We start from the raw sequence: 53,021 nt of genomic DNA, 5'->3' as shown, positions 1-53,021 counted from the left end.
TTTACCCGCCGATGCGTCATCCCTGCATCCATGAAGCGCGCGAAGGTGCGGCCCTTCACGCTCGCGCAATCTCTGGTGTGCCTCCTGCGGCAACGCTGGCGAGATCCGAGCCTCCCCTGCCATCCGTGAACAGATCGAACGGCAGGGCCGAGACTACCGACGAGCGTGGCTGCTTACCCGCGCCCACCCATGGAACCCTGCATGCGAGACAGCAGCGCAATATGCTGGCCGATCAGTGGTAGAGCGCCGCGCGCAATCCGACGAAGGCCAGGATCTTCGCCACTCTGCGCATAAGTCCCATGGATCGTGCGAGCTTCCAAGTGTCCTTGGAGGGATGCGTTGACGAACGTCGCGTCGTAAGCGGGCCCACCCTGTTGGGCTGCCAGTTGGTTGAGGATCTGCTGCTTCTGTGCATCTGTGGTCATAGAAGGGGCGGAGCCGGGGGCGCCGAGCAAGGTACCAGCAGCACCCACGGCCGCGCCAGCCACACCTGTCGCCAGAGCGAGCGGGGCGCCAATCAGACCGCCAGGTCCGGCCGCAACATCCGGAACCGGAGCGTTGCCCGTGTAGGCGGCGATCTTACCGGACAGATTGACCTGCTCGTTGACTTCCACGCGGGTGAACGCCCTCAGGCGCGAGTTAGTAGTCTTGGCGTGGGCATCGCGAGCGGTGTTTTCCAGGAAGAGGCCGCCCTTCGTTGCCATGCTGAGGTAAACGGGCGTCGGGATCGCGCCGGCCGGCGTCGGCTGAGCAATTGCCGTACGCGTGACCGCAAGGGCAGCAGTGGCGGAGAGCATACTGGCGAGGAAACTACGGCGATGCATGACAACTCCTGAAAAAGCCGAGACGTCGTCTCGCTTCGCGTAGAGGTCGATAGCGAAGTCCGCGTAACCTTGTGGAGACCGACCTGTTCCAACCGCTCGAAAGGTCATCCAGCTTTGTACGATAGCGTTCAGATGCTGTCGTGCCGGTGAACTGACAGCGGTGCCCTGAGTTTCTGCCGATAATCACCCCGGCGGATCAGTCAGCGCGGCTGTCATGCCATTTACGGCTAAGATGAGCGGAACCTAAGCCATGTTTTATTGCGATAAGCGCCTCCAATACCCGGTCAAGGTTGAAAATCCCGACCCAATTTTTGCTCGTATGTTGCAGCAGGCCATTGGCGGTGTCGAAGGTGAAATCCGTGTCTGCATGCAGTATTTTTTCCAAGCCTGGGGCTCACGGGGGCCGAGCACAAAATATCGCGACATGCTTCTGCACACGGCGACCGAGGAAATGGGCCACGTCGAGATGCTGGCGACCGCAGTCGCATTGAACCTCGAAAAGGCCCCGACCTCACTTCAGGAAGAGGGCGCTGCGGATGGTGTTGTTGGTGCCGTTATGGGCGGCGGCAGTGCACGGCACACCATAGAGGGCATGCTGCATCGGCACCTCCTCTCGACGGGCATGGCAGCGTTCCCGGCCAACTGCGAGGGCGTGCCCTTCGACATGAGTCACATCTACGCCAGCGGTAACCTAGCTGCCGACATGTACTGCAACGTCGCTGCCGAAGCGACAGGCCGCACGCTTGCTGTGCGCCTCTACAATGCCGCGCACGACGCTGGCATGAAAGACATGCTGCACTTCATGATCGCTCGCGACACGATGCATCAAGAGCAGTGGCTCGCTGTCATTGAGGAGCTTGGCGGCCACGAAGGCACGCTACCAATTCCGAACTCCTTTCCGCAGAGCAAGGAGCACCAGGAATTCAACTACAATTTCTTCGCCACGGCTCGCGACGGATCGGCGCCACCCGAGGGCCGCTGGACGAACGGGCCTTCGCTTGATGGCAAAGGCACCTACAGCGTTTTCCAGAACGAGCCGCTAGGCGAGGAGCCGGTGCTTGGTCCGGCTCGACCGGACAGCGGCGCCCAGAATGAGCAGATTGGCTGATGCTCATTTGTGTGGCCCCGCCAGTCCTTGATTGAGCGGCGGGGCCGAGACTGCCGGGTAGCCTGTCAGTCAGTCCCGGTTCGGCTGACGGCGCTCGACCACCGGCGGCTTCTGGTGCTTCGTTAGGACGTCGTTGAACGCCTCGACCATCAGCGTCTCAAGAGGCATGTCGCGGTCCTGAGCGAGCCGGGTCATCTCCAGCCAACCTGCCCGGTTCACGCGAACCTGCATCGTTTTAAGATCGGTCGGCGCGGTCGCTCGCACGGGTGGTGCCTCGATCGGGGTTGCCGGCAACGGCGGCTCAACGGCCTTGCCCTTCGGCTCGACCATGTTCGACAAGCTGGGGCGCTTCGGGGATGCCATGGTCTCAGGCTCTCAGAGTTGGCGCGAGTGCGGGTTGCAGGATTAGCGCGATACCGCGTTCACGGCTTGCGGGGGAAGGCTCCGGCCAGTTCGGCGACGGCAGACCACATCGCCCCTATCTCGCCGGCCGCCCGGCTGTCGGGGTCGTACTCGTTTACCGATTGGCCGGTGATGAGCGCGTGCGAGAGGCTGGCGCGCTGGGACACTTGGCCGGGCAGCACGGGAGCGCCCATGCCGACGAGAACGGCGCGGGCCTCCGCCACGATCGACGTCTCGGTCTCGCCGCGCGTGATCGGTGGAGCCGCGTTGATGACGCACGCGATCGGCGCCTTGAGGCTGCGGGCCATGGCCAGCGTTGCCGCGACGGCGTCGAGGTCGAACGGACCCGGCCGAACCGGGATGACCGTCACCGTGGCGCGCGACATCAGCGAAGCCGTCAGCGGGGCGTTGTGCGGCGGGCTATCGACGACGGCCCAAGCCATACCCTCGGCCTCGGCCGCGTCGAGGATTTCGCCGATGTTGTTAGCGTCGGCCTTGGCCAGCAACGGCGTGTCGGCCTCGCGGCGCTTATACCAGAACGAGAGCGAGCCCTGAGGATCGGCGTCGATCAGGATGGTACGCCCGTTGCGCTCGGCGAGCGCCCCGAAATGCGCAGCCAGCGTGCTCTTGCCGGAGCCGCCTTTCTGGGTCGCGATCAGGATCACATGCATTGCGGGCTTCCCGATTCACGGCTGGCAGGCTTTGCGGCATCCTGGCGTACCGTGTTTACGCAATTCCTGCCGACCGGGAAAGAGGGTCACCGCAAGGCCGCGAGAGCGGTTTGCAGGTATCGCGGCACTGCTAATTTCAGGCTTGCCGGCGGTCGGTCGGCTCTCCGAATATTTTTCATAGCTCTGCGGTCTCCTCCGGCTCGGGAGTACCGGCCAGCGTCGCGATGCGCTCGGTCTGACGCAGCCACACCCGCGCTCCGGCGATCAGCCGGGTCTCGTCTCGCGCGCTCGGCCGGTCGGTGAGACGCCGGGTCATCCGCGCCATGCGGTGGTTGAGCTTTTCCCTGCGTGCGATCAAAATCACGAGGTGACACGACCGGAATGTCAGGCCAATAATCTGCTCCGGCTTCTAGGGAAGCATACTTTCAAATTTGGCTCGGTACGCTTCGCGTTCGAGTAGTCGTGAGCCTGATACCGAGAGCAAAATGCACGACCAACATAATTGTGGAAAAAATCGACTTCTGGCCTTTCTTAAGACAGATGATCAGAAAGCGCTTCAATCTGAGATGGAGAGTGTGCCACTCGATCTGCAGAAACTGATCATCGAGCCGCATAAGCCGATCGAGCACGTCTATTTCGTCGAGACCGGCATCATTTCCATGCTGGCCGATGCGGGAGAGGGTCGTGTCGAGGTCGGCATGATCGGCCGCGAAGGTCTCGCCGGACTGCCGGCGTTGCTCGGCGCGGTCCAATCGCCTTTCGCCTACCTGGTCCAGGGGGCAGGAACAGCACAACGGATCCGGACCGACGCACTGCACCGCGTCATCCAAGAACGCCCATCCCTAATAAGGCTTTTCAGCCTGTACGCTGCAGCGATGATGGCGCAGATCGCCCAGACCACCTACGCCAATGCCAACTTCACCCTCGAAAGCCGTTTGGCGCGTTGGATCTTGATGGTGCAGGACCGGACCGATGGGGACGAGTTGCTAATTACACACGAGTTTCTGTCGCTCATGCTCAGCGTACGACGCCCCGGGGTCACGAGCGCTACGCACGTTCTGGAGGGAATCGGAGCGATCTCGGCTAAACGCGGCCGCATCATCGTGCGCGATCGAGAGAAGCTGCAGGATCTAGCAGATGGTGCGTACGAGGTTGCCGAACATGAATACGAACGGCTGATGGCGCTGGTCTGACGCTCAAGCCGTCCGCATGGCCGAGCGAAGCGGAACCCGCATCACGATCACTCCGTGCTCGTCAGTGATTTCGAACTCTTGGCCGTCGATCACCTGGTTCGACAGCAAAGCGTTGGCGAGAATTTCCCGAGCCGCCACAAACGCTTCCTGCTGCGCTGCCGCGAGGTTTGGAAACTCGCTGCCTTCCGGGTCCTCTATCAACGTGTCGCCGTCGCGAATGTGCATGAATAGCCGCATGCGCCGACAACCTTGTAGACCGCCGCTGGTTCTCCTGCCGCGTCGGTATGTGCTGAGCCCCCTTTGAGGTCGCGCTGCCGAGGTCATTGATCAGCGGATGTGTCGTCCGCGCATCCAGCCTTCAGTAACTATCGATGTGTCTTCTGAACTCGGACGGTCTTTGGCGCGGGGTACGCTTTCGTACATCCCGAGTGCAGGTGTTGAGCGGAGAAATGTTGGCCATTAACATTCCAACTCCTTGCCCGGAGTGCCGCAGATAGACGCGCTCATCGCTACGCTGAAGGAGCCGTCCATGTCCGAGATCCCGCAAGGTGGCCTACCAGGTGGAGCCGATACGCCACCGAGCTACCGAGTCCTGCTGTTCGACCGGGACGGTAAAGTGCAGTCGAGTGTGCCGATCCCGGTTCATGACGACGAGTTAGCCAAGGCCGTAGCGCAACGCATGTCGAACGGGTTGAGCGCCGAGCTTTGGGACGGACTTAGGTACATCGAGCAGTTTGATGGCACTGATTGAGATATGTCGGGAACCCGACAGAATGAATACGCTTTAACGATCATCGCTGGCCACTATCAACGGGCGCCGGCGACAGAGAGAGACGAGCGCTCCCGCCTAAACTTCAGCGGAGTCCTCGTATGCCCCGATACTTTTTCACCGTGAACGATCGCCGCCACTACCCGGATACGGATGGGACGGACTTGGACGGTCCCGACGCTGCGCGGTTCGAGGCCGTTGTCCTCGCCGGCTACATCCTGCGCGATCACGCTTCGGAAATTCTCACCGCTGACGACTGGCACGTCGCGGTGACGAATGAACAAGGTTCACCCGTGTTTCGCCTGAACGTCTCGGCGGGGCAGGCGTGCTAAAACGAAAGCGCCCCGCAAGCGGAGACCACTGCAGGGCGAAGTTTGGGCCTGCTGTCGCCGGAGGGGCGAGGTTTCCAGCAAGGTTGATTAGCGTAGCCGTTGTGATCGCCGCGCCGCCATACATTTCTGGTGAGCCGACATCTCACCTGGGCCGGCATGCCAGCCACCTCAGATCAGTATCAGATCGCCGGCCTTGAGCTTGTACGGCCTCGCCATGCGCTTCGACAGCTTGCCGGCGACCTCCACCGCAACACCTTCGGAAGCCTGCGCCGTCACGATCTCTAAAGCCTCGGCCGGCGAAGCAGCCAGCAGCGCGTAGAGCCGCGTAGGCTCGCGCTTCTGCTTCACAGCAATGAGATAGGTGTCGAACCGCGCAGGCTTGGCCATGAGAGGCGTGGATGACACGAAGTCGGCAAAGTGTCAGCAGCTAGACCGGCGTTGAGTGTGGATCGCCTTTTGCATGTGCATACGCCGTTTTGCGCGCATGTAACAAATGTTAAGCAAACCGAATTGCAGGCAATCAGGTCTTGCCCAAGCAATATAATACTTGATCTTAGAATATGTAGCACTATTATTTTGGTCTCTTATAGGAAGTTGACATGATACCTGATGTGCAATCTGCTCTCGATGCCTCCGGCTACGTCGGTGCTTGGGAGACCGATCTGAAGACACAGACTGTAACGATCACCGGCAAGGCTGCGGATCTACTCGGCATCGAGCAGCATCGCGGAACGGCCGGCATTCAGGTTGTGGAATTCCTGGAGGGGGTACATCCCGAGAACCGCGAGGAAGTCGCGCATCTGGTGCATGAAGCCCATACGACCGCCGGGCGCTTCGAAGCCGAGTTTCGCACGATCGGCAACCGTGATCGGCCACGCACTGTCCTGGCCCGTGGCCGAGTCGAGACCGGCCCCGATGGCCAGGGTCTTCGCTGCGTTGGGATCATGGTGGACGTCACGGACAGCCGCCGCGTCGAGCGCGCCGACACGCAGGTGCAGACGGTCAAGCGGATCACAGATGCCCTCGTCGAGGCCGGCGCGCTCGTGGAGCAACTCGGCTCGTTTCGGCTCAAAACGCTGATCGACATGGCGCTGATCGAGGTCAAGAAGACGCGCGCATAGGCACGCTTTCCAGCGCCACGCTCAAGGGGCCTCCGCCATCCTGAGGTCCCACAGATCTCGACGCAGGTCCATCAAGGCATCCAGCGCCTCTGCAAGCCTACGCTCTGCGTCCGCGATGTCGGCGTCGGTCGCAAGCAGTGCGGTCAACTCGACCCCCACCGCCTTCAACCGCATCTCAGCATTCGCGATTTGGAGGTTCAAGACGACCTCAGCATCTTTGGGCCTGTCGCTGGAGGCGTTCATCTTTCGGTCCGGGCATAGGCGAGTTCGTACGGCTACCAGCAGTTCATCGAGCCGGCCAGCATCAGCAACCGGACGGTAACAAGCCTGACGCAGAATGACCGGGTCGGGTCGTTCATCGCTCCCCGGCCGCCCCCGTCCGCCGCTTCTTCGAGCCCCCTCATGAAGCTGGTGGCGCGGGTTGCAGTCTACGCTGCCCGAGCGGCGCGGAAACGATCCTGCATAACGGCCATGGCAAGCGCTCGCTCTGTTATGGCCACGCCAGCTTCGTTGCGGATCACGCAATATCCGCCCTGTAGCGTGCGAAGCCGATCAACGGCTTTCATGGCCTCGCTGGCCGTTTCAAACCACTCAGCTGGATGCTCGGACTCCATCACGGGGACGATTCGGTAAGCACGGCGAACGCTACCCAAGGCTTGCTCCGTCAGGTCAATGCTGCGGTGCAAACAGCTTCTTGGGTTTGAAGGTTGCGTTAGCACGCCTGCGTACAGCGGAGTGCGGCACGGCCAGGATCGTCGAGCGACGGGTCGCTGACGTGGCGCACCATCTCCTTCCGAGCCGACACGTAGAGGCGCGAGGCCAAGAAGCCGATCCAGTCGGCCACCGGCCTGCGGTGAACCCTACCGGCCGCGTCGCAGAACGACACCTTGCCGCCGTCGTGGATGACGCCGCCAGTCATGTTGTGAAGGTCGGCTATCAGGCCGCCAGCGACATCGGTCGGCGCCTTGGCTTTCGCCCAGAACCGGAGCCTTCGATTGATCCGACCGATGACTCGGCGTTAAAAGGGCTGTCACGCTTCCTGGGCGCCTTTCGCAGTGAGAAGGGCAAAATCGAATAGCTCAACGAGAGCCTACGGCCGGATCAGCTCATGACCGCGAACGACGGCGGCGCGCAGGGGTAGCTCTTTCAGAGGGCACATATTGGTGAGTATTCTGGCAAGCGATTTCAGTGGTCGCAGCAAGCGCCCGCCACAGGTGGTTTGTCTAATTTGCAACAGTGGTCGCGTATCAATCTGCAACCCTTGACCGCATTGAAGACGCCGTGTGATCAGTCCCCAATAACTTGGAGGCTTCGATGCGCAGCAGAATCATCGCGCTGTTATCGATCGGCACATGTCTAATCTCAGCTGCTGCACCGTTAGCCGCGAGTGACCATTATTCGCCCGAGCAATATCGCAGCGGCGATGGTTGGCATTGGGAGTCTCAGACAGGCCTGTGGCGCAACCCGAAGGCACGTTACGACAAGTCTACGAAGACGTGGATCCACGATACTCGCATGCCATCCAGCACCGCCTGCTGCGACCATACGGGATTGTGGGTGCCCGGTGACGCTGTAAATAGCTTCGACCCACCCGAGATTAAAAAAAAGCAGCGTAAGTCGTCCAAATCTGCCCGCGGCGACGCTCCTCGGGGTCGCCAAGATACTATCGAGGACCAGGTACAGAGGATCCGTGATCTAAAACTGTCCCCTGAAGTCGAACATGGTGCGATCTACCGACTGAGAGGAGGGCTGCGATATTTGCTTCGTGAAGAACTGGCTCGCGAGTCATATCGAGCCAAGCACCCCGTAGATGACGCTCGACGGCCAGGCGTAGCCTATGGACGTGTCGAGGGTGAGGAGCCGAACGGTGCGGGTAGCGCAGCAAGCCCGGCCTATGAGAAGGTTCGGCCTTATGCTGAACCGGTTCGTACTGTGACGGAGGACGCGGAAGGGGGTTCGGCAGGGCCTACTCTGTCCGACGCCGGTGATTTCCTTTCCGGGGCACTAAGCGTTGCAACGGCTCTTGCCCCAGTCGCGGGTGCGGCCGCAAATCTATCAGCTGCGCGAGGCGCATCGCCCACGACCACTCGCACCGTATCAAGCGCGCAGGCCCGCCGGCCTCCAACCGTGTACCCACCTGGACCGCGCTTCGGCCAAAGCGACATCAGCGGTACTCAGTGATTTTGAGAAGCTCGATCAAATTGGCCATCAGCACGAAGTGTCCCTAATCGCTCGAGTACGACCCAAGAATGAGGTTGCCGAGCGGCCGCAGGCAGACCGTGCCGGTCAGGGTAAACATTTCATTGACCACGTCGGCGCAATTGTCCGGATCGAGGGGCTCCATAGCCGAGCTTGAGCGTTTTCTAGGCACTTCTCATCGAAGGCGCCGGCCATGCTCATCCTCAACCCGCTCACCGGCGAGACCGTCGAGATCACGGTGCCGCGCCCTCGGACCTGAGGTTCGAGCCACTGGCCGCTGGGTACCTCTCGATAGCGTCGAAGTCAGCCCGTGCCGTATCCGCCCTTTTCGTTGCTTGAAGTCTGATCGAGGGAATGATCATCATATCCGCCGGTCTTCGGGCCCTCGTGGTTCTTGTCATTTAAGACGACTGGTGCAGTTAGGCCGCCAACCGGCTCCTCTTCTTTTTTATCGCTCGCAGGCGGCGGTGCTGGCTTGTTGGAAGTTTTCATACGAGGTGCTCGATTCAAGCTTTTGTCCCACCAGGAGTTTGGGCTAAGCTGAGGATATATTGTTTAGGCTATCCTGTTGTTCATTCGAGGGAGAGCCTTCAACATCGATTGAATGTCTGCTCGACGATTTTTAAGACTCTGGTTTGAAGGATCAGCAGGTGCTTTCAGTCCTTGGTAGGCCAGGATTGCAGCACCCATTGCAAGTGCCACACCAAGTCCGACGATCAACGCGAAAAGCGTAGACTTGCCCCGATCTGCCTGCCTCGCCTCAGATGTCTCTTTACGCCGATTCATACTGGCTCCCCATCTGTGGTTTGCAAAGGTATGAGATCAGGCAAACCGTAGGCACCTCTTGGGTGTTCCCGTGGAATTCATGGAGGGCTCTGGGCAAAGATTGACAGCGGATCCGCGAAACACGCGGCTTTGTTCCAAGTTGGAACTTGGCCGCACGACAGGGCGGTTGCCTTGCATATCGAGCCACGTGCTCGGGTGAGAAAAGGCAAACGCCATGGCGATCGACACACGCGAAATTTACGTTACCGCTCTCAAGAACACGCATGCGATCGAGATGCAGGCCCTTCAGATCATGGAGCGGCAGATCGAGCGGCTGAAAAACTATCCTGAGATGGAGCAGGCACTTCGCCGTCACGTCGACGAAACTCACGGGCAGCGGGATCGGCTGGAGGAGGCACTGCAGAGCCTCGGCGACAGCCCTTCGACGATCAAGGAGGGCTTCCTCGGCTTCGTCGGCAACATGATGGCATTGGGTCATACGCCGGCCCAAGACGAGATCCTGAAGAATACCTACGCCAATCACGCCTTCGAGAATTTCGAGATCGCAGCATACGAGTCGTTGCTCGTGATCGCCGATGCTGCCGGACAGAGCGGCCACACCACGGGCTTTCAGCAGTCCCTAAAGGAAGAGCAGGGCATGGCGCAGAAGGTTCGCGAACTCGTAGGGCCGACGACCCGCCGGTACATCGAATTGACGACCGCTGGCGAAAAAGCTGACCGCTAAGCCTTGGGAGGATCATCATGACAGCAGGTGCTACGGCGAGCGATAGCCCCTTCATCAAGGGCCGCAACGCGCGTGCCTACGGGAAGACACGCGATAGCTGCCCGTATCCTGAGGGATCGGAGGACCGCGCGGCGTGGCTGCAAGCGTGGGACGAGACAGGAGCGGACGATCAAGGCGGCGATACCGCAGCGCATGATCGTGGGACGGTTGACGATGTCTGACGCAGCAATGGTTTGGCTGGCCATCCATGCAGCGCCTCATGCGAACGGTGCGATCTAAACTGCGAAAGGCCCGCCCCGGGGAGCCGGGGTGAGCCTTCCTGCTCCTGCCCGTCTCCGGGTGGCGAGCGTCAGCTGCACGTAGAGCCCGCGCCCGAGGGGGAGGTTAGGCGCTGTTTCGACGTGCAGCGAGCATGAATGCCCGACCGACAAGGCCAGCTTGGAGTGCAAAAGCTAAGCATTCGCTACTGATTCAGGATGGCAGGCTGCGAGCTGGCGTCCAAGTGCATCACCGATTGACGCTTAGAGGATCGAACAGACCAGCCTGATGGTCGAGACCAGTCGCCCGGAATCATCGGTGACTTGGACTACGATCGCACCTTCATCCTCAAGGCGCTGAGTGTCGCCGCCAAACGATGCCACCATTGCCAGGGCGGTCGCCCGTGCCGTGGCATCATCTGGCGCCAGATTGTTGAACTGTTGAGGTTTTTCGACCCCGTACTGGAGGTTAATGCGGTAGAGCGGCATGCTAATCCGTGACGCCGTTGTGCGCGATCTTGCGCTCGACGATGCGTCGGGAACCAGGCAAAACACCTAAAGTTCACTGCCAAGCATGAGTCGTCACGCTTACAGCCCGCAACCAAGTTGCCTAATGTCCGCTGGCCGGACCATATGAACCGAAAGCAAAGGTTGGAGGCTTTCGATATGTATGAGGTCAAAGCCCGCGACGCGACCGGCCTTGTCATCGCGATCGGTCCTGCCGAGTTTACCTCAATCGATCTAGCTCGCGGCTTTGCCGCGGGTATCGCGCGGTGGATGCTCGCAACCGATCGTCTGGACGGCCAGATCGACATCACCAGCGACGGCGAACGTATCGAGGGAGCGACCTTCGCTTACTGGTCGCAGCCTGAATTGCCTATGGAGCAACGCGCCTAGTGTAAGTGGTTACCAGCTCGGCCCTGCCGCTCGATCCGATCTGGGTACAATGGGGACCCGGCGGCCTGACAGCAGGCTCAAGTGGGACAGGGCTCAGGAGACGAGGCGCCGCATCCGGCTGCTGCAAGCAGCTTCGAAATGCGTTGCATCGAGAAAGTGCGAACGTTCTGCTTAGCTGGGAGTAACCCCCTTTGTTTTGGGCGCTTTCGCCCGCGCGGGGGCGGGACGAAATGCGATGGACGGGAGTGAGCTGGCGATGCCTAGTGTCAGGTGAGACCACACCTGAGGGACAGGCAGGTTTGATCACCAAGGTGCGTTGGTTTGCGCTCGGCTTGGCTGCTCCTCACCCCTGGGTTTGGACGCTGACAGCTGGGCTCGTCGTCCTAGACGCATTTTGGCTAGTCGCGGTTGGCATCTCGATTGAGACCCACGCCCTCTGGATAACTTTCGGCGTTGTCGCGGCGCTCTTGCTTGCGGCCGGCGTCCTGGCCCGCGTGAGATCCGAGCCGAAGCTTCGGGCAATGGCGCTCTCGGCCGCCTGCCTCATCGCCTTCACCGAGGCGGTGGCGGTCTTTCACTATCTCACTGCGACCCTGAGCTTGTCGTTCACCGATCGGGGGCTGGCAGCGGCAGAGCGGGCGCTGGGCTTCGACTGGATCGGCTATGTCGGTTTCCTTGCAGCCCACCCTGACCTCTCGTGGTGGCTGGCGCTGGCCTACCATTCGAGCGGGCCGCAGATTGCGCTCGTGGTGATCGCGCTCAGCGCAACCTCGCGCCTCGGGCGGCTTTGGGCGTTTATTCGGCTCTACGTGACGCTCTTGATGGGTGCGATCCTGATATCGGCCGTGATGCCTGCCGTTGGGCCATACGCCTACTATCAGCCTCAGGTCGTCCCGGCCGACCAAATCGATACGGTGGGCGCAGTCTGGCATCTGGAGCCCCTCGCCAAGCTGCGCAACGGCACGCTCAAGATCATCGCGCTGGCTGATATCCGGGGGCTCGTCACCTTCCCATCGTTCCACGTCTGCCTTGCTACCATTACGGCTTGGGCGCTCGCCCCTGTGCCAATGCTTGGGCCGCTGGCGCTGCTCCTCAACGCAGCGGTCGTTGTCTCTGCGATCGGATCGGGCGGCCACTACCTACCGGATATCCTTGCGGGCGGCTGTCTTGCGATGCTCGCGCTTGCCATCCAGGTTGGGCTCAGGCGCGGCCCACTTTCATGGCCCGGACTGAGGCCGGCGATCGGGGGCTCGGTGCCGGGGTTCGAGGAGCGAAGCACGCTGTAACTCGCGCATAACGGTTACTTAAGCCCTCCGCATCGCTGGGATCACGGCCTGCCTGTCATACACATCCGCCTGGTGTACTCACCGATATCAACGGTCCGGCTCATCGTGCCTTCGGCTGCGCTCCAGGCATCCAGCCATGAGCCTGGATCGCTTTGGTCAGCTTGCCCTGCATCTCGGGCATCACCGATTGCATCCACTGCTGCGTTCCCGCCATCTGCGCCTGCGCGAGCTGCGGTTGCGCTGCGGCAAGCCGCTTGCCGGCTGGTGAAGCGTAGAACGTGGCGATGGCCTGGAGATCCTCCTTCCCGAGCGTGGCAGCGAAGCTGCGAGCCTGGATGTCGAGAAGTTCGTCGTAGTGGGCAGTGAGGGTCGGCATCACGACCTCTTGGACCAGAGTCTGCGCCTGATCCTGCTGCTTCACTCCGATCTGCTGCATCATTCCCACCATGGGCGCAGCCATCGCATTGAGCAGTGTTGCCCGGTCGCCCTGCATCGATGCGATCACTTCCCGGGCCGCTTTCAAGGTAGCTGGATCGGGAGCAGCCACCGTCGGGTTCGGATTGGCCACCGGTTGAGCCATCACTGAGCATGGCAGCAAGACGCCAACGTAGAGAGCGGCCAGGGCTGAGAACAGGCGCATAGCGGTTCCGATCGAAGGCGCTGCGCAATCCGAACCCACGCAGCCATTCCGGCCTGCTATCACAATTTTGGACGTGGTCGACTCAGCTGTTTCGCTTCGAGGAGGACTGTTTCCCTCCTAGACCTGCCCAGGCTGGCATCCGTAAGGCGGCACTGCACGCGGAAACCGCTCCTTGATGCGTTCGCAGCCCCAAGCACGCAGGGCTTCAGGCAAGCGTCGGTTCACTTCGATCCCGACCTCGTCATAAGGCGAGGCGCCAGCCGTCACGTAGCTGTACCAGCGCCAACCAATCGTGCCGACGCCGGCAAGGGCAATGGCGAAGGCGACAGACGCAGCTAAGGCAACCCGGGATTGGGGCCGTTGCGTCTCACCTGCCATGCCTGGGTTTCCTAACGTTGACTTAACCGTGCGCCCCGGCCGACATGCCTTGCTCCGGTTGGACTCGTCTATCGCGAGTCGTGAGCCGGAAAAGGAGATCAGCGCCGCGAGCTAGACCCTGAAACGACTACGGGCCCCCTGTCGCCAAACAGGAAGCCCGCAAAAATCGAAGTGGCCACGAGGGACCCGAACAATCCCTCACAAGCCACATGACGCCTTCGGGAGTCAAGCGGGAACGCCAATTCCTGCACCGATGAGTCGTGCCTGGACCCATAGCCGCGGCCCGTGAGGGAATTCGGGCGGCGATCCATCGTGCTCGTTCCAGACCCAGCCTAACTATTGCCCGTCGGGCTGATCCTCGACTGCCCAGGTCACGACGACCCGTCCGCCCGAATGGGACAACGCCTCATGGCCAAGTGCATTGGCGGTCAACGGAAGCCGGGGCTCTGGACCGACCTTAGTCGACACCTATCGGCTGCGCTTAAAGGTGAAGACACCACGAGCACGGGGCGTCATAGCGCTACCGAAGGCCGCCGAGGTGTGAGCGGGCCCATTTGTCTTCCTCCGCCAGTTTGCCTCAGGTAGGCATCGGAGGGCGTGTGACCGTCCGGCTACCAGCCTCCGACGAGCCATGTTCGACGCGGCCGCCGTGGTGTCGGGCAGCCCCTGCGACGCGAGGCGGTTTGATGTTCTTAGGCGCAACAATATACGCCATGATTGCGGTCGGATCGCCATGAATGGCAGCGGACCCACGCTGGAAGTTTTTGGCCCGATAGAGGGCCTCGTCCGCCTTCTTCATCAAGCTGCTCCGACTCGCGATTGTCCCATCGAAGTGACAGGCGCCAATCGTGCCCGAGACCGTGATAACCCTGCCTGCCGTCCTCACGTCATAGCGCAGGTCTTCGAGGAGTTTTCGTAGCAAGCGGGGCAGCGCAACGTCATCGGCGCCCTCGGTCACGACCAAGGCGAACTCGTCCCCTCCTATCCGGGCAGCGAGGCCACTCTCGCCGCAGGCCGACTGGAGCTTGTCGGCCATCACGCGTAGGACCTCGTCGCCGGCAGGGTGCCCGTAGGCATCGTTGACGGCCTTGAAGTGGTCGAGGTCGATGATGAGCAGCGTGAAGCCGACGTCGCTCTCGCGTGCGAGGCGGATACGCTCATCCAGGAACAAGTTAAGCCGGCTTCGACTGGCGATGCCCGTTAGATCGTCGGTCTGTGCCGTGTGGCGCAGAGCCTGCTCCATGGCGTACCGCTCGGTGATGTCCTGGAACACCCCGATCAGAGCGACAGGCTCTCCCTCGCGCAATTCCACCTCCCCCATGCAGCGGACCCGCAAATCCTCGCCCTGCGCATTGCGGAAGTCGGTCTCGATGTCGAACGGCTCGCCGCTCGACAGTGAGCGAGCCACCGCGGCCTCGACCAATGCGCGTCCTTGCGGCGAGTAGAAGTCGAGGGCTGTCTCCAGTGGCGTGCCGTCACCCACTGGAACCCCGTGGATGGCATAGGTCTGGTCCGACCAGGCCGTGTGCTGGGTGCGCAGACAGAGCCGCCATGAACCGATCTGGGCCATGCGCTCAGCCTGATGAAGCTGGCGATTGCTCCGGTCGAGAGCCTCCAGGTCCTTTCGGCGTTCCTCAGCGAGCCGGACGAGGCTGATGGTGGTGCTCCGGGCGGCAAGCAGCGCTTCCGCGAGTTGGGCGAGGTCACGCAGGATCGCGATACCGGTCTCGTCGATCTCTCGCGCTTCCCGGTCGATCACGCAGAGCGTGGCCACGGGGATGCGACCGGCACTGTCCGCCCGCTCGATGCGGATCGGCATGCCGGCGTAGAACCGGATATGCGGCGAGCCCGTGACCAGGGGATTGCGGGCGAAGCGCGGATCCTGTGTCGCGTCCGTGACGATCAGCAGGTCATCCGCTCGGAGCGCGTGGGTGCAGAATGCGTCCTCCCGCGGCGTCTCGCTCACGTCCAGTCCGCAGGATGCCTTGAACCACTGCCGGGTCTCATCGACCATCGAGACGAGGGCAATCGGACAGCCCAACAGGCGCTGCGCCGTCCTGACCAGCGTGTCGAACTCGCGCTCGGGAGGCGTGTCCAGGATCCCGAGGCTTGCCAAGCACGCGAGCCGTTCGGCTTCATCTGTCAGGGCGCTCATCATGCCCTTTGATGGAGTCGAGCGGGTTAAGAAGTGCCTATGGCTTTGCGCGATATCATACGGTGCGCCTTCGGGTGCGATGGGGGTCGAACGGGCGTCGTCGCATCAAGGCGGACAGGCAAGGGTCATCGAGCTCCACACGCTGGACGACGATGGGCACGGTCGCGACGCCCGTCGAATGCAATTCCGACCGGGAAGTAATAGCGATGAGTGCTACCTGATATCGCTACCCAACAGTCAAAATTTGACGGTTGGTACCATCCGCTGCCGACCCAACCCGGTCACGCACGCGGGAGCTAGCGCAACCGAATAGCGGACGTTAGCCCGCGTGAGACATGCTTGGGCGATGTAACCGAGTTTGTATCACCGCGGCTGGGATGCCGTCAGACGAAAGGCCATGCTGCCCAGAACGCCATCCCTGCGGATCAGTCCATGCATCAGTGCGGCACCGAGATGGGCCAGGATGATGCCGAACAGCGTGTAGGCAAACACCGTGTGTAGCGGACGGAGCCATGTGTAGAGGGCGGGATCGCGTGGCAGGATCGGCGGCAGCACGACGGAGCCGGCAATGCCAATGGGGTAGCCGGCCGCCGATAGCATCGCCCAGCCGACCAGCGGCAGCGCGAGCATCAACCCGTAGAGCAGAATGTGCGACGCGTGCGCTGCCTGCCGTTGCCAGCCTGGAAGGTCCGACGGCAATTCAGGCGGTGGACTGCGCCAGCGGTTAATCAGACGCAGCACCGCGAGGATTAGGATGCCGATGCCGAGGGGCCGGTGCAGCGCGACGAGGGCGTGATAGTGAGCCACCGAGGTCACCATCGCTACGCCGATGAACAGCATGGCCAGGACCATCGCCGCCATGGTCCAATGCAGCAGCCGAGCCTGCAGGTTGAAGTGCACAGGGTCGCTCACAATCCGGCTCCTGAGACAGGGGTGTCGTGGACGGCGCTCGGCGCCTTCGGTTCGCCGGCTCGGCGCGTGAAGGATTGCGAATAGGCCGCCGAGCGTGCGCTGAGCAGTGGATCGTCCGATCCGACGATGCCGGCGGGCAGGACGAGGGGGTCGAAGTTCACGTCGCGGCAATTGCCGCTCGCTTCCGCCTCCGTCGCCGTGACGACCACTCTGCCGACGTCGACGCTCGCTCCTTCGGACGGCCAGGGAAGGGTCGCGTCGGCGCTAGCTTCTTTGGGCGCACCCAAGGTGACAACGAGGTGCCAGCGCACGGGACCCTGACGGATTACGGCCGCGAAGTCGTCGAACAGGAAATTCTTGTCTGCGCGCGCTGTCTGAGCGGGGCTCTCTGCTGTGGCCGCCTGCTCCGGCACGAAGGCCCAGCGCACGAGCGTTTCGTTGCCGTCCGCGGCGACGAAGCGGAAAGCGTTCAGGCTCCGGAAGGTGTCGTCGGCGAACCCGGAGGTGATCGTCCGCGCTTTGATCAGAGCCGCCGCCTTCGCGCTCTCCGGGTGCGCGGCGAAGAACGCTTTCAGCGCTTCGGGATCGGGCTTGCCCGTGGCCGGATCGGGCTTGGCGGCAAGGAGCTGGGCGTAGAACGCCTCTGGCGTCCGTACCGGGAAGACCGGGATGTCATTGTTGCCGGTGCGCCATTCCTCCCCATCGGGAAGATGAAAGCGAAGTGCGAGGCTACGCACTGTCGCGACCGCATCCGCCGCGGAGGGCTGTCCGCCGGCGAGCGCGATGCGCCCGGTGACGGGGGTGACCTGTCCTGCAGCGAACAGGGAAGCCTTCGACAGGCGCGCCCCCCCGCCGCTGCTTTCGAAGCGCCCGGCGAGGCAGAGCCCCTTGGCGTGGTTGCGCCGGAATCCCGGATGGGGGCCGTTGATCTGCTCGAAGCGATCGACGATGCGCGCCTGGGTGAGGTCCCCCGGCGAGAGCCAGCCTCCGGCATACGCGAAGGCCCCCGCGGTGCCGGCGACCAGAGCTCCGATGGCACCAAGCCGCAGGAAGACGGCGCGCGGACTTAAGCCGGGACTAGCGCCGGTGAGATCGTTCAGGAGGGACATGGCGGACCTTCAGATGGCTTTCGCGGTGGCGCGACGGATCTCGTTGGCCAGCGGGTGCAGGACGGTCGGGTCGACGGCACCAACGAGACTGTAGCCTAGCCCGTCCTGGGCCCAGGCGTAGCCGTTCGACGCCTCCGAGGTATGCGCACGCATCGGCGCGTCACCGGGCTGGGCCATCGGCCGCATCAGCATGACAAAGCGGGTGCCGTGTCCTTCGTCGTACATCAGCAAGCCGGCGGGCCCCTGCGGCGTGGCGACAAGGCGCCCGCCCATGAGGCGGTAGCCGGAACCGCTCAGGTCCGGCACGCCGACCGGCCGCTTCAGCCTGTCGGAGAACCAGCCGGCGAGCTCATCGCGGTTTGCGGCGACGAGCTCGACGGGCCGGGTATGATCGGGGGCATAGACCGCGTAGTTCGTGCTCGCCTCCTGGGCCAACGCCTCGATGCCGGTCGGGACGGGCGAGACCACCTCGCGCAGGCCCCACCCGCCGGCGCCGCCCACGAGGAGCAGCAGCCCGGCCGCCATCGCCCGCCAGGCGGGAGGAGCTGGGCGACGGCGCGCCTCGACGATGCGCGACAGGTTGAGCTGGGCCGGCACCGGCTCGGCCGCGATGGGCGCGAAGGCGGCGCGCATGTCCTCGCGCAGGGCGACCATGCGTGCGACCCGCGCCCGGGCATCCGGATGGTCGCCGAGATAAGTCTCGACCTCGCTGTGCCGCTTTTCATCGAGGCGCTCATCCACGAGGCCCTGGAGATCGTCTTCGCTGATCGGACGCGTGGTCATTTTACCCTCCGCAGGAGCGGGCGCTTGGCGGGAACGGCCGTCTCGGCACCGTCCATCGACTGGATCATCCGGTCCCGCGCCCGGGACAGGCGGGACATCACGGTCCCGGTCGGGATGGCGAGGACCTGCGCGGTCTCGGCGTAGGACAGGCCCTCCACCGTCACCAGCAGGAGGACGCTGCGCTGCTCCTCCGGCAGCGCCTCCAGGGCCGTCATCAGATCCCGGTAGCGCAGGCCGCTCTCCTGGGTGGGCGCCACGGCGAGATTGGCTTCCGCCGTTTCCTCGATCGGCATGTGGGCTCCGCGGCGGGCGCGCTGGCGCATCTGCGTCACCGCGAGGTTGTGGACGATGGCGAAGAGCCAGGTCCGTGCATCGCCGTCGGCCTGGCGCTGGTGCCAGCGACCGACCGCCTTCTCCAGGCAGTCCTGCACGAGATCGTCGGCATCGGTGGGATTGCGCAGAAGGGCCCGCGCATAGCGGCGCAGGGCCGGGATCAGCGGCTCGATGAGGCGCATCATGTCCGTCATGTCCGGTCTCTTGGCATGGGCGGGGCTCCTGCATTCGCGCCGGCTGGACCGGAGACACTCCGGGGCTGGCTACGGAGGCATGGACGCTGCCAATCTCGGTTTATTCCAGCATCCCGACGCCTTTTTTAGCGGGTTTTCGAGGTGGCTCCTCACAATGGAGTGACCCGAAACGCCTAGAAAAAGATCTTGAGCGCGGTCGGGAATAACAGATGGAAGCTGGCGTCTGTCCGATTATCGCTGCCAGATATCGTCGTTCCTGGCAGGATGACTGGAGACATGCCATGAACTACCTCAAGAACCTCTCGGGTCTGTTTATCGCGTCCGCTTGTACGTTTGCCGTTCTGACGGGTGCCTCGGAGGCTCGCACCGTTCAGCACACCGACACCCACTCGGTCCTGACGGAGCCTCCCTCAGCGACCGTCGGCTCCCCGTACTGGCTCGGACGCATGGACACCGACAGCGGCAACGCCAAGAACCCCGCGCTTCCGAGCTACGCCCAGGCCCGTGGCCAGGAGACCGGTGGCCCGGCCCGCGAACTCATCCCGAACTAATCCATGCTGACGCGAGGACGCCTGTCGCATCGGGGTCTGGCGTCCTCAGCCTCAGAAGGCCGGGGCGTGCGGCGAGTGTGGGCCGCGACCGTCACATCCCATAGTGCCGGGGTCCGGAAGATCGCCCCGAGGAAGCAGAGGAATACTTTCATGCTCGGGGGTGCGTCAGTCTTCAGTGCCCTTTCGTGCGCCGACAGGCGGATAACGACCCAACGCGGTCACGCCGCGATACGGATTGCTTTCCCGCTAGCAGACACTCCACTGGCCTTATGCGGATCAATCGAACCGATCTGGCCGACCTCGGGACCTTTCTCGCCATCGCGCGCCACCGCAGCTTCCGGCGGGCGGGTCTGGAGCTTGGCGTTAGCGCCTCCGCCTTAAGCCATGCGCTTAAGGCGATGGAGGCGCGCCACGGCGTTCGCTTTATCAACCGCACCAGCCGCAGCGTCACACTTACGGCGGCAGGGGAAGATCTGCTCGCTACGCTGGAAGCTCCGTTCGCGGCGATCGCCTCCGCGCTCGACGTGCTCAACCAGCACCGGGAGCCAATCAAGGCCATAGGGCGGATCCGGCTCAACGTGCTGGAGCACGCGAGCACGCTGCTGCTCGCCCCCGTGCTCCCGCTCTTCCACGAGCGTCATCCAAAGATCGAGGTCGACGTCCGGGTGTCTAACGACCTGCTCGACGTCGTGGAGACCGGAGCCGATGCCGGCATCCGCTACGGGGGCTCGGTCCCTCAGGACATGGTCGCTCAACGTCTGTCGGCCGACCTGCGCTGGGTCGTGGTCGGCGCGCCGGCCTATTTCGATCGGCATGGGACGCCGGATCATCCGCGCGACCTCGCAGCCCACCGCTGCATGCGCATTCGGCTCGGCGACGAGAGCCTCTACCGCTGGGAATTCGAGAGGGCGGACGAGGCCATCGCGCTCGACGTCCCCGGGGCGGTAACGATCGACAACACGCAATTCTGCTTGGCGCTCGCGGTGGCCGGCGGCGGTCTGGCCTACCTGCCTGAGCCGTGCGTCGCGCCTTCGGTCGAGCGCGGCGAACTCCGCGTCGCGCTGGCGGACTGGGCTCCGATGGGGCCCGGCTTTCATGTCTATTTCCCCGGACGACGCCAACTGCCGACCGGATTGCGGTTCCTCATCGATCTGATCCGTGAGGTCAGGCCGCTCAACCTGTAGCGGTCGTACTCCGGCGTTGAGCGAGGCTCATCGTTCCGATGAGGATCAAGCGGCTGATCGTCAGCCCGCTCGATGTCTACGTCTGGCCCATCGAGGTCAGCTGAGAGATCGAGACATGCATCGCTTCACCGGAAAAGTCGCTTTCATCACGGGCGCGGCCAGCGGTATCGGCCGCGCCGCCGCGCTCGCCTTCGCGCGGGAAGGCGCGCAGGTCGCGATCACTGACCGGACAGAGGCAGCGCTCGATCAGCTTCGCGCCGAGATCGAAGCGGCGAGCGGCGAGGTGCTCGCGATCCGGTGCGACGTGTCGGTGCCGGAGGATGTCGAGGCGGCGGTTGCCAAAACCACCGAGCGGTTCGGCCGCATCGACTGCGCCTTCAACAATGCCGGCGTCGAGAACAAGGCCGCTCCCGTCCACGAGATCACCCTCGACGAGTGGGACCGCATCCTCGACATCAACCTGCGCGGCACATTCGTGTGCATGAAGCACGAGATCGCGCAGATGCTGCGCCAGGGCGGCGGCGTGTTGGTTAACACTTCCTCCGGCGCTGGCATCAGGGGCGTAGCGGGCGGCGCGAGCTACGCCGCCTCCAAGCACGCCCTCATCGGCCTGACCAAGTCGGCCGCCCTCGATTATGCGAAGGCGAACATCCGGGTAAATGCCGTCCTGCCCGGAAACATCGAGACGCCGATGATGGACCGCTTTACCGGCGGCGACATCCAGAAGGCGATCGACCTTGAGCCCGTCGGGCGGCTCGGCAAGCCCGAGGAGATCGCCGAAGCCGTCCTGTGGATGTGTTCCGACCTCGGGGCGTTCGTCACGGGTGCGGCGATCTCGGTCGACGGCGGCTGGTCGCTCTGACGCGCGTTTCTGAACCGGACAGTGGATGGATCCCACGGACATCAAGCGCAGCGGTAGTCAGCCCTCGGGCCAGGGACCGTCCGATTGGTTCACCGGCACGGTGCGGATCGATCCACTTCACAGCGCTCCCGATCCAGCCCGCTTCGCGATGGCGAGCGTCACCTTCGAGCCCGGCGCACGCACGGCGTGGCATACGCACCCGCTCGGCCAGACGCTGATCGTCACGTTCGGGCGCGGCTGGGTCCAGCGTGAGGGCGGCCCGATCGAGGAAATTGTGCCGGGTGACGTGGTCTGGTTCGAGCCGAACGAGCGGCATTGGCACGGGGCCACCGCGTCGACAGCGATGACCCACATCGCGATCCAGGAGCGGCTCGACGGCAAGGCCGTGACGTGGATGGAGCAGGTTACCGACGGGGAGTATTCCGGGTCCTGAACTTCGGCTGCGAGGTCCGCTTTGAGCGATACGAGGCGAAGAGCGGACCGGCGGCTTTCCACCCAACCCAGCCGTAGAACGGACCGACGGGTCCCGACCCATGCCAGTCGTAAGAAACGTCGTCGGCGTATCCTATAAGCGGCCGTTCATTGACCATCAGGCAATTTCAGCTCGGTTTGGTAAGCGGACCCCGACTTTCGCCCCGAAGTGTTCATGCGAGTGTCTTCGAGGACGTCGCCCTGTGAGCCCTGGCTTGACTAGCATGGATAGCTCCTCGAACCTGAGAACCGGTTCGGTTCGCATAGCGTGATCCCTTTCCGTCGAGGACGACGTCTCTGGCGGCCTGTCGCGGGAACCGGTGCGGTGACGAGGGCGGACGGCCACGCTCAGGGTCTGCGCCTTCCACGGATCACCGATGGTCGTTCGGCGCGGGCTTGGCGTCGATGGCGAGCGTGAACACGGTCAGCGGCTTCGCCACCCGGTCAGTCCCGTCGTTGAACGGCGCCATACGGTTCAGTTGCGCCGCCGGCATCCAGAGCTTGCCGGCATCGTCGATCCACATCGCATCGACCCAGACCAGGCGCGGGTCCTGGACCACGGTGGTACGGGTGCCGTCCGGGGCGAACCTCAAGACCGCGAGCCGGTCGGTGTCGCTGACGTAGAGGTTGCCCGCCGCGTCGATGGCGGTGCCACCGGTGGAGGGGGTCTCGGCGAACGGCTCGACGTAGGCGGCGAGGGCCGCATCGCTCAACGAGGGGTCGTCGAGATAGCGCGTCGCGATGCGAGACATCCGGCCGGAGCTCGGCTGGTAGTAGAACCAGCGTCCGTCGGGGGAGACCTCAAGCTGATCGGCATGGATGTGGAGGGGCTTGCCGTCGGGACCGTGCATCGGCTTGCCCTCGGCCGAGACCGGTCGGTCGCTCACCGTCGAGGGATGCCCGTCGAGGACGCGCCGTCCCTGCCCGGTGGCGAGATCGAGCACGATCAGGCCGGGCGCGCCCGCGTCCGTGAGGTAGGCGTGTCCCCCGTTGAAGCGGACGTCGTCGACGAAGCTGTCGGCTCGCGTCACAGCGGCCAGAGGATAGATGCGCGCGACGGCGTTCGTCGCAAGATCGACGCGGATCAGCTTCGGCCCACCGGGCAGGACGGGATTGCCGATGCCCGGTGCGCCGGTGTCGACCAGCCACAGGGCCCCGTCCGGCCCGATGCGCTGTGCGTTGACGCGGATGAAGGCCTTGGCCGGGTCGTCGCCCTTGGTCCAGCCGTTCCGGGCCGCGTCCGGGTATGGGGCGAGGCGGCCATCCTTCCATTCCACCACCTGCGGACCGGCCGAGCCGTCCAGGCGCGCGAGCACGAGGAAGCGCCGTCCGTCCGATGCGATGCTAATTCCGGTCGACGGGACGTCGAGGGTTATCGCCACCGCAAGTCGAGGATCTTCCGCGGCCTTGGCCCGGCCGACGCCCGGAACGGAAAGGGCGCCCGCCAGCACGGCGAGCGCGAGGCTGATGATGACGGGGCAACGGGCGACGGGCATGGTCTGATTTCCTTGAACAGTGAAGGCGTCTGGAACGGCCGGTGCCTTTACGGAGCAGGCACGGCGCCGAGCTGACGCAGCAAGGTGAGGTTGTCCTCGATGTGCCAGTTGGCGGCGATGCGCCCGTCGACGACGCGGTAGATGTCGGTCGCGATGAACGCGACCGGTTCGCCCCGGCCCTGGCGGCCCTCGAACGAACCGGTGAAATGGCCGCGCAGGTGTAGGTGCAGCACCGCCCGGTCTCCGGCGACGATCATCTGCTCGACCTCGCAGGTCAGGTCGGGGACCGCCTTGCGAAACCCCTCGGACGCGAGGAGCGGCCCGCTCGGGCCCTGGACGCGGCCGGGCGGCGGCGTCTCGTCCACGAAGCCGTCGGCCAGGGCCGCCCGCGCGTAAGTCGGATCGCCGGTGTTCCAGAATGTGGCGTAGCGGCGTGCCGCCAGGACGACGGCGTCGCGCTGCTGCGTCGCTTGATCGGCATCGAAGATCAGCACCTTCGGCGCCACGAGCGTCTCCGCCGCGGCGGGCGCGGATGCGAGGACGAGAGCCAGGGCGATGGGACGGACGTGCGGGATCATGGCAAGGCCTCCTGTGTTCGGGGCGTTGGCGTCGGCTCCCGGAACGCTACCTCGATCAGCGCGCCGCCTGGCGCGTGGATGAACAGGCGGCGCTCGCCGATCTCGGGAAGCTCCATCCGGCCGTAGGGGATGCCGTGGTGATCGAGCCGCTCGCAGAACGCGTCATGGTCGTCGCGCAGAAAGGCGACGTGATCGATGCCCTCGCCGCTCGGCGCGGCCTCGGCGCCGCCGGGCCGGGCCGGGATGAGGTGCACGACGGGTTCGGAGCCCGCGTAGAGCCAGCACCCGGGGAAGCCGAAGGCCGGACGGAACCCGTCCCGCAGGTCGAGGACCGCCTTGAAGAACCGGCGATGGGCGTCCAGGTCCCGGACGCGCAGGGTGACGTGGTCGAGGCGCATCGACCGCGCCGTCAGGCGATGGTGCCGCCGCCGTCGACGGTGACGGTCGAGCCTGTGGCGAAGGGGTTAGTCGCCACGAACAGGATCGCCTGGGCGATGTCGTCCGGCTGCCCGATCCGGCGTGCCGGCAACTGCGCGGCGCGCGTCTCGAACATCGCCACCCGGTCGGCCGTATCCATCTTGGCGTAGAGCGGCGTGTCGACGAGCCCCGGCGAGACGGTGTTCACCCGCACCGGCGCCCGCTCCAGCGCCAGCCCTCGGGCAAGCGCATCGAGGGCGGCATTGATCGCCCCCTGCAGCACCGCGGCGGGACCGGGACGCTGGCTGAGGTAGCCCGAGACGAAGGTGAGCGATCCGCCATCGACGACCCTCGCGGCCCGCGCGACTCGATAGGCGCCCCAGAACTTCGACTCCATCGCCGCCTTGGCATCCGCCAGGGAAAGCGAGGCCACCGAGCCAGTCTTGGTGGACGCCGCCGCGACGACGACGTGGTCGAAGGCGGTTCGGTCAGCGAAGAACGCCTCGACAGCCGCCTCGTCCGTGAAGTCGAGGGCGGCGGGCTCCGCACCGGCGGTCCGCGCGGCCGCGTCGAGCTTCGGACCGGGTCGACCCGCCGCGACGACGCGGGCGCCGTTCCGGGCGAAGGCTTCCGCCGTCACCGAGCCGATCCCGCCGGCCGCGCCGACGACGAGGACGCTGCGTCCGTTCAGGTCCATGGGCATCGTTCAGGTCTCCGCGTGCTGCTGCGTGGGAGGGGGGTTCATTCGGCCGAGTCGGGCAGGCCGGTCGCGATGGGCGCGGTGGTCGAGGTTTGAGGCGTCCCGGTTCATGACCAGGATCTAGCTCTTGCAAATCGAGCGCATAAGGACGCTGATCGTGGAGACACACTTGAACGACGGTTGAGAGCGGATGTTGGACGATCTGAACGAGTTGCGCACCTTCCGACGCATCGCGGCGCTCGGCAGCCTGACCGCGGCGGCGCGCGAACTCGGCGTCGGCCTGGCGGTGGTCAGCAAGCGGCTGACGACCCTGGAACGGCGCGCTGGGACCAGGCTGATCCAGCGCACGACGCGCAGCCTCTCGCTGACCGACGAGGGCCAGGCCCTGCTCGTGCAGGTGGATCGGGCGCTGGATGCCATCGAGGCCGCCGAGGAACGGCTCAAGACCGGACGTGACCAACCGATGGGATTGCTGCGGGTCGGTGCGCCGGTCTCGTTCGGGCGTCGGCACGTGGCCCCGGTCCTGGGCCGTCTCGTCGCCCTGCATTCACGCCTCGACGTCGACCTGACGCTCGACGACAGGGTCGTCGACCTAATCGGCGAGCGCATCGACGTGGCGATCCGCATCGGTCCGCCGCAGGACAGCACGATGGTCATGCGCCGACTGGCCGAAAACCGGCGCATCCTCGTCGCGTCGCCAAGCTACCTCGACAGGCATGGGCGCCCGTCGTGCCCGGCGGACCTCGCCGCCCATGACGGGTTGAGCTACGGCGATGCCCCCACGACCTGGCGGCTGGTCGGCCCGAACGGCATCGAGACGGACGTTCGCTTGCGAACGCGCCTACGCTCGGATAGCGGCGATGCGGTGCACGACTGGGCGCTGGCGGGTGGAGGGATCATGCTGAAGTCTGCCCTCGACCTTGCGGCGGATCTCGCCGCCAACCGCCTCGAACGGGTGCTCCCGAGCCATGCCAGTGCGCCGACCCCGGTCTACGCGCTCATCGCATCCGGGCGTGGAATGCCGACGCGGGCACGGGTGTTCGTCGATGCCATGGCAGCGGAACTCGACGGCCTCGGCTTCTGACCTTCATCAATCATCCTCACACCGTTCGGGTGGCCGGTATGGGCCGTGAGTGGGCCCAGCGACGACGTCTGCTATCGTGCCTGGTCGCTCGAAAGCAGACGGGCAGAAATCCACCCAACCCGGTCGTAGAGCGGACGGGTCCCGACCCGACCCTGCCATAGTAGCCCGTCGATGGTACTCCCGGGAGCGGACGTTCGTGGTCTGAGTGTTCAGGAAGCGATGACCTTTTGGCTTGCCTTAGAGCACACAACCCCGCCTCTGATCGCTGTCAGGCGCCAATTAGATCGTTCAAGGCCACAAAATGCCTGACTGAAGGGCGGCTCCGTCCCTTTGAAGAGAGCAGATCGAACTTGGTGGATGAAGGGTCATCCTGAGGGAGCTGAGACCTACCAATCCTAATCTGAATTAGGGACAGGGCTGAGGCGCGCGCGCATCGGTTGGCATCGCTTGCAACGGTCTCGGGATGCAGGTGCTTGAGAGTGGCCTCATGCTGTTCCCGAAGAGGAGCAGCGCCGTGTCTCCGCCGCAGCAAGCGAACGTCCGCAGCAAATTCACGACTTGGTCCTTGACCTGCCATGAGTGTCCTCACCGGTCTAACGCCACACACATCAAGCATCGCCCTCGCGAGGACGGCCGCCAATGCGCTCCGGTTTCGCCTTAAAGCCGAAGGACTTCGAGTTCCCGGCGGCAGGTTTCACCGAAGTCGGCGAGGGGGTCTGCGTCCTTCCCCTGCCTGATCCTGTCCTGGATCTCGGCGAAGGTCAGGTTCGGCGAGGCGTAGATGTCGACCACGCGCGACAGCAGCCGCTCGGCCGCCTCGATCACCGGACGTGTCGATCTCAGGCGCATGCGACCGATGATGGCAAACATGCCGACGACCACCTCCGGCCCCTCCGGATCGTGCGTGATCGCGTCGGCCAGACACTTCGACGCCTCGGCGATGAACTCGTCGTAGAGCGCCTCGCGCTTTCCCGCTTCCTGTGCCTGCCATTGCGCCTTGCGCGCGCCGTTCTGGGTCAGCCACGTCGTCACCAGCGACGAGGCCGCGCCCACGAGGGAGCCGGCCAGGCCGGTGGCGGCCGTAAGGACCGCGATTTCCATGACGTCCTCCTGATCGAATCTCAGCGACCTTCGCCTGCGCGGCCCACGACGAGGGTCCGTTCAAGCATGTCGAGGTGGGCGTCGAAGTAGGCGGCCATATCCATGGGGTAGGCATCCCCGAACTGCGTGCGCCAGATCGAGGCGGACACCGCGGCTGCCATCATGAGGTTCGGGAACTCGCTCGCCGCGACCGGCCGGAATTCGCCGCGTTCCACACCGTAGGCGAGGACGGCGGCCAACCGGGCGTTCACCGGCCCGATGACCTCGTCGTGCCACCGCACAGCCAGTTCCGGAAAGCGTGTCCCGTCGGCGAGCAGCAGCCGGAGCAACTCCCGGCCGCGTCGGTCATGGACCAGGGCGTCGTAGACGAACCGGAAGTAGGCCCGAAGGATCTCCATCGCCGGGCCCTTCGGATTGGTCGCCAAGCTGGCGAGCAGGTCGAGGGTCGGCTGCACCATCTCCTTGAAGGTGGCGACGAACAGATCCTCCTTGCTCGGGAAGTAGAGGTAGACCGTGCCCTTCGTGATCCCGGCGCGCACGGCGACGTCGTCGACCCGCGTCCCGGCGAAGCCCTTGAGGGCGAACTCCTCGAACGCCGCCTCCAGGATCTCGCCCGGTCGCGCTTCCTTGCGTCTTTGCCTCGGTCCGACCGCCGCCTTGCTCATTTCGTTCCCTGTTGACTGACTGGTTAGTTATTAGTAGATCAAGGGCATTCCGGCAAGCGCGTCGCCGTCACGGCCGCATCACCGCGCCGGGAAAACCTTTTCGCCCCATCCCGGGGCACCGGAATGGCCGTCGCCCCCTCCTCAGGTTCGACGGCCAAGAAGGAGCGGCTGCTCCGCCCCCTCGCAGCCGCTCCTTCGCCTCCCATCCACGCGGGTGACACGGAGCCCGATCCCATGATGACCCGCCTGACGCTTGTTTCTGTCGCGCTGCTCGCCGCCGCCGATGCGGTTGCGGCCGACGGTCGGCCTACGACCGAGGCGGTCTCCGTGAAGACGGTCACCGCGATCCGCACCCCGGTCTCGGAGGACGTGGTGCTGAGCGGGGACATCCAGGCGAAGTATCTATCCAACGTCTCCTTCCGTGTAACCGGCAAGATCGCGGAGCGCCTGGCCGAGGTCGGGGACCACGTCCAGGCCAATCAGGTCATCGCGAGGCTGGAGCCGCAGGAGCAACAGGTCAACGTCGACACCGCCCAGGCGGCGCTAAACTCCGCCGAGGCGCTCCTCACCCAAGCCAAGGTGAACTTCGAGCGCCAGCAGACCCTGATGAAGAGCGGCTATACCACCCGCACCACCTACGACGGGGCGGAGCAGCAGCTTAGAACGACGCAGGCGTCGGTCGACTCGGCCCGGGCGGCCCTCGGGACGGCCAAGGAGCAGTTCACCTACACCGAGCTTCGAACCGGCGTGGCCGGCATCATCACCGCCCGCAGCGCGGAGGCGGGCCAGGTGGTCTCCTCGGGACAGACCGTGTTCACGCTGGCGCAGGACGGGAGCCGCGACGCCGTCTTCACGGTGCCGACCATCCTGCTGGAGCCGCCCCCCGAGAGCCGGAAGGTCGACGTCTCGCTTCAGGCCGACCCGCGCGTGACCACCGTCGGGACCGTGCGGGAGATCTCCCCCACCGTGGACACGAACTCCGGCGGCGTGCGTGTGAAGATCGGTCTCGACGCCGTGCCGGCCGGGATGTCGCTGGGGGCGGTGGTGCTCGGACGTGCCCGCCTGCGTCCGCGGGATGCGGTGACCCTGCCATGGAGCGCGCTCTTTCGCTGGAAGGACGCATCGGCGGTCTGGGTCCTCGACGCGGGTACGGGGAGCGTGTCGCCCAAGCCGGTCGAGATCGAACGCTACGAAGGCTCGGGCATCGTCCTCGCCGGTGGCGTCGAGCCCGGCGAGGAGGTCGTCACCGCCGGCATCCAATTCCTGTCACCGGGCCGGAAGGTCACCGTCGCCGGAAAGGGCACGCCGTGAGCCGCCTCGTCCTCCCCATCGCTGTCCTCGTCGCTCTTTCTGGCTGCAAGGAGCAGAAGGCCGAAGCCCCGCCGCCTGTTCGCCCGGTCCTGACGGCGACCGTGGCACTGGAGGAAGCCCGGATATTCGGCCCCTTCGCGGGCACAGTCCAGCCACGCTACGAGAGCCAACTCGGCTTCCGGATCGGCGGTCGCATCGTCGCTCGCGATGTCTTCGTCGGCGACCAGGTCGCCAAGGGCACGCGGCTCGCCGCCCTCGATCCCACCGTGCAGCAGTTCGCCCTGGTGCGGGCCCGCGCCGACGTGGCCGATGCCCAGGCACAGGTGAAGAACGCCTCGGCCGCGGAGGGGCGGCAACGCATCCTGTTCGAGAACAACAGTGCCGTGACGCAGGCCCAGCTCGACGGGGCGGTGGCCAATCGCGACACCGCCGACGCCCGGCTGGCCCAGGCCAAGGCCGCCCTGCAGAAGGCCACCGACGAGCTCGGCTACGCCACGCTGACCGCAGGTTTCGACGGAGTCGTCACGTCGTGGAGCGCCGAAGTCGGACAGGTGATCCCGGCGGGTCAGGTCGTCGTCTCGGTGGCGCGTCCCGACGTGCGCGAAGCCGTGGTCGACATCCCGGACGATCTGATCGGCGAATTGCCGAAGGACATCGAGTTCACCGTCAGGCTTCAGGAGGTGCCCGAGGTCACCGCCCGGGCCCGCGTGCGCGAGATCGGTCCCCTGGCCGAAGCCTCGACCCGGACGCGACGCGTGCGCATGTCCCTGATCGATCCGCCCGATGGTTTCCGTCTCGGCAATACCGTCACGGTCGCGTTCGAGCGCCCGGTCTCCCCGCGCTTCCCCGTGCCGTCGACGGCTGTCGTCGAGGACGACGGCCATGCCGCGGTCTGGGTCGTCGCGCCGGACGGCAGGACCATCAACCGCCGCGAGGTCACGATCCTGGAACGCGAGGAGGGACGCGCGTTCGTCGGGACCGGTCTCAAGGCCGGCGAGAAAGTCGCCGTCGCCGGCGTCCACGGCTTCACCGAGGGCCAGGCGGTCCGGCTCCCCGAGACCGGCCTCTAGGCCCGATCCGCCTCGCTCTTCCCATTCAATCGCCCTTCCCGTTCACCCGCGGGTTCCCGACCTGTCGAGCCGCGCAAGGATGCGCCGATGAAATCCTTCAACATCTCGGAATGGGCGCTGTCCCACCGGTCCTTCATCTGGTTCCTCATGGCCATCGCGCTGGTGGCCGGGGCCATGGCCTACACCAAGCTCGGGCGCGAGGAGGACCCGGCCTTCGCGATCAAGACCATGGTCGTCCAGGCCCGCTGGCCGGGCGCCACCATCGACGAGACGCTCCAACAGGTGACCGAGCGCATCGAGAAGGAGGTCAAGCAGATCAACGCCGTGGACTACACCAAGAGCTACACGACCCCGGGCCAGACTACGGTGTTCGTGAACCTTCGCGAGACCACGCCCCCCAAGACGATCCCGTGGCTGTTCTACCAGGTGCGCAAGCGCCTCGGCGACATCCAGGGTACGTTCCCGCAGGGCGTCCAGCCGCTGGGCTACAACGACGAGTTCGGCGACGTGTTCGGCAACGTCTACGCCTTCACCTCGGACGGCCTCTCGATGCGTCAGCTCCGCGACTACGTCGAGCAGGTGCGCACCGGCGTCCTTGCCGTGGAGAACGTCGGCAAGACCCAGGTCCTGGGCGCGCGCGACGAGGTGATCTACCTCGACTTTTCGGTGCGCAAGCTCGCCGCGCTCGGCATAGATATGCAGAGCGTCATCAACACCCTCCAGGCCCAGAACGCCGTCCAGCCCTCGGGCGTGGTCCAGGCCGGGCCCGAGCAAGTCAGCGTACGCGTCGGCGGGCAGTTCACGGACGAGAACAGCCTGAAGGCCATCAACCTTCGAATCAACGACCGTTTCTTCCGGCTCTCGGACGTGGCCGAGATCTCCCGCGGCTTCACCGATCCGCCCGAGGCGCTGTTCCGCTACGACGGCCAGCCCGCCATCGGGCTCGCCGTCGCCATGCAGGCCAGCGCCAACCTCCTCCACTTCGGCGAGGCGCTGAAGGATAAGATGCGCGAACTGGAAGCGGATCTGCCCGCGGGCGTCGGCATCCACCTCGTCTCCGATCAGCCCAAGATCGTCGAGGAGGCGGTGGGCGGCTTCGTCCAGGCTCTGGTCGAGGCGGTGGTGATCGTACTGGCGGTGAGCTTCATCAGCCTAGGGTGGCGCGCCGGCCTCGTGGTCTCGCTCTCCATCCCGCTGGTGCTGGCCATCACCTTCGTGATCATGGACGCCATGGGGGTGACGCTCCAGCGCATCTCGCTCGGCGCGCTCATCATCGCGCTGGGCCTGCTCGTCGACGACGCCATGATCTCCGTCGAGATGATGGTCGCACGCTTGGAGGTCGGCGACAGCCTGCAGAAGGCCGCGGTCTTCGCCTACACCTCCACCGCCTTCCCGATGCTGACGGGCACGCTCGTGACGGTGGCCGGCTTCATCCCCATCGGCTTCAACGGCTCGTCGGCGGGCGAATACACCTACTCGCTCTTCGTCGTGATCGCTGTGTCGCTCCTCGTCTCATGGGTGGTGGCCGTGGCGTTCACCCCCCTGATCGGAGTGAAGATCCTGCCGAAGACGATCAAGGGCCACCACGACAAGCCGAGCCGCACGCTCTCGGCCTTCCGCGCCCTGCTCCTGCCCGCCATGCACCATCGCTGGCTGACGGTGACGTTCTGCGTCGCGCTGCTCGGGGCCTCCGTCTATGGCCTCGGCTTCGTGCAGCAGCAGTTCTTCCCGTCCTCGGATCGCCCTGAGGTCCTCGTCGACATGACGTTGGCGCAGAACGCCAGCATCGGCGAGACGCAGGCGCAGATGGACCGCTTCGAGAGCGTGCTGAAGGGCGATCCCGAGATCCGGCACTGGACGTCCTACGTCGGACAGGGCGCCGTCCGCTTCTACCTTCCGCTGGATCAGCAGCTCGCCAATGCCTTCTTCGGCCAGATCGTCATCGAGACGGCCTCCTTGGAAGCGCGCGGTCGCACCATCGCTCGCCTGAGCAAGGTTGCGAAGCGGGACTTCGTCGGCACCGACGTCTTCGTACACCCACTGGACATCGGGCCGCCGGTCGGACGCCCGATCCAGTACCGGATCGGCGGTCCCGACCTGCAGGTGGTGCGCCAGTCGGCGATGACACTGTCGAACATCGTCGCCGCGAACGCCAGCCTGTCCGTCCCGACGCTGGACTGGAACGAGCCCGGCAAGGTGCTGAAGGTAGAGATCCTGCAGGACAAGGCCCGCCAGCTCGGCATCACCTCGAAGGACATCGCCACGATCCTCAACGGGGTCGTGGGCGGTGGCAGCATCACCCAAGTCCGGGATTCGATCTATCTCGTAAACGTGGTCAGCCGCGCCCAGGCCGCCGAGCGGCACTCCATCGATACGCTGAAGAGCCTGCAGGTCCCGCTCCCCAACGGCAGCACCGTCTCCCTGCTGGCCTTCGCCAAAATCCGCTACGACCTGGAGCAACCCATCGTCTGGCGGCGCGACCGGCTCCCCACCATCACCGTGAAGACCACAATCAAGGACGCCACGCAGGCGGCCACGGTCGTGGCCGCCCTGAAGCCCGAGATCGAGGCGTTCCGGAAGACGCTTCCCCCAGGCTACGTCCTCGCGACGGGTGGCGAGGTCGAGGAAAGCGGGAAGGGTTCCGGTCCCATCGCGGCCGTGGCGCCCGTGATGCTCCTCGCCATGGCCTTCTTCCTCATGGTGCAGCTGCAGAGCATCCAGAAGCTCTTCCTGGTGGTCAGCGTCGCGCCCCTCGGCCTGATCGGCGTCGTGGCGGCCCTTCTGCCCTCGGGGGCGCCCCTCGGCTTCGTCGCCATCCTCGGCGTGCTGGCCCTCATCGGCATCATCATCCGCAACTCGGTGATCATGGTCGCCCAGATCGAGGAGTACGAGGCCACGGGCATGCCGAGGTGGGACGCGGTGGTCGAGGCGACCTGCCATCGCATGCGGCCCATTCTCCTAACCGCCGCCGCCGCCAGCCTCGCGATGATCCCCATCGCCCGCGAGATCTTCTGGGGGCCGATGGCCTACGCCATGATCGGCGGCATCATCGCCGGCACCTTCCTGACCCTGTTCTTCCTGCCCGCACTGTATGTCGGCTGGTACCGGATCAAGCCCGGTCAGGGCGAAGGAAAGGCGGTGCCCGCCGCGGACCCGCATAGCCACGGACAGGTGCCGGCGTGATGCTCGTGGCCCACGACCCGATGGCATCGGCCACGCCGCCAGCATCGCCGATCCGCGCCCGGAAGGGCTCGGACCGCAAGGAGCGGCTCCTCCAGGCCGCTTCCCGCGTACTCCTGCGCCACGGCGTGCAGGCGCTGACGTTGGAGGCTGTCGCGCGGGAGGCGCGCACCAGCAAGGGCGGGCTCCTCCATCACTTCCCCAGCAAGGCGAGGCTGCGGGCCTCGTTGCTGGACGACCTCATCGCCCGGCTTCAGCGGGACCTGCTCCGTTTCTCGGCCGCCGATCCCGATCCGCGAGGACGTCGTCTGAGGGCTTACGTCCAGGCCCTCGTCGCGCCGGACCCTGCCTGCAACCGGCCCGTCATCCTGGCGGCGCTGCTTGCCGACCCGGAGGCGCTCCGCCGGTGGCAGGGCTTCTCCGACGCATGGCTGGACCCGGACCTGAACGGCATCGAACCGGGCCGTGCCCACGCCGTGCGAGCTCTCGTCGAGGGCTCCTGGCTTGCCATCGCCCTCGGGCTCGGACCGGCCGACCCGGCCGGGCTGACCGCGGCCCTGCAGGACCTTCTGCGGCTGGCCCAAGTCTGAACCGGCCGAGTGCGCGCGTGACCGACCCTCTGTTGAGGGGGAGCGAGAGGCTTTCCATGAAGACGATGCCATTCGCAGGCCGGATACGGGCCGTCGTCGCAGCGACCGCACTGTCGAGTCTCGGGGCCTGCGCCTCGCTTCCGCGGACGCCCTACACCGCGAGCGAGTCCGCGGCGGCCGAGGTGGCGGGCATTCCCGGCGCACGGATATTCGCCGACGTTCCCCTGGAGCGGTACGCGACGTTCATGGGAGCCCGACAGCCGCGTTCGAGGCCGTTCACATACCTGGCGCTGTCGGGCGGCGGCGGCGACGGCGCCTACGGGGCCGGGGTCCTCAACGGCTGGTCGGCGGCGGGAACGCGGCCCGAGTTCTCCCTCGTCTCGGGCGTCAGCACCGGAGCGCTGATCGCGCCGTTCGCCTTCCTGGGAACGGCCTACGACCCGGTCCTCACCGAGATCTACACGAGTGGCGTCGCCTCCTCGCTCGTCGCCAATCCGAGCCTCGCCAACGTGGTCTTCGGATCGGGGCTGTTCGGAGACCAGCGCCTTCGCGACCTCGTCGGGCGCTACGTCACCACCGACCTGCTGGCGGCGGTGGCGAGCGAGCATGCCAAGGGTCGACGGCTACTGGTCATGACGACGAACCTCGACGCCAAGCGGGCCATGGTCTGGAACATGGGCACCATCGCCGCGAGCGGCGCCCCGAGCGCCATGGCACTGTTCCGTGACGTGCTCACGGCATCGGCCAGCGTGCCGGCGGTGTTCCAACCGCAGCTTTTCGACGTGCAGGCCGAGGGGCGCGTCCATCAGGAACTCCACGTCGACGGCGCCGTGGTCGCGCCGGTCTTCATCCTGCCCCAGGCGGCGCTCGTCGGCGACAGGATCCGTGGCGCCCCGGGGAAGGCCGACTTCTACGTCCTCATGAACGGGCGGATCGATCCCGAGTTCGAGATCGTGCGGGCCGAGACCCTTCCCATCGTCCAGCAGACCCTCGCCACTGGGGCGCAGGCGCGTAGCTCGGCAAGCCTGGCGGCGGCCTACGCCTTCGCCGCCAGCCGCCGGGCAGGGTTCCACCTCGCCTACATCGACGGGTCGGCTCCCAGGCCGACGACGGTGGACGGCTTCGAGGTCTCGTACATGCGAAGCCTCTACGAGGCCGGCTTCGAGAAGGCGCGATCCGGGACCGCCTGGCGCAGCAGGGTTCCGCTGACTGCTCCCGGCGACGTCGCGAGCTCGGTCGGAGCGCCTCGGCGAGGCCCTGGATCAGGGCTCTGAAAGGGCCGATTTTCGGATTGCATCGTTCCGCTGTGGATCAGCTTTGAAGCCTGAACCCTCCTTCAGCTCTGTAAAGTCACTGCGATGTTTGACAAAGTACCTTGAGGAGTGGGGTCACAACCGGCGCTGATCGTGACCCTACTGGAAACTCCAATTTTCACACTGCGTTAGAAAGTTAGGAACGGCTCGGCCGGTGTCATTTTTCGACGCCGATCCACACATACATTGGCCCCCAGAAGCGGACCGACTGCAATCCACCCATCATGGAACGTTAGGCTGCATGGCATCCAGTGTCGTTGTATCGACAGCGGGTAGACCGTCACGGTGCCGTCCGGCTGCCCCTCATGGTCGCGTACAGCGCGCCCGCATCGCGGGCTCCCCGCATCGCCGCCACCGCCTCGGTATCACGCATCCGGCGGGCGACGCAGGCCAGGGCATTGAATTGCGAACCCTGCGCATCGGTCGGGAGCAGCAGTAGGAACACGAGGTCCACCGGCCGTTCGTCGATGGCGTCGAAGTCCACCGCGTCGCGCAGGCGTACCAGGCATCCGAACGGGCGCCTGACGCTCTCCAGCCGGGCGTGCGGCAGCGCGATGCCGTCCCCGACCCCGGTCGAACCGAGGCCCTCGCGCTTCTCCAGCGCCGTCCGCAGCGACGCGGCATCGAGGCCGAGCGCCTGGGCGGCCCGGCGCGCCAGGTCGTCCAGGAGCGCGGCCTTGCTCGCCGTGCGGACCCCGACGGCGACTTGGTCGGGCGATAGGATCTCGTCGATGGTCATTCGGGTCGGCTCGGTCGCGGAACTGCGGTAGGGGTCGAGGGGCTCGCTCAAGCGCCCGGGTCCGGAAGGATCTCGAAGGGTTCGCCTTCATGCACGGCGAAACCCGCCATCAAGCCCGGGCCTCGTCCTCGGGGGCACGCAGGCGATAGCCGACGCCGGTCTCGGTCAGGAGGATGCGCGGGCGCTCGGGATCGGCCTCCAGCTTTAGGCGAAGCTGGCGCATGTAGACCCGCAGGTACTGCGGGTCGGACGAGGTGGAGACCTCGCTCATGAGTTGGGCGTGGGTCAAGGCCTTCCCGGCATGCTGGATCAGGACGCGCAGGAAGTCGTACTCGCGCGGCGTGAGCTTCACCTCCTCGCCGCGGACCCGGACCAGGCGGCGCACCAGGTCGACGCTGAGGCCGTCGACCTCGAACAGGGCGCGTTCGCCCTGGACCGCGAGCTGGTGGCGCAGGGCCGCGCGGATGCGGGCCAGCAATTCGCCCATGCCGAAGGGCTTGGTGACGTAGTCGTCCGCCCCGAGGTCGAGCGCCTCGACCTTGCCGGCCTCGTCGTCCCGGCTGGACAGGACCACCACGGGCAGGTCGCGATGGTCCTTGCGGATCAGGCGCAGCAGGTCGTGCCCGCGCATGTCGGGCAGCCCGAGGTCGAGGATGATCAGGTCGACGGTCTCACGGGACAGGACGTCCAGCGCGGCGCGTGCGTTCGGTGCCTCGAAGGTCTCGTAGCCCTGGGTCGCAAGGCCCATGCGCAGGAGCTTCCGGATCGGCGGCTCGTCGTCGATGACGAGGATGTTCATGCTCATGCCGCCAGATCCGCGCGAACGTTTCCCGCCGGGGGGACGGGCAGGAGGACGGTGAAAACGGCGCCCAGGCGGTCGCGGCGGTTGCCGGCCGTCAGCGTGCCGCCCATGGCCTCGACGAACCCGCGGGCGATGGCGAGGCCGAGGCCGGTCCCGGCCCGGACGCTGTCGCCCTTCCGGACGCGATAGAACTTGTCGAACACGCGCTCGACGTCGGCCTCGGGCAGGCCGTCGCCCTCGTCGAGGACCGTGAGACGGACCTGCCCACGCTCGACAGAGCCCCTGACGGTGACGGTGGACCCCTCGGGGGCGTACTTGGCGGCGTTGTCGAGGAGGTTGACCAGCACCTGCTCGAACAGCACCGGATCGAGGCGCAGGGCCGGCAGGGTGGCCGGAAGATCGAGCTCGACCCGATGGCCGGCGAGGATTGAGCCTAAGCGGCGCAGTGCGGTGTCGACGGTCTCGCCGACGTCCTGCGGCGTGAGGCTCGCCGCCACGGCCCCCGCCTCCAATCGGGTCATGTCGAGGAGGTTGACGATGAAGCGGTTCAGCCGCTCGGACTCCTCGATGATGGTGTCGAGAAGGTCCCTCTTGGCGTCTGCTTCCAAGGCCTCGTCGAGGTCGCGCAGGGTCGTGGCCGCACCGAGCACCGAGGACAGAGGGGTGCGCAGGTCGTGCGAGATCGAGGTGAGCAGGGCCTGCCGCAGCCGGTCGGTCTCGGCGGCGCGCTCCGCCCGGTCGAGGTCCTCGACCAGGCGCACCCGCTCGATGGCCAGTGCCGCCATGTCGGCCAGCGCGTCGAACAGGCGCCGGCTCTCCGGTGAGAGGATCGGTCCGATGCCGTCGGTGTCGAGGCCGATGACCCCGACGATGCCGCGGCCCGTCCGCATCGGCAGGAACAGCCGCTTGGCCCCCGGTAGCGTGTCGGCGCCCCGCCCCGCGGGCCGCTCGTTGTCGAAGGTCCAATTCGCGGCGCCCAGGTCGGCCGCATCGAGGGTGTCCTCGGGCGGGAAGCCGGCCCGGACGGAGACCGCTCCCTGATCGGGGAGCAGGACGACGACCCGGACCCTCAGCATGGCGGCGATCTGGGCGGAGGTCGCCCAGAGCACGTCGTCGAGGGTGCCGCATCCGGCGAGCTTGCGGCTGAAGCCGTAGAGCCGCTCGGTCGCCCGCGCCCTGCCACGCGAGACCACCGCCTCGCGGCGGGATCGGGACGCCAGGTTCGAGACGGCCACCGCCACCACCGTGAACAGCAGGAACGCGGCGATGTTGGTCGGGTCCGCGATGGTCAGGGTGTAGACCGGCGGCAGGAAGAAGAAGTTGTAGGCCAACGACGCGGCGACCACGGCCACGAGCGACGGCCCCAGGCCGAAGCGCACCGCGACGGCGACGATGGCGGTCAGCAGGATGAGGTCGGCGTTCTCGACGCCGAGATAAGGCTCGACCAGCAGCGCGAGCCCGAGGGCGGCACCCGTGCCGAGGAGCCCGACGGCATAGGGCAGGATCTCGATGGGCCGCTTCTCGACCGCCGTCGCGACCGTCTTCGCCGGGACCGGATCGGCCCTGCTGGCCTCGCCGGTGATGACGTGCACGCTGATGTTGCCGGACCGGCGGATGATGTCGTGCACCACCGAGCCGTTGAGGAGCTCGAACAGCGGCGAGCGTTCGGCCTTGCCAAGGATGACGTGGTTGACGTTGGTCGAGCGGGCGAAGGCGAGGATGTCGTCGGCGACGCGCCGGCCGCCGGGGAGCGTGACCGCGTCCCCGCCCAGCCGGTCGGCGAGGCGCAGGGTGTCGGCGATGCGGTCGCGCGCGGCCTCGTCGAGGGACAGGCTGCGCGGCCCTTCCACGGTGATGGCGGTCCACGGCGCGTGCAGGCGGTCGGCGAGACGCTTGGCGTGGCGCACGAGGCCGGCGGAGTTCGGGTCCTCGCTGACGCAGACGAGCACCCGCTCCCCGGCTCCCCACGGACCCGCGATGGCGTTGGCCCGCATGTGGCTGATGAGCTCGTCGTCGACTCGGTCGGCGGTGCGGCGGAGCGCCAGCTCGCGCAGGGCCGTCAGGTTGCCGCGGGAGAAGTAGTGCTTGAGGGCGCGCTCGGCGTTGCCCTTCACGTAGACCTTGCCGTCCCGGAGGCGCTGGATCAGGTCGTCGGGGTTGAGGTCGACCACCTCGATGTCGTCGGCGCGGTCGAGGATGCCGTCGGGGACGGTCTCGCGCACCCGGATGCGGGTGATCTGCGCGACGACGTCGTTCAGGCTCTCCACGTGCTGGATGTTGAGGGTGGTGTAGACGTCGATGCCGGCGTCGAGCAGTTCCTCGACGTCCTGGTAGCGCTTCGGATGGCGCGAGCCCGGCGCGTTGGTGTGGGCGAGCTCGTCCACCAGCGCCAGGGCGGGCCTGCGGGCCAGCAATCCGTCGAGGTCCATCTCGTCGAGCGCCGTGCCGTGGTACGCGACCGACCGCCGGCCGAGCACCTCGAAGCCCTCGACGAGCGCCAGGGTCTCCGCGCGCCCGTGGGTCTCGACCACGCCGACGACCACGTCGGTGCCGGCCTTGAGCCGCGCGCGCCCGACGGTGAGCATCTCGTAGGTCTTGCCGACCCCCGGGGCCGCCCCGAGGAAGATCTTGAGGCGACCCCGTCCGCCTTCCTCCCGACGCGCGGCCTCCAACAGGGCGTCGGGCGAGGGACGGTCCGGATCGCGATGCGGCGTCGACATGGGGCGGCCTGTCATCCGGCGGTTCTACTTCGACCCCGAACCGTCCAGGGCGAGGTTGAGGGCGAGCACGTTGACGCGGGGCTCGCCGAGGATGCCGAAGAGACGCCCCTGGACCTGCAACTCCACGAGGGAACGCACCCGATCCTCGGGCAGGCTGCGTGCCTTGGCGATCCGGGGCACCTGGAACAGGGCAGCGTCCGGTGAGATGTCCGGGTCGAGGCCCGAGCCGCTGGTGGTGACGAGGTCGACCGGGACGGGCTTACCGGGGTTCTCGGTCCTGAGGGCGTCGAGGTCGCCCTTGACCCGCTCGGCCAGGGCAGCGCTCGTCGGCCCGAGGTTCGAGCCCGACGAGTTCGCGGCGTTGTAGGGCGATGGGACGGTCTTGGCGGCGTCGGCCGGATCGGCGGCGCTCGTGGCCGAGGGGCGACCGTGGAAGTATCCGGCGCCGGTGAAGGACTGCCCGATCAGGCTGGAGCCGACGACCTTGCCGTCGCGCTCGATCAGGCTGCCGGCGGCCTTGGCCGGGAAGATCGCCCCCGCGATGCCGGTCATCGCGAGGGGGTAGGCGAGCCCGGTGATGGCCGTCAGGGCGATCAGCAGGACGAGGGCGGGGCGAAGCTGGTTCAGCATGACGATGGTCCCAGAGGTGGTGTGCGGCGGCAGCTCAGACGAGGTGCAGGGCGGTGATGGCGAGGTCGATGGCCTTGATGCCGACGAAGGGCACCAGGATGCCGCCCAAGCCGTAGATCAGGAGGTTCCGGCGCAGCAGCGCCCCGGCCCCGACCGCCCGGTAGGACACGCCCTTCAGCGCCAGCGGGATCAGGACGACGATGATGAGCGCGTTGAAGATGATGGCCGAGAGGATCGCGCTCTCGGGCGAGGCGAGGCCCATGACGTTGAGGGCCTGGAGCTGCGGGTAGAGCACCAGGAACATCGCCGGGATGATGGCGAAATACTTGGCGACGTCGTTGGCGATGGAGAACGTGGTCAGCGCCCCGCGGGTCATCAGCAACTGCTTGCCGATGCCGACGATCTCGATGAGCTTGGTCGGGTCGCTGTCGAGGTCGACCATGTTGCCGGCCTCGCGCGCCGCGACCGTTCCGGTGTTCATCGCGACGCCGACGTCGGCCTGGGCGAGCGCCGGGGCATCGTTGGTGCCGTCGCCGCACATGGCGACGAGCTTGCCCTGGGACTGCTCCTTCCGGATCAGCGCCAGCTTGTCCTCCGGGGTGGCCTGGGCGAGGAAGTCGTCCACGCCGGCCTCGGCGGCGATGGCGGCGGCGGTCATCGGGTTGTCGCCGGTGATCATCACCGTGCGGATGCCCATCTGGCGGAGTTCCGCGAAGCGCTCGCGGATGCCGCCCTTCACGATGTCCTTGAGGTAGACGACGCCGAGAAGCCGGCCGTCCCGCGTCACGGCGAGCGGGGTGCCGCCCGCCTTGGCGACGTCCTCGGCGATGGCCTGGATCTCGCGCACCGTCTCGTCGGCGACGCCTGGGCTGTAAGCCAGCGCCGCACCGGAGCCACGGGTCGCCATCGGCTGTGAACTCACCGAGGCGATGATGGAATCGACGGCGCCCTTGCGGATGGAGGAACCGTCGAGATCGACGCCGCTCATCCGGGTCTGCGCGGTGAACGGTACGAAGGTCGCGTTGAGGCTCGCCATGTCGCGGGCCCGGATGCCGTACTTCTCCTTGGCCAGGACGACGATGGAGCGGCCCTCCGGGGTCTCGTCGGCCAGCGAGGCCAACTGGGCGGCGTCGGCGAGGTCCTGCTCGGTCACGCCGCGGACGGGGCGGAACTCGGTGGCCTGCCGGTTGCCGAGGGTGATCGTGCCGGTCTTGTCGAGCAGCAGGGTGTCGACGTCGCCGGCCGCCTCCACCGCGCGGCCCGACATCGCGAGCACGTTGAAGCGCACCAGCCGGTCCATGCCGGCGATGCCGATGGCCGACAGGAGCGCGCCGATGGTCGTCGGGATCAGGGTGACGAACAGGGCGACCAGTACGATCAACGGGATCGATCCGCCGGCGTAGGAGGCAAAGCTTGGGATCGAGGCGACGGCGAAGACGAAGATCAGGGTCAGGCCGGCGAGCAGGATGTTGAGCGCGATCTCGTTCGGGGTCTTCTGACGCGAGGCGCCCTCGACGAGGGCGATCATCCGGTCGACGAAGGTCGAACCGGCGGCGGCGGTGATGCGGACCCGGATCTCGTCGGAAAGCACCTGCGTGCCTCCGGTCACCGCCGAACGGTCGCCGCCCGACTCGCGGATCACCGGGGCGGACTCGCCGGTGATGGCGGCCTCGTTCACCGATGCCACGCCGAGGATGACCTCGCCGTCCGAGGGAATGATGTCGCCGGCTTCGACCAGGACCACGTCGCCGACCTTCAGGTCGTTGCCGGGGATGGTCTCGAAGTCCCGTCCGGTGCCCTTCAGGCGCTTGGCCATGGTCTCGGTGCGGGTGCGCCGCAGGCTGTCGGCCTGCGCCTTGCCGCGGCCCTCGGCGATGGCCTCGGCAAAGTTGGCGAACAGAACGGTGAACCACAGCCACAGGATGATCTGGCCGGAGAAGGCGAGGTTGGCTCCACCGGTCAGGACGTCGCGGACGAACAGGACGGTGGTGAGCGCGGCCACGACCTCGACCACGAACATGACCGGGTTCTTGATCATCTTGCGGGGGTCGAGCTTGGTCAGGGCGCCGACGAGCGCCGGCCCGACAAGGGCGGCGCTGAACAGGCTCGTGGAGTTTGGGCGGGCCATTGCGGTTGTCCGATTGGATGGTGAGGCATCTCGGGCGGCGGCGCGGTCACGCGCCGCCGAGTGGGGGCTCAGGGGGCCAGGGCGGTGCCGAGGAGGGCCGCCCCGGCCATGATGCCGAGGGCGCCGAGCAGGGTCAGGCCGAGCATGCCGAGGATGACGTCCGAGAGGCGGAGGTCGCGGCGGTCCCGTCGGACCCGGTCCCATGTCGGCGGCCTTGGCCGGTGACGTGCGAGGGTGCGCCGCATGGCGGCGCGGTTGCGGGATGGAAGCATGGCGTCCTGCACCTCACCCCCCCGCCGCGAAGGTCTGGCCGAGGCCGCCGGCGAGGTGCTCGACGATGGGTCCGAGCGCCAGCGCCGGGAAGAAGGTCAGCCCGCCGACGATCAGGATCACGCCGACCAGTAGGCCGACGAACAGGCCCCCATGCGTCGGGAACGTCCCGGCCGAGGCCGGCACCGTCTTCTTGGCGGCGAGCGACCCTGCGATGGCGAGCGCCGGGACGATCACGAAGAACCGGCCGAACAGCATGCCGAGGCCGAGCGTGGTGTTGTAGAAAAGGGTGTTGCCGGTGAGTCCGCCGAAGGCCGAGCCGTTGTTCGCCGCCGCCGAGGTGAACGCGTACAGGATCTCCGAGAAGCCGTGCGGGCCGGCGTTGGCCGGGCCTGCGAGACCGGCGGCGACCACGGTGGCCAGCGCCGTGAACCCCAGCATCATCAGCGGCAGGCACAGGATGGCGAGCATCGCCATCTTGACCTCCTTGGCCTCGATCTTCTTGCCGAGGTACTCGGGCGTGCGACCGACCATCAGGCCGGCGACGAAGATCGTCACGATGACGAAGACGAGGATGCCGTAAAGGCCGGCCCCGACGCCGCCGACGATGATCTCGCCGAGCTCCATGTTGATCAGCGGGATCATGCCGCCGAGCGCGGTGAAGCTGTCGTGCATGGCGTTGACCGCGCCGCACGAGGCCGCCGTGGTGACGGCCGCGAAGAGGGCGGACGCTACGATGCCGAAGCGGACCTCCTTGCCCTCCATGTTCCCGCCGGTCAGGCCGAGGCCGTTGAGGACGGGGCTGCCGGCGCTCTCGGCCCAGTAGACGACGGTGACGCCCGCCAGGAACAGCACGCCCATAGCAGCGAGGATCGCCCAGCCCTGGCGCTCGTCGCCGACCATGCGGCCGAAGACGTTGGTCATCGCCGCGCCGATGGCGAAGATCGAGACGATCTGGACGAAGTTCGCGAGGGCGGTGGGATTCTCGAACGGGTGGGCCGCGTTGACGTTGAAGAACCCGCCGCCGTTGGTGCCGAGCATCTTGATGGCGACCTGGCTCGCCACCGGGCCGACCGCGATGGTCTGCTTGGCGCCTTCCAGGGTGGTGGCCTCGATGGCCCCGCCGAAGGTCTGGGGAATGCCCTGGGAGACCAGGAACAGCGTGTAGACGACGCAGATCGGCAGCAGCACGTAGAGGGTGGTCCGGGTCAGGTCGACCCAGAACGAGCCCACGGTGGCGGCCGAGGCGCGCGAGAAGCCGCGCACCAGGGCGACGGCCAGGGCGATGCCGGTCGCGGCCGACAGGAAGTTCTGGTGGGTCAGCCCCAGCATCTGCGTGAGGTACGACATCGTCGTCTCGCCGCCGTAGTTCTGCCAGTTCGTGTTGGTCACGAAGCTCGCCGCCGTGTTGAAGGCGAGGTCCGGCGCGACGGCGGACTGCCCGTCCGGGTTGAACGGCAGGACCGCCTGGAAGCGCAGCAGCGCGTACAGGGCGAGGAAGCCGAGCACGTGGAAGGCGAGCATGGCCAGGGCGTAGGACAGCCAGTGCTGCTCCTGGCGGGCGTCGATGCCGGCGACGCGGTAAAGCCCGCGCTCGACGGGGGCGAGCACGGGCGAAAGGAAGGTTCGCTCACCCGTGAAGACACGGGTCATGTAGCCGCCGAGAGGGCGGGCGAGCGTGAGGACGACCGCGCAGAACAGCGCGATCTGTATCCAGCCGTTGATGGTCATGGGAGGCGTTCCTTCAGAACCGCTCGGGGCGGACGAGGGCGTAGGTGAGGTATCCGAGCAGCCCCAGGGTCACGAGGGCGCCAAGCGTCAGGTCGAGGGTCATGGCGAGCCTCAGAGGCGTTCGCAGAGGACGGCGTAGCCGGCGGCCAGGCCGAAGAAGGCGAGCCCCGCGGCGATGAAGGCGATGTCGAGCATGGTCGGTCCGTTTCGGTTCGGGGGCCGATGCAGGACCGGTCTCGCCCAGGACCAATGTGGACGCGAACCGCATTAGGGTTCGAGACGGAAGCGAGGGCGATTTTATAAGGGACGCATTAGGATCGCGGGGGGGGGGCTCGCTGGTCGGCCCTGGGACGGTGGTCGTTCAGTCCGCCGGCGCGGCCATGCGCAGGGCGAGACGGAACTCGACACACCCGAGCGGGCAGCCAGCCTGGACGGCCCGGGGGCATTCGCTTAGCCACCTCGAACGGTCGACCTGGACGACGCCATCGCCTTCGAGACGATAGCCATGGAACCCGGTCCCGCATGCTCGGCACCGGGACAGCAAACGCTGCAGGCCTTCGCGGGTCGGGGATCGGTCGATGGCACCATGTCCATCGGAGAGGGCCGGTTGTCGGTCGGTGTAGTCCACGGAAATTCGGCCTGGCACCCTGTCCGGGCGGTCGGCGAAGATCCTTGAACCCGCATAAGGGTTCGAGAGGGTCCGGGACCGAAGGGCATAAGGATTTGGTGTCGTCGATCCATCCTCGGCAAAAATCGAGAACGCCCGATGTCCTACCCGCTGCGCATCATCGGATTGCTTCCAGCATACCGCATGTCGAAACGGCCGACCCGATTGGCGTCGGGTGGTCCGTATAATTGAGGTAGATTTAGTGCGGGACTTTGACGGTCAAAGGCGGAACTTTGGTTCGGCCATCACCGGCGCCTCGAACCCGCGAGGCGTGCACGCCATCGACGGGCGACCTTAAGCACTGGACGGGGCATGGGTTGGAGATCTCGGGCGCGTACGTCGAAAAATACCCTGGACTTCGGGGTATCTTCCACACCGTCCCACAGGCCCCATCAGCTCAAACTACATAGATGCGGGATCTTTTGGATCCCTGCCTTGACGCCCAGGCTTTGGGATTCAAAGTAAACACCGACGGCAATTGCTTCCCATCCCCGCCGACGAGAGACCCAGACCGTGACCCTGGCCTTCCTCATACGGAAACCTCTGCCCAGCGGCAGACCTGCCTTTCCCATCCTCCCCATCGCCCGGGCCTAGGCGGCGCGCACCCAGCGCCCGGCGGCCCGCGTACGAGGCCGCCATGAACGATCACACGACCCCCGACACCCGCAGTTCGGACCTTCTCGTCGGCGACCTCTTCCGGCGCCTGTACCTGATGCGCGACCTGTCCGAGGTCACCTTCCGCGCCGCAATCGAGGGAGCCCTCGTCGCCCTCGGGCGCGCCGCCCTCGAAGAGGCCGAGGCCCGTGGCCGCCGCGTCGCCGAGCGGACCGGAGCCAGGCCGACCGACGTCCGCGTCACCCCCTGGGGCCAGCGCCGCCCGACCGAAGGCGCCGACCTTCCCGAAGGCTGAGCCTTCCCGACCCAAGGACATCCCCATGCCCGCGCTCTCGATACCGCTCTCCGCCGGCCGGCCGAAACGCCCGCCGTGCGACCGCCCGAACCCTCCCATCGACACCCTTCCCAAGGGCTGACCGGCGCACGAGCCCGGCGGCCCGACGAGGCCGCCATGACGAATCTGAAGAAGCTGCCCAAGACACCCAAGGCCACCCTGAGGTCGCACGCCGAGCGTGTCGCCCGGGAGGCCGGCATCCTCGACGCGGCCGACGACGGAGCCTACGGGGACGACCCGTCCGCCCTGGACGTCCCCGGCACGGTCTCGGTCGGCACCATCCTCGCCATCGCCCTGATCCAGGATGGGCTGCCGAAGCGCGATGCCGCCCGCATCGCAGGCCGCGATGGCCTCGCCCTGGTGGTCTCCGTTCCCGGCCCAGACTGGGTCGTTCCCGTCGCCAACGCGCTCTGGGGCATGGCGCCGTGGGCCGAGATCTCGAAGCGGGCCGGAAGCAGCCGCACCGAAACTCCCGACAAGGGCAACGACGTGATCGGACGCGCCCTCGCGTCCGGCCACAGGGTGGCCGGCGTCTCCCAGTCGCCCGAGAAGTACCTGCCGGCTGCCCTGGTCGCAGCCGCGGACATGCGGATCGACCTGCCGTCCCCGAGCAATCGGGTTGTCTCGGCGGTCATCCGGCTCGCCACCGGCAAGCGTCCGAGCCGGCTGCCCCCGGCCATCGCAGCCGGCCTGGGTTTCGACACCATCGTCGCCTGCATCCGCACCGGCACCCGGGCCGGCGAGTGCGTCCGGCGGCTCAAGGCGGCCCAGCGGTCCCTGGGTCGGACCGCCCCCGGCCTCGCGGACGTGCCGACCCTGGACGAAGCCGTCGGCTACGGCGAGGACGCCATGTCCTGGGGGATGGGGCTCGTCGCCGCGGTCAAGGAGTTCAAGGCCGGCAAGCGCTCCTGGGAAAGTATCGAAGCCAAGAACGCAGTATTCTTCGGAGACGCCGGCACCGGCAAGACGACGCTGGCCCGGATCATCGCCAAGAGTACCGAATTACCTCTTACGGTCACCAGCGTCTCGTCCTGGTTCGGGGCCGGCAACGGCTATCTCAACGACATCATCCGCCGCATCGACGAGGTGTTCGCGGCCGCATCGGCAACGAATGGGATTTTACTCCTAGACGAGATCGATGCCGTCCCTAACCGTGAAACAATCGATAATCGGCATCGTGATTTTTGGGTGCCGATTACTTCGCATATCCTCACTCTGCTTGATGGCGCAGCCTCAAGCCCCGCATCAAGACTGATCGTCATCGGAACGACGAACTTCGTTCATCGGCTCGATCCCGCCCTGACGCGCCCGGGCCGCCTCGACCGGCTCGTGCGGATCGAACGGCCCGGCATCGAGGACATCGCCGCCATCCTGCGCCAGCACCTCGGCGACGACTTGGCAGGCGAGGACCTGATGCCGCTGGCCGCCATCGGCGCGGGCGCGTCGGGCGCCGAGGTCGCCGGCTGGGCCAGGCAGGCCCGCATGGCCGCCCGCGCGGGCAAGCGCGACATGCGCCTGCCGGACCTCCTCGGCCAGCTCGCGCCGCCCGAGACGCGCTCGCCCGCGACGCTCCTGGCCATTTCCCGCCACGAGGTGTCCCACGCCCTGGCGACCGAGGTCCTCCAGATCGGCGAGGTGGTGGTGTGCACGATCTGGTCTCGCGGCTACGTTGGTTGGCTCTGCTGCCAGCCGTCGGGGGACTTGCCCTCGCTGCGACGCCCGCTCGCTACGATGTCTTCATCGATCGCGATGGGGCCGGCGCGGCGGTTCGGGGTGCCGATGGGCGCCTCGCCATCCTCGGCAAGCCGCCGAACTTCGTGCTGGAGCAGTGGCTCAAGGCCGACGGCGATGGGCGCCGGGCCGATCAGGTCGGGCAGGGGGAGGGCGCCCGCTGCGACCGGCTCGGCTGTACGATCCGGCTGGCGGACGGACGGTGGCTGTCCCTCGTCAAGGACCGGCGCGGCCTGTTCGAGGATTGCGCCCGCGCCGCTATTCTGGTGACCCGCCGAGATGCGCCGCCCGGTTGCGCGGCGGGCCTGCTCCTCGACCGGAAATTTCTGGCCGAGCACGGCGCGGCGATGATCCGCCTAGACTCGAGCGGACCGGTTCTGGTCACCGTACGAAAGCCCGGTCCACCGCCGCCCTGGCGTCCGGCGGCTGCCATCAAGCCGCCCGAACCGCCTACGTCCAAACCGGATTTGCCGACGCCCGATCAGCCATCAGGCTTCGCGAACTACCGGCAGCCGTCACCTACTGAGGACACCGAAGCTTCTGCTGCGGACGCCCCTGCCGAGCCGCTTCAGTAGCGGCGCACGAGACTGACGAGGCGGCCCTGGATCTGGACCCGGTCGGGTCCGAGTACGCGGGTCTCGTAGGCCGGGTTGGCGGCCTCCAGAGCGATTGAGGAGCCGCGGCGGCGCAGGCGCTTCAGGGTCGCCTCCTCGTCGTCGATCAGCGCCACGATGATGTCGCCGGTCTGGGCTGTATCCTGCTTGCGGATCACCACGAGGTCGCCGTCGAGGATGCCGGCCTCGATCATCGAATCGCCGCGCACTTCCAGCGCGTAGTGCTCGCCGCCGGCCAGGAAGTCCGGCGACATCGCGATGGAATGGCTCTGGTTCTGGATAGCGGAGATCGGCGTACCGGCCGCGATCCGGCCCATCACCGGCACCATCACCGAGCGGCCGTCTTCGTCGAAGACCTGTGTCGTCGTCGGCCTCGGCGGAACGGACTTGGACCGCCCACCCTCGACCACGCTCGGTGTGAAACGACGCACTTCGGCCTGTGGCGCGGGCGGCTGCTTGCCCGTGATCGGCTCCGGAATACGGATGATCTCGATGGCGCGCGCCCGATTCGGCAGGCGCCGCAGAAAGCCACGCTCCTCCAGCGCTGTGATCAACCGGTGGATGCCGGATTTGGAGCGCAGATCGAGCGCATCTTTCATCTCGTCGAAGGAGGGGGGAACGCCGCTCTCGCTCATTCTCTGCTGGATGAACTGGAGCAGCTCCAACTGCTTGCGCGTCAACATGAGAGCCACCTAGGAGGGGGCGACCGCCAAGCGCGGAACCGCCGAAACAAACCACGAACACGTTAAGCGTTCTTCAAGTGTTCTGCAAGCGAGAGACAAGCGTGAATTGCGCCATGACGGGCAAAGCTGCGTCTCCTTCGCCGATGGACGTTTCCAGCGGGACACCGTATTGCGCTGCGCAATGGATGCGGAAGCCGACGGTGCGACAGGCCCCGAGGGTGGCCGGCGGATCGCGGTATTGGCCCTCGCGGCGGCTGTCGGCTGCGTTGCGACACCGGCACCGGCCCGTGCGCAAGAGCCGCCGACGATCCTCCCAATCGAACCGAGGGCCGGGACCGAGCGCTTGATCGAAACCCTGAGTGCCCGCCTGCTGGCCGCCCACAGCGCGACCGCCGTCCTCGAGGCCTGGTGCGCCGAGCGCGGCCTCGCCGCCGATCCGCGTCTCACGGCCGTACGAGTTGCAGGCGCGGACAAGCCGCTCTCGGCCGAGCAGCGTGAGCGTCTGGCGATCGGTGCCGATGAGCCGGTGCGCTATCGGCGCGTCCGCTTGACCTGCGGTGGCCACGTCCTGTCCGAGGCCGACAACTGGTACGTCCCTGGCCGGTTGACGCCGGAGATGAATACGATGCTGGAGACCACACAGGTCCCGTTCGGGCGTGTGGTCCATCCACTGTCGCCGACGCGGCGCAACCTGTCGCTCAAGATGCTTTGGACGCCGGGCGAGGCCGAACTGCCTGGGCCCGAGAACAAGCTGTTCTTCGTCGAGGCTGTACTGTCGACGGCGGCCGGCATCCCGTTCTGCGAAGTCGCCGAGACCTATACCGGCGCGGTGTTGGCGCTGGGCGAGCGCTAGGCCGTCCCGTCCAGCGGCTGGTCCTCCTTAGCGAGCCTGAGCAGGTTCTGGCCGTAGGAGGTCTTGGCGAACAGTTCGCCGCGGGCGACGAGCTGGTCGCGGGTGATGAAGTTCTGAAGATAGGCGATCTCCTCCAGGCAGGCGACCTGGAGGCCCTGGCGGTTCTGCAGGGTGCGTACGAACTCCGCCGCTTCCAGCAGGCTGTCATGCGTGCCGGTATCGAGCCAGGCATAGCCGCGGGACATCCGCTCGACGTGGAGCTGGCCGAGATCGAGATAGGCTTGGTTGACGGATGTGATCTCGAGTTCGCCCCGGTCCGAGGGCTTCACCGCGGCGGCGATTTCGAGGACTTGGTTGTCGTAGAAGTACAGGCCCGTGACCGCCCAGGGGGATTCGGGCTTCTTCGGCTTCTCGACGAGACGCAGTGGCCGACCCTCCTTGTCGAGGGTGACGACGCCGTAGGCCTCCGGGTGGTCGACATGGTAGGCGAACACCGTGGCGCCGCCCTGCCGCTCGCGGGCGCGCCGAAGCAGCTCGCTCATGCCGCTGCCGAAAAAGAGGTTGTCGCCGAGCACCAGCGCGACGGAATCGCTGCCGACGAACTCGCGGCCGATGACGAAGGCCTGGGCCAGGCCCTCGGGCCGCGGCTGGACGGCATAGGTGAAGCTCACGCCGAACTGCTCGCCGGAGCCGAGCAGGCGCTGGTAGTTGCCGAGATGCTCGGGCGACGAGATCACCAGGATCTCGCGGATGCCGGCCAGCATCAGCACCGAGATCGGGTAGTAGATCATCGGCTTGTCGTAGACCGGCAGCAGCTGCTTGTTGATGGCGAGCGTCGCCGGATGCAGCCGGGTGCCGGAGCCGCCGGCCAGAACGATGCCCTTCATGGCGTAGCCTTTTTCCTATCTGTCAGTGCGCCGGGCCGACGAGGCGGTCGAGGATGTCGTCGAGTGCCTCGTGCCAGGGCCGGGGCGTCAGGCCGTAGGCGACTGTCAGGCTTTTCGTGGAGAGCTCGGAGTTGACCGGGCGCCTCGCCGGGGTCGGGTAGGCGCTCGTCGGGATGCCCTTGACCGGGATCCTGCGGCCGCCGCGCCGGGCATTGCCGGCGACGATGCCCTCGGCGAAGCCGTGCCAGGTGGTGACGCCCGCATTGACGTAGTGGAAGGTCCCCGTCGGCGCATCTGTGTCCTCGGCCAGCCGCAGCGCGATCCGGGCCAACCCCGCAGCGAGGTCGGCGGCCGAGGTCGGGCAGCCATGCTGGTCGTCGACGACGCTGAGCTGATCACGCTCGCCGGCCAGCCGCAGCATGGTCTTCACGAAGTTGCCGCGGTGGGGGCTGACCACCCAGGCGGTCCGCACGATGGCATGGCGCGGGTTGGCGGTGCGCACCGCCATCTCGCCGGCCGCCTTGCTTGCTCCGTAGACGCTGGTCGGGCCGATCGGCGCGTCGGTCTCGTAGGAGCCGCTGCTCGAACCGTCGAAAACGTAGTCGGTCGAGACATGAACCAGCGGAATTTTTTTTGAGTTCGTCGTCGCGGAAAGAATCGCCGGAGCGAGGGCGTTGAGGCGCCAGGCGGCGGCGACTTCGCTCTCGGCCTTGTCGACGGCGGTGTAGGCGGCCGTGTTGATCACGGCCGCCCAGTCGCGCTCGGCGATGATGCGGGCGATAGCGGCTTCGTCGGTGATGTCGAGGCCGGCGCGATCGGGCGCGTGGACGCGCACGCCCTCGGGCCAGGCATAGGCCTGAAGCTCCGTTCCGACCTGACCGCCGCCGCCGAGAACCAGGATGTCCATCTCAGGCGCTCTTGGCTGCCAGACCGAGCCGCTCGCCGGTGTAGCGGCCCTCGCGGATCGGGCGCCACCAGCTCTCGGTGTCGAGATACCAGCGCACGGTCTCCTCCAACGCCTCCTCGAACACCTTGGTCGGTGCCCAGTCGACTTCGCGTTCGGCCTTCGACGGGTCGATGGCGTAGCGCCGATCATGCCCGGGCCGGTCGGTGACGAAGCTGATCAGTTTTTCGTGTGGCGCGTGCTCGGGGCGCAACCGGTCGAAGGCCGCGCAGAGCGCCTTCACCACGGCGAGGTTGTTGCGCACGGCCCGGCCGCCGAGCAGGTAGGTCTCGCCGATCCGGCCCGTCATAAGCACTGCGACGAGACCGCGGGCGTGGTCCTCGACATGGATCCAGTCGCGCTCGTTCAGTCCGTCGCCGTAGACCGGCAGTTTCTTCCCCTCCAGCGCGTTTAGGATCATCAGCGGGATCAGCTTTTCCGGGAAGTGACGCGGCCCGTAATTGTTCGAGCAGTTCGTCACCAGCACCGGCAGGCCGTAGGTCTCGTGCCAGGCACGCGCGAGGTGGTCTGAGGCGGCCTTCGAGGCCGAGTAGGGCGAGCGCGGGTCGTAGCGGCTCTCTTCGGTGAAGAAGGCGTCCGGCGACAGCGAGCCGTAGACCTCGTCGGTCGAGACATGGAGGAACCGGAAGGCCTTGCGGTCGGCCTCGGGAAGGCCATCCCAGAACGAGCGGGCGCCGTCGAGCATCACCTGCGTGCCGACGACGTTGGTGCGCACGAAGGCGCCGGGGTCGGTGATCGAGCGGTCGACATGGCTCTCGGCGGCGAGATGCATCACCGCCTGCGGCCGAAAGTCGGCATAGAGCGCGTGGACGCGGGCCGGGTCGCAGATGTCGGCCTGGACGAACCGGTGCCGGCCGTCGCCGTCGAGGGGCTGCAGCGAGATCGGGTTGGCCGCATAGGTCAACGCGTCGAGCGTCAGCACCTCGTGACCGAGATCCTGCACGAGATGCAGGACGAGGGCGGAGCCGATGAAGCCGCAGCCGCCGGTCACCAGAATGCGCATGGGG

Annotated in this window: 57 protein-coding genes; 22 read left to right on the top strand and 35 right to left on the bottom strand. The window is 66.4% G+C overall.

The window, feature by feature from the left end; genetic code table 11:
* Nucleotides 1-173: 173 nt before the first annotated feature.
* Nucleotides 174-824 carry a DUF4142 domain-containing protein gene (locus tag MFF07_RS17425; protein WP_238232477.1) on the bottom strand — a complete coding sequence of 217 codons (651 nt, stop codon included), beginning with the start codon at nt 822-824 and terminating at the stop codon, nt 174-176.
* A 250-nt stretch (nt 825-1,074) separates the two neighbouring features.
* Between MFF07_RS17425 and MFF07_RS17420 the strand changes: the two genes are divergently transcribed.
* Nucleotides 1,075-1,932 carry a manganese catalase family protein gene (locus tag MFF07_RS17420; RefSeq protein ID WP_238232476.1) on the top strand — a complete coding sequence of 286 codons (858 nt, stop codon included), beginning with the start codon at nt 1,075-1,077 and terminating at the stop codon, nt 1,930-1,932.
* A gap of 69 nt (nt 1,933-2,001) precedes the next feature.
* Here MFF07_RS17420 and MFF07_RS17415 read toward each other — a convergent pair whose 3' ends face one another.
* The 3 genes from MFF07_RS17415 to MFF07_RS17405 all read right to left on the bottom strand — a co-directional run bounded on the left by MFF07_RS17415 (nt 2,002) and on the right by MFF07_RS17405 (nt 3,369).
* Nucleotides 2,002-2,262, bottom strand: coding sequence for a hypothetical protein (locus tag MFF07_RS17415; RefSeq protein WP_238232475.1), 261 nt, complete (start codon nt 2,260-2,262; stop codon nt 2,002-2,004).
* A gap of 92 nt (nt 2,263-2,354) precedes the next feature.
* Entirely contained in the window at nt 2,355-3,005 is a 651-nt protein-coding gene (locus tag MFF07_RS17410; protein ID WP_238232474.1) for a nucleotide-binding protein, read from the bottom strand.
* Between the two features lie 175 nt (nt 3,006-3,180).
* Nucleotides 3,181-3,369 (bottom strand): hypothetical protein, encoded by a 189-nt coding sequence (locus tag MFF07_RS17405; RefSeq protein ID WP_238232473.1) that lies wholly within the window; start codon nt 3,367-3,369, stop codon nt 3,181-3,183.
* A 121-nt stretch (nt 3,370-3,490) separates the two neighbouring features.
* Here MFF07_RS17405 and MFF07_RS17400 point away from each other — a divergent pair, with 121 nt between their 5' ends.
* Nucleotides 3,491-4,198: a Crp/Fnr family transcriptional regulator gene (locus MFF07_RS17400; RefSeq protein WP_238232472.1), complete on the top strand. Its 708-nt coding sequence runs from the start codon at nt 3,491-3,493 to the stop codon at nt 4,196-4,198.
* Nucleotides 4,199-4,201: 3 nt separating this feature from the next.
* Here MFF07_RS17400 and MFF07_RS17395 read toward each other — a convergent pair whose 3' ends face one another.
* Complete coding sequence (locus MFF07_RS17395; protein WP_238232471.1) at nt 4,202-4,435, bottom strand: DUF6894 family protein; 234 nt, start codon at nt 4,433-4,435, stop codon at nt 4,202-4,204.
* A 292-nt stretch (nt 4,436-4,727) separates the two neighbouring features.
* Here MFF07_RS17395 and MFF07_RS17390 point away from each other — a divergent pair, with 292 nt between their 5' ends.
* Both MFF07_RS17390 and MFF07_RS17385 read left to right on the top strand, forming a co-directional pair.
* Entirely contained in the window at nt 4,728-4,949 is a 222-nt protein-coding gene (locus MFF07_RS17390; RefSeq protein WP_238232470.1) for a hypothetical protein, read from the top strand.
* A gap of 119 nt (nt 4,950-5,068) precedes the next feature.
* Nucleotides 5,069-5,299 (top strand): DUF6894 family protein, encoded by a 231-nt coding sequence (locus MFF07_RS17385; protein ID WP_373322378.1) that lies wholly within the window; start codon nt 5,069-5,071, stop codon nt 5,297-5,299.
* 168 nt (nt 5,300-5,467) lie between these two features.
* Here MFF07_RS17385 and MFF07_RS17380 read toward each other — a convergent pair whose 3' ends face one another.
* On the bottom strand, nt 5,468-5,686 hold the full coding sequence (locus tag MFF07_RS17380; RefSeq protein ID WP_238232468.1) for a hypothetical protein: 219 nt from the start codon (nt 5,684-5,686) through the stop codon (nt 5,468-5,470).
* A 212-nt stretch (nt 5,687-5,898) separates the two neighbouring features.
* Here MFF07_RS17380 and MFF07_RS17375 point away from each other — a divergent pair, with 212 nt between their 5' ends.
* Entirely contained in the window at nt 5,899-6,420 is a 522-nt protein-coding gene (locus MFF07_RS17375; RefSeq protein WP_238232467.1) for a PAS domain-containing protein, read from the top strand.
* A gap of 21 nt (nt 6,421-6,441) precedes the next feature.
* Here the strand turns inward: MFF07_RS17375 and MFF07_RS17370 are convergent, their stop codons facing one another.
* The 3 genes from MFF07_RS17370 to MFF07_RS17360 all read right to left on the bottom strand — a co-directional run bounded on the left by MFF07_RS17370 (nt 6,442) and on the right by MFF07_RS17360 (nt 9,111).
* A complete protein-coding gene (locus MFF07_RS17370) occupies nt 6,442-6,663 on the bottom strand; it encodes a hypothetical protein (protein WP_238232466.1) in 222 nt (73 codons plus the stop codon).
* A gap of 469 nt (nt 6,664-7,132) precedes the next feature.
* A complete protein-coding gene (locus MFF07_RS17365; RefSeq protein ID WP_238232465.1) occupies nt 7,133-7,339 on the bottom strand; it encodes a hypothetical protein in 207 nt (68 codons plus the stop codon).
* Nucleotides 7,340-8,922: 1,583 nt separating this feature from the next.
* A complete protein-coding gene (locus MFF07_RS17360) occupies nt 8,923-9,111 on the bottom strand; it encodes a hypothetical protein (RefSeq protein ID WP_238232464.1) in 189 nt (62 codons plus the stop codon).
* A gap of 508 nt (nt 9,112-9,619) precedes the next feature.
* On the opposite strand from MFF07_RS17360, the gene MFF07_RS17355 reads away from it, so the two are divergent.
* Both MFF07_RS17355 and MFF07_RS22635 read left to right on the top strand, forming a co-directional pair.
* A complete protein-coding gene (locus MFF07_RS17355) occupies nt 9,620-10,129 on the top strand; it encodes a ferritin-like domain-containing protein (RefSeq protein ID WP_238232463.1) in 510 nt (169 codons plus the stop codon).
* A gap of 17 nt (nt 10,130-10,146) precedes the next feature.
* Nucleotides 10,147-10,350, top strand: a complete 204-nt coding sequence (locus MFF07_RS22635) for a ribosome modulation factor (protein WP_306424646.1) — start codon at nt 10,147-10,149, stop codon at nt 10,348-10,350.
* Nucleotides 10,351-10,650: 300 nt separating this feature from the next.
* Here the strand turns inward: MFF07_RS22635 and MFF07_RS17350 are convergent, their stop codons facing one another.
* Nucleotides 10,651-10,875 carry a DUF6894 family protein gene (locus tag MFF07_RS17350; RefSeq protein WP_238232462.1) on the bottom strand — a complete coding sequence of 75 codons (225 nt, stop codon included), beginning with the start codon at nt 10,873-10,875 and terminating at the stop codon, nt 10,651-10,653.
* A 177-nt stretch (nt 10,876-11,052) separates the two neighbouring features.
* Between MFF07_RS17350 and MFF07_RS17345 the strand changes: the two genes are divergently transcribed.
* Nucleotides 11,053-11,283, top strand: coding sequence for a hypothetical protein (locus tag MFF07_RS17345; protein WP_238232461.1), 231 nt, complete (start codon nt 11,053-11,055; stop codon nt 11,281-11,283).
* 299 nt (nt 11,284-11,582) lie between these two features.
* Nucleotides 11,583-12,569, top strand: coding sequence for a phosphatase PAP2 family protein (locus tag MFF07_RS17340; protein WP_238232460.1), 987 nt, complete (start codon nt 11,583-11,585; stop codon nt 12,567-12,569).
* A 100-nt stretch (nt 12,570-12,669) separates the two neighbouring features.
* Here MFF07_RS17340 and MFF07_RS17335 read toward each other — a convergent pair whose 3' ends face one another.
* The 7 genes from MFF07_RS17335 to MFF07_RS17300 form a co-directional block, all read right to left on the bottom strand.
* Nucleotides 12,670-13,209 (bottom strand): DUF2059 domain-containing protein, encoded by a 540-nt coding sequence (locus MFF07_RS17335; protein WP_238232459.1) that lies wholly within the window; start codon nt 13,207-13,209, stop codon nt 12,670-12,672.
* Between the two features lie 117 nt (nt 13,210-13,326).
* The gene (locus MFF07_RS17330) at nt 13,327-13,587 is read right to left on the bottom strand and encodes a hypothetical protein (protein ID WP_238232458.1); all 261 of its coding nucleotides are present in this window, start codon (nt 13,585-13,587) and stop codon (nt 13,327-13,329) included.
* A gap of 577 nt (nt 13,588-14,164) precedes the next feature.
* Nucleotides 14,165-15,745 carry a diguanylate cyclase domain-containing protein gene (locus MFF07_RS22565; protein ID WP_283206828.1) on the bottom strand — a complete coding sequence of 527 codons (1,581 nt, stop codon included), beginning with the start codon at nt 15,743-15,745 and terminating at the stop codon, nt 14,165-14,167.
* A 360-nt stretch (nt 15,746-16,105) separates the two neighbouring features.
* Nucleotides 16,106-16,654, bottom strand: a complete 549-nt coding sequence (locus tag MFF07_RS17315; RefSeq protein WP_238232457.1) for a cytochrome b — start codon at nt 16,652-16,654, stop codon at nt 16,106-16,108.
* Nucleotides 16,651-17,763: a catalase family peroxidase gene (locus tag MFF07_RS17310; RefSeq protein ID WP_238232456.1), complete on the bottom strand. Its 1,113-nt coding sequence runs from the start codon at nt 17,761-17,763 to the stop codon at nt 16,651-16,653. The genes MFF07_RS17315 and MFF07_RS17310 overlap by 4 nt, the downstream gene beginning before the upstream one ends.
* Nucleotides 17,764-17,772: 9 nt before the next feature.
* Nucleotides 17,773-18,546 carry an anti-sigma factor family protein gene (locus MFF07_RS17305; protein WP_238232455.1) on the bottom strand — a complete coding sequence of 258 codons (774 nt, stop codon included), beginning with the start codon at nt 18,544-18,546 and terminating at the stop codon, nt 17,773-17,775.
* Nucleotides 18,543-19,073, bottom strand: coding sequence for a sigma-70 family RNA polymerase sigma factor (locus tag MFF07_RS17300; RefSeq protein ID WP_238232454.1), 531 nt, complete (start codon nt 19,071-19,073; stop codon nt 18,543-18,545). The genes MFF07_RS17305 and MFF07_RS17300 overlap by 4 nt, the downstream gene beginning before the upstream one ends.
* A 281-nt stretch (nt 19,074-19,354) precedes the next feature.
* Here MFF07_RS17300 and MFF07_RS17295 point away from each other — a divergent pair, with 281 nt between their 5' ends.
* The 4 genes from MFF07_RS17295 (at nt 19,355) to MFF07_RS17280 (ending at nt 22,103) form a co-directional block, all read left to right on the top strand.
* The gene (locus MFF07_RS17295; RefSeq protein WP_238232453.1) at nt 19,355-19,624 is read left to right on the top strand and encodes a hypothetical protein; all 270 of its coding nucleotides are present in this window, start codon (nt 19,355-19,357) and stop codon (nt 19,622-19,624) included.
* 269 nt (nt 19,625-19,893) lie between these two features.
* Nucleotides 19,894-20,808 (top strand): LysR family transcriptional regulator, encoded by a 915-nt coding sequence (locus tag MFF07_RS17290; protein ID WP_238232495.1) that lies wholly within the window; start codon nt 19,894-19,896, stop codon nt 20,806-20,808.
* A 115-nt stretch (nt 20,809-20,923) separates the two neighbouring features.
* Nucleotides 20,924-21,670: an SDR family NAD(P)-dependent oxidoreductase gene (locus tag MFF07_RS17285; protein WP_238232452.1), complete on the top strand. Its 747-nt coding sequence runs from the start codon at nt 20,924-20,926 to the stop codon at nt 21,668-21,670.
* Between the two features lie 25 nt (nt 21,671-21,695).
* Nucleotides 21,696-22,103, top strand: coding sequence for a (R)-mandelonitrile lyase (locus MFF07_RS17280; protein ID WP_238232451.1), 408 nt, complete (start codon nt 21,696-21,698; stop codon nt 22,101-22,103).
* A gap of 409 nt (nt 22,104-22,512) precedes the next feature.
* Here MFF07_RS17280 and MFF07_RS17275 read toward each other — a convergent pair whose 3' ends face one another.
* From MFF07_RS17275 to MFF07_RS17260, 4 genes are read right to left on the bottom strand one after another with little or no spacing between them, the layout of a single operon-like run.
* A complete protein-coding gene (locus tag MFF07_RS17275) occupies nt 22,513-23,637 on the bottom strand; it encodes an SMP-30/gluconolactonase/LRE family protein (RefSeq protein ID WP_147830066.1) in 1,125 nt (374 codons plus the stop codon).
* Nucleotides 23,638-23,684: 47 nt separating this feature from the next.
* Nucleotides 23,685-24,215, bottom strand: a complete 531-nt coding sequence (locus MFF07_RS17270) for an ester cyclase (protein ID WP_147830063.1) — start codon at nt 24,213-24,215, stop codon at nt 23,685-23,687.
* Complete coding sequence (locus MFF07_RS17265) at nt 24,212-24,613, bottom strand: VOC family protein (RefSeq protein ID WP_238232450.1); 402 nt, start codon at nt 24,611-24,613, stop codon at nt 24,212-24,214. Before MFF07_RS17265 ends, MFF07_RS17270 begins: the two co-directional genes overlap by 4 nt.
* Nucleotides 24,614-24,624: 11 nt before the next feature.
* Nucleotides 24,625-25,335 carry an SDR family oxidoreductase gene (locus MFF07_RS17260; RefSeq protein ID WP_147830059.1) on the bottom strand — a complete coding sequence of 237 codons (711 nt, stop codon included), beginning with the start codon at nt 25,333-25,335 and terminating at the stop codon, nt 24,625-24,627.
* Between the two features lie 187 nt (nt 25,336-25,522).
* On the opposite strand from MFF07_RS17260, the gene MFF07_RS17255 reads away from it, so the two are divergent.
* Entirely contained in the window at nt 25,523-26,416 is an 894-nt protein-coding gene (locus tag MFF07_RS17255; RefSeq protein ID WP_238232449.1) for a LysR family transcriptional regulator, read from the top strand.
* Between the two features lie 657 nt (nt 26,417-27,073).
* Here the strand turns inward: MFF07_RS17255 and MFF07_RS17250 are convergent.
* Complete coding sequence (locus tag MFF07_RS17250) at nt 27,074-27,517, bottom strand: hypothetical protein (protein WP_147764908.1); 444 nt, start codon at nt 27,515-27,517, stop codon at nt 27,074-27,076.
* A 20-nt stretch (nt 27,518-27,537) separates the two neighbouring features.
* On the bottom strand, nt 27,538-28,182 hold the full coding sequence (locus MFF07_RS17245) for a TetR/AcrR family transcriptional regulator (RefSeq protein ID WP_147751753.1): 645 nt from the start codon (nt 28,180-28,182) through the stop codon (nt 27,538-27,540).
* Between the two features lie 234 nt (nt 28,183-28,416).
* On the opposite strand from MFF07_RS17245, the gene MFF07_RS17240 reads away from it, so the two are divergent.
* The 5 genes from MFF07_RS17240 to MFF07_RS17220 all read left to right on the top strand — a co-directional run bounded on the left by MFF07_RS17240 (nt 28,417) and on the right by MFF07_RS17220 (nt 35,607).
* Nucleotides 28,417-29,493 carry an efflux RND transporter periplasmic adaptor subunit gene (locus tag MFF07_RS17240; protein ID WP_147830056.1) on the top strand — a complete coding sequence of 359 codons (1,077 nt, stop codon included), beginning with the start codon at nt 28,417-28,419 and terminating at the stop codon, nt 29,491-29,493.
* A complete protein-coding gene (locus MFF07_RS17235) occupies nt 29,490-30,563 on the top strand; it encodes an efflux RND transporter periplasmic adaptor subunit (RefSeq protein WP_147830054.1) in 1,074 nt (357 codons plus the stop codon). The genes MFF07_RS17240 and MFF07_RS17235 overlap by 4 nt, the downstream gene beginning before the upstream one ends.
* Before the next feature lie 87 nt (nt 30,564-30,650).
* Nucleotides 30,651-33,746, top strand: a complete 3,096-nt coding sequence (locus MFF07_RS17230) for an efflux RND transporter permease subunit (RefSeq protein WP_238232448.1) — start codon at nt 30,651-30,653, stop codon at nt 33,744-33,746.
* A complete protein-coding gene (locus MFF07_RS17225) occupies nt 33,746-34,333 on the top strand; it encodes a TetR/AcrR family transcriptional regulator (protein ID WP_147830050.1) in 588 nt (195 codons plus the stop codon). The genes MFF07_RS17230 and MFF07_RS17225 overlap by 1 nt, the downstream gene beginning before the upstream one ends.
* A 56-nt stretch (nt 34,334-34,389) precedes the next feature.
* Nucleotides 34,390-35,607: a patatin-like phospholipase family protein gene (locus MFF07_RS17220; RefSeq protein ID WP_373322377.1), complete on the top strand. Its 1,218-nt coding sequence runs from the start codon at nt 34,390-34,392 to the stop codon at nt 35,605-35,607.
* A gap of 319 nt (nt 35,608-35,926) precedes the next feature.
* Here MFF07_RS17220 and MFF07_RS17215 read toward each other — a convergent pair whose 3' ends face one another.
* The 8 genes from MFF07_RS17215 to MFF07_RS17180 form a co-directional block, all read right to left on the bottom strand.
* The gene (locus MFF07_RS17215; protein WP_238232447.1) at nt 35,927-36,436 is read right to left on the bottom strand and encodes a PTS sugar transporter subunit IIA; all 510 of its coding nucleotides are present in this window, start codon (nt 36,434-36,436) and stop codon (nt 35,927-35,929) included.
* A 58-nt stretch (nt 36,437-36,494) separates the two neighbouring features.
* Nucleotides 36,495-37,190 carry a response regulator gene (locus MFF07_RS17210; RefSeq protein ID WP_147751748.1) on the bottom strand — a complete coding sequence of 232 codons (696 nt, stop codon included), beginning with the start codon at nt 37,188-37,190 and terminating at the stop codon, nt 36,495-36,497.
* Nucleotides 37,187-39,907: a DUF4118 domain-containing protein gene (locus tag MFF07_RS17205; RefSeq protein ID WP_238232446.1), complete on the bottom strand. Its 2,721-nt coding sequence runs from the start codon at nt 39,905-39,907 to the stop codon at nt 37,187-37,189. The genes MFF07_RS17210 and MFF07_RS17205 overlap by 4 nt, the downstream gene beginning before the upstream one ends.
* A gap of 24 nt (nt 39,908-39,931) precedes the next feature.
* Entirely contained in the window at nt 39,932-40,537 is a 606-nt protein-coding gene (locus tag MFF07_RS17200; protein ID WP_238232445.1) for a K(+)-transporting ATPase subunit C, read from the bottom strand.
* Nucleotides 40,538-40,571: 34 nt separating this feature from the next.
* Nucleotides 40,572-42,665 (bottom strand): potassium-transporting ATPase subunit KdpB, encoded by a 2,094-nt coding sequence (gene kdpB / locus MFF07_RS17195; RefSeq protein ID WP_238232444.1) that lies wholly within the window; start codon nt 42,663-42,665, stop codon nt 40,572-40,574.
* 68 nt (nt 42,666-42,733) lie between these two features.
* Nucleotides 42,734-42,937 (bottom strand): hypothetical protein, encoded by a 204-nt coding sequence (locus MFF07_RS17190; protein WP_147763136.1) that lies wholly within the window; start codon nt 42,935-42,937, stop codon nt 42,734-42,736.
* 13 nt (nt 42,938-42,950) lie between these two features.
* Nucleotides 42,951-44,666, bottom strand: a complete 1,716-nt coding sequence (gene kdpA, locus MFF07_RS17185) for a potassium-transporting ATPase subunit KdpA (protein ID WP_238232443.1) — start codon at nt 44,664-44,666, stop codon at nt 42,951-42,953.
* A gap of 13 nt (nt 44,667-44,679) precedes the next feature.
* Nucleotides 44,680-44,769: a K(+)-transporting ATPase subunit F gene (locus tag MFF07_RS17180; protein ID WP_036267122.1), complete on the bottom strand. Its 90-nt coding sequence runs from the start codon at nt 44,767-44,769 to the stop codon at nt 44,680-44,682.
* A gap of 1,201 nt (nt 44,770-45,970) precedes the next feature.
* On the opposite strand from MFF07_RS17180, the gene MFF07_RS17175 reads away from it, so the two are divergent.
* Both MFF07_RS17175 and MFF07_RS22630 read left to right on the top strand, forming a co-directional pair.
* Nucleotides 45,971-46,243 (top strand): hypothetical protein, encoded by a 273-nt coding sequence (locus MFF07_RS17175; RefSeq protein ID WP_238232442.1) that lies wholly within the window; start codon nt 45,971-45,973, stop codon nt 46,241-46,243.
* Nucleotides 46,244-46,399: 156 nt separating this feature from the next.
* Nucleotides 46,400-48,283, top strand: coding sequence for an ATP-binding protein (locus tag MFF07_RS22630; RefSeq protein ID WP_306424644.1), 1,884 nt, complete (start codon nt 46,400-46,402; stop codon nt 48,281-48,283).
* 298 nt (nt 48,284-48,581) lie between these two features.
* Here the strand turns inward: MFF07_RS22630 and lexA are convergent, their stop codons facing one another.
* Nucleotides 48,582-49,310: a transcriptional repressor LexA gene (lexA, locus tag MFF07_RS17160; RefSeq protein ID WP_147813890.1), complete on the bottom strand. Its 729-nt coding sequence runs from the start codon at nt 49,308-49,310 to the stop codon at nt 48,582-48,584.
* 343 nt (nt 49,311-49,653) lie between these two features.
* Between lexA and MFF07_RS17155 the strand changes: the two genes are divergently transcribed.
* Nucleotides 49,654-50,163 carry a hypothetical protein gene (locus MFF07_RS17155; RefSeq protein ID WP_373322376.1) on the top strand — a complete coding sequence of 170 codons (510 nt, stop codon included), beginning with the start codon at nt 49,654-49,656 and terminating at the stop codon, nt 50,161-50,163.
* Here MFF07_RS17155 and rfbA read toward each other — a convergent pair.
* Genes rfbA through rfbB form a run of 3 tightly spaced genes read right to left on the bottom strand, consistent with a single transcriptional unit; the run spans nt 50,160 to nt 53,017 of the window.
* A complete protein-coding gene (gene rfbA / locus MFF07_RS17150) occupies nt 50,160-51,050 on the bottom strand; it encodes a glucose-1-phosphate thymidylyltransferase RfbA (RefSeq protein ID WP_238232441.1) in 891 nt (296 codons plus the stop codon). The two genes, MFF07_RS17155 and rfbA, sit on opposite strands and share 4 nt — an antisense overlap.
* Before the next feature lie 22 nt (nt 51,051-51,072).
* Nucleotides 51,073-51,957: a dTDP-4-dehydrorhamnose reductase gene (gene rfbD / locus MFF07_RS17145; RefSeq protein WP_238232440.1), complete on the bottom strand. Its 885-nt coding sequence runs from the start codon at nt 51,955-51,957 to the stop codon at nt 51,073-51,075.
* 1 nt (nt 51,958) lies between these two features.
* Entirely contained in the window at nt 51,959-53,017 is a 1,059-nt protein-coding gene (gene rfbB / locus MFF07_RS17140; protein WP_238232439.1) for a dTDP-glucose 4,6-dehydratase, read from the bottom strand.
* Nucleotides 53,018-53,021 lie beyond the last annotated feature (4 nt).

Source organism: Methylobacterium thuringiense, from assembly GCF_022179645.1.
In the GTDB taxonomy this organism is placed as follows: domain Bacteria; phylum Pseudomonadota; class Alphaproteobacteria; order Rhizobiales; family Beijerinckiaceae; genus Methylobacterium; species Methylobacterium thuringiense.
This window is presented reverse-complemented; position numbering and strand designations above follow the sequence as displayed.

What these genes read in the sequence shown, in the direction of transcription:
- MFF07_RS17200 (WP_238232445.1), bottom strand. Translation starts at nt 40,537, where the DNA reads ATGCTGAACCAGCTTCGCCCCGCCCTCGTCCTGCTGATCGCCCTGACG.
- MFF07_RS17385 (WP_373322378.1), top strand. Translation starts at nt 5,069, where the DNA reads ATGCCCCGATACTTTTTCACCGTGAACGATCGCCGCCACTACCCGGAT.
- MFF07_RS17225 (WP_147830050.1), top strand. Translation starts at nt 33,746, where the DNA reads ATGCTCGTGGCCCACGACCCGATGGCATCGGCCACGCCGCCAGCATCG.
- MFF07_RS17425 (WP_238232477.1), bottom strand. Translation starts at nt 824, where the DNA reads ATGCATCGCCGTAGTTTCCTCGCCAGTATGCTCTCCGCCACTGCTGCC.
- MFF07_RS17380 (WP_238232468.1), bottom strand. Translation starts at nt 5,686, where the DNA reads ATGGCCAAGCCTGCGCGGTTCGACACCTATCTCATTGCTGTGAAGCAG.
- MFF07_RS17400 (WP_238232472.1), top strand. Translation starts at nt 3,491, where the DNA reads ATGCACGACCAACATAATTGTGGAAAAAATCGACTTCTGGCCTTTCTT.
- kdpA (WP_238232443.1), bottom strand. Translation starts at nt 44,666, where the DNA reads ATGACCATCAACGGCTGGATACAGATCGCGCTGTTCTGCGCGGTCGTC.
- MFF07_RS17330 (WP_238232458.1), bottom strand. Translation starts at nt 13,587, where the DNA reads ATGGCAGGTGAGACGCAACGGCCCCAATCCCGGGTTGCCTTAGCTGCG.
- MFF07_RS17270 (WP_147830063.1), bottom strand. Translation starts at nt 24,215, where the DNA reads ATGATCCCGCACGTCCGTCCCATCGCCCTGGCTCTCGTCCTCGCATCC.
- MFF07_RS17220 (WP_373322377.1), top strand. Translation starts at nt 34,390, where the DNA reads ATGAAGACGATGCCATTCGCAGGCCGGATACGGGCCGTCGTCGCAGCG.
- MFF07_RS17375 (WP_238232467.1), top strand. Translation starts at nt 5,899, where the DNA reads ATGATACCTGATGTGCAATCTGCTCTCGATGCCTCCGGCTACGTCGGT.
- MFF07_RS22565 (WP_283206828.1), bottom strand. Translation starts at nt 15,745, where the DNA reads ATGATGAGCGCCCTGACAGATGAAGCCGAACGGCTCGCGTGCTTGGCA.
- MFF07_RS17205 (WP_238232446.1), bottom strand. Translation starts at nt 39,907, where the DNA reads ATGTCGACGCCGCATCGCGATCCGGACCGTCCCTCGCCCGACGCCCTG.
- MFF07_RS17390 (WP_238232470.1), top strand. Translation starts at nt 4,728, where the DNA reads ATGTCCGAGATCCCGCAAGGTGGCCTACCAGGTGGAGCCGATACGCCA.
- rfbB (WP_238232439.1), bottom strand. Translation starts at nt 53,017, where the DNA reads ATGCGCATTCTGGTGACCGGCGGCTGCGGCTTCATCGGCTCCGCCCTC.
- MFF07_RS17305 (WP_238232455.1), bottom strand. Translation starts at nt 18,546, where the DNA reads ATGACCACGCGTCCGATCAGCGAAGACGATCTCCAGGGCCTCGTGGAT.
- MFF07_RS17410 (WP_238232474.1), bottom strand. Translation starts at nt 3,005, where the DNA reads ATGCATGTGATCCTGATCGCGACCCAGAAAGGCGGCTCCGGCAAGAGC.
- MFF07_RS17180 (WP_036267122.1), bottom strand. Translation starts at nt 44,769, where the DNA reads ATGACCCTCGACCTGACGCTTGGCGCCCTCGTGACCCTGGGGCTGCTC.
- MFF07_RS17395 (WP_238232471.1), bottom strand. Translation starts at nt 4,435, where the DNA reads ATGCGGCTATTCATGCACATTCGCGACGGCGACACGTTGATAGAGGAC.
- MFF07_RS17335 (WP_238232459.1), bottom strand. Translation starts at nt 13,209, where the DNA reads ATGCGCCTGTTCTCAGCCCTGGCCGCTCTCTACGTTGGCGTCTTGCTG.
- MFF07_RS22635 (WP_306424646.1), top strand. Translation starts at nt 10,147, where the DNA reads ATGACAGCAGGTGCTACGGCGAGCGATAGCCCCTTCATCAAGGGCCGC.
- MFF07_RS17290 (WP_238232495.1), top strand. Translation starts at nt 19,894, where the DNA reads ATGCGGATCAATCGAACCGATCTGGCCGACCTCGGGACCTTTCTCGCC.
- MFF07_RS17415 (WP_238232475.1), bottom strand. Translation starts at nt 2,262, where the DNA reads ATGGTCGAGCCGAAGGGCAAGGCCGTTGAGCCGCCGTTGCCGGCAACC.
- MFF07_RS17420 (WP_238232476.1), top strand. Translation starts at nt 1,075, where the DNA reads ATGTTTTATTGCGATAAGCGCCTCCAATACCCGGTCAAGGTTGAAAAT.
- MFF07_RS17240 (WP_147830056.1), top strand. Translation starts at nt 28,417, where the DNA reads ATGATGACCCGCCTGACGCTTGTTTCTGTCGCGCTGCTCGCCGCCGCC.
- MFF07_RS17230 (WP_238232448.1), top strand. Translation starts at nt 30,651, where the DNA reads ATGAAATCCTTCAACATCTCGGAATGGGCGCTGTCCCACCGGTCCTTC.
- MFF07_RS17260 (WP_147830059.1), bottom strand. Translation starts at nt 25,335, where the DNA reads ATGCCCATGGACCTGAACGGACGCAGCGTCCTCGTCGTCGGCGCGGCC.
- MFF07_RS17190 (WP_147763136.1), bottom strand. Translation starts at nt 42,937, where the DNA reads ATGCTTCCATCCCGCAACCGCGCCGCCATGCGGCGCACCCTCGCACGT.
- rfbD (WP_238232440.1), bottom strand. Translation starts at nt 51,957, where the DNA reads ATGGACATCCTGGTTCTCGGCGGCGGCGGTCAGGTCGGAACGGAGCTT.
- MFF07_RS22630 (WP_306424644.1), top strand. Translation starts at nt 46,400, where the DNA reads ATGACGAATCTGAAGAAGCTGCCCAAGACACCCAAGGCCACCCTGAGG.
- lexA (WP_147813890.1), bottom strand. Translation starts at nt 49,310, where the DNA reads ATGTTGACGCGCAAGCAGTTGGAGCTGCTCCAGTTCATCCAGCAGAGA.
- MFF07_RS17250 (WP_147764908.1), bottom strand. Translation starts at nt 27,517, where the DNA reads ATGGAAATCGCGGTCCTTACGGCCGCCACCGGCCTGGCCGGCTCCCTC.
- MFF07_RS17210 (WP_147751748.1), bottom strand. Translation starts at nt 37,190, where the DNA reads ATGAGCATGAACATCCTCGTCATCGACGACGAGCCGCCGATCCGGAAG.
- MFF07_RS17285 (WP_238232452.1), top strand. Translation starts at nt 20,924, where the DNA reads ATGCATCGCTTCACCGGAAAAGTCGCTTTCATCACGGGCGCGGCCAGC.
- MFF07_RS17350 (WP_238232462.1), bottom strand. Translation starts at nt 10,875, where the DNA reads ATGCCGCTCTACCGCATTAACCTCCAGTACGGGGTCGAAAAACCTCAA.
- MFF07_RS17175 (WP_238232442.1), top strand. Translation starts at nt 45,971, where the DNA reads ATGAACGATCACACGACCCCCGACACCCGCAGTTCGGACCTTCTCGTC.
- MFF07_RS17370 (WP_238232466.1), bottom strand. Translation starts at nt 6,663, where the DNA reads ATGAACGCCTCCAGCGACAGGCCCAAAGATGCTGAGGTCGTCTTGAAC.
- MFF07_RS17365 (WP_238232465.1), bottom strand. Translation starts at nt 7,339, where the DNA reads ATGACTGGCGGCGTCATCCACGACGGCGGCAAGGTGTCGTTCTGCGAC.
- MFF07_RS17275 (WP_147830066.1), bottom strand. Translation starts at nt 23,637, where the DNA reads ATGCCCGTCGCCCGTTGCCCCGTCATCATCAGCCTCGCGCTCGCCGTG.
- MFF07_RS17280 (WP_238232451.1), top strand. Translation starts at nt 21,696, where the DNA reads ATGGATCCCACGGACATCAAGCGCAGCGGTAGTCAGCCCTCGGGCCAG.
- MFF07_RS17360 (WP_238232464.1), bottom strand. Translation starts at nt 9,111, where the DNA reads ATGAAAACTTCCAACAAGCCAGCACCGCCGCCTGCGAGCGATAAAAAA.
- MFF07_RS17295 (WP_238232453.1), top strand. Translation starts at nt 19,355, where the DNA reads ATGAACTACCTCAAGAACCTCTCGGGTCTGTTTATCGCGTCCGCTTGT.
- rfbA (WP_238232441.1), bottom strand. Translation starts at nt 51,050, where the DNA reads ATGAAGGGCATCGTTCTGGCCGGCGGCTCCGGCACCCGGCTGCATCCG.
- MFF07_RS17345 (WP_238232461.1), top strand. Translation starts at nt 11,053, where the DNA reads ATGTATGAGGTCAAAGCCCGCGACGCGACCGGCCTTGTCATCGCGATC.
- MFF07_RS17245 (WP_147751753.1), bottom strand. Translation starts at nt 28,182, where the DNA reads ATGAGCAAGGCGGCGGTCGGACCGAGGCAAAGACGCAAGGAAGCGCGA.
- MFF07_RS17265 (WP_238232450.1), bottom strand. Translation starts at nt 24,613, where the DNA reads ATGCGCCTCGACCACGTCACCCTGCGCGTCCGGGACCTGGACGCCCAT.
- MFF07_RS17255 (WP_238232449.1), top strand. Translation starts at nt 25,523, where the DNA reads ATGTTGGACGATCTGAACGAGTTGCGCACCTTCCGACGCATCGCGGCG.
- MFF07_RS17300 (WP_238232454.1), bottom strand. Translation starts at nt 19,073, where the DNA reads ATGACGGACATGATGCGCCTCATCGAGCCGCTGATCCCGGCCCTGCGC.
- kdpB (WP_238232444.1), bottom strand. Translation starts at nt 42,665, where the DNA reads ATGGCCCGCCCAAACTCCACGAGCCTGTTCAGCGCCGCCCTTGTCGGG.
- MFF07_RS17310 (WP_238232456.1), bottom strand. Translation starts at nt 17,763, where the DNA reads ATGTCCCTCCTGAACGATCTCACCGGCGCTAGTCCCGGCTTAAGTCCG.
- MFF07_RS17355 (WP_238232463.1), top strand. Translation starts at nt 9,620, where the DNA reads ATGGCGATCGACACACGCGAAATTTACGTTACCGCTCTCAAGAACACG.